The sequence below is a fragment of the Stenotrophomonas sp. RG-453 genome (genome assembly GCF_033843685.1).
Classification (GTDB): domain Bacteria; phylum Pseudomonadota; class Gammaproteobacteria; order Xanthomonadales; family Xanthomonadaceae; genus Stenotrophomonas; species Stenotrophomonas bentonitica_A.
Genome location: NZ_JAMYED010000011.1, coordinates 113,812 through 170,093 on the forward strand (window position 1 = coordinate 113,812; position 56,282 = coordinate 170,093).

The following is a 56,282-nucleotide window of genomic DNA, read 5'->3' on the forward strand; positions in this document are numbered from 1 at the left end:
CACGGCCACGAACGGCAGCGCGAACAGCACGATCAGCAGGGCCTGGAACTGGAAGAAGCCGAAGATCTTTCCCTGGTGGCCGTTCCAGTGCCTGCGCAGGTGCTGGTAGCGTCCATCCTCGGGTTCGCTGCGCACCCGGTGCCACAGGTGCAGCGCCAGGCGTGATCCCCACAGGCCACCCAGTACCGCCAGTGCGATCCGTGGCATCGCCGCACCATCGCCGAGCAGGGCCAGCAACAGGGCCGACGCGCCGACGCCCTTGGCCCAGAGCACATCGACCACGCCGATGTTCTGATGCCGGCGTTGCCACCACCAGCCCCAGGTCATGATCACGGCGGCATATAGCCACACCACCCACAGCATCTTCATCGTGTCTCTCCAGGAGTGAGTGTGTTCAAGGGGGCCGTGCGGCCCTGCCAATGGCGGGCGCAGGCGGCCAGCAGCGGCAGCGCGACCGCCCAGCCGAGGCCGAGCAGCAGCACGCCGTGCCACTGCGGTGTGGCGAACACCACCGAGGACCAACCGCGCGCAGCGGACAGATACGCCAGCGGCGCCAGCAGCAGGCCGACCAGCGCGGCGGCAATGAGATGCCGCTGCAGCACCGCGAACGACACCGTCAGCGTCATCGCGAAGGCGGCCCACAGGGCCAGAATCCAGACCGGTGCGATCCACGCGCGCTCATTGGCAGCCGCGTAGGTCACCCACCCGGACGCACCCGCCAGCCCATCCACGAGCAGGCCGCACCCGATCGCCACCAGCATGAGCCTGAGCTCCACCGACGGCTGCGCCGACAACGCCAGCTGGCTGCCCACGTAGGCAGCAGCCGCCACCAGCGCCGGCCAGCGCAGCCCGTGGCCGGCACCGATCACGGCGCACAGCCACACCAGCTGGTTGCCGATCACGTTGGCCCAGAATCGTGTCACTTCAGCCTTCCCCGGCAATCAGCGCGGGCCGGTAGCCCGGACGCGCCATCAGCAGGTGCGAGACGCCGATGGAGCGCTCCAGGAAGCCCCCCTCGCAGTAGGCCAGATAGAACTCCCACAGGCGGATGAAGGATGCATCGAAGCCCTGTGCGCGTACCGCGGGCAACTGGGCCAGGAAGCGCTGGCGCCAGGCACGCAGGGTCAGCGCATAGGACGGGCCGAAATCATGCTGGCCGATCAACTGCAGGTCGCTGCTGCGGGTCTTGGCGGCGACGATCGCGTTGATCGACGGAATGAAACTGCCGGGAAACACGAAGCGCTTGATGTAGTCGACGCTGCGCCGGGCCTGCTCGTAGCGCTGGTCTTCGATGGTGATGGCCTGCAGCAGCGCCAGGCCATCGTCCTTGAGTAACCGGGTGAGCGTGGCGAAGTAGGTGTCCAGGTACTGCGCGCCGATCGCCTCGATCATCTCGATGGAGACCAGCTTGTCGTACTGGCCCTCCATATCGCGGTAGTCCTTGAGCAGCAGGGTCACCTTGTCCTGTAGCCCGGCCGCCTCCACCCGCTGCCGGGCCAGCGTGTACTGCTCGACCGAGATGGTGGTGGTGGTGACGTGGCAACCGATGTGCCGCGCCGCGTACAGCGCGAAGCCGCCCCAGCCGGTGCCGATCTCGACCACGCGATCGGTGGCGGTGAGCTGCAGCTGCTCGCAGATGCGCGCGAGTTTGCGCTCGGAGGCCGCCTCCAGCGTGTCGTCCGGGCTCGCATACAGCGCCGAGGAGTACATCAGGTCCGGAGACAGGAACAGCGAGAAAAACGGATTGCCCAGATCGTAGTGCGCCGCGATGTTGCGGCGGCTGCCTTCGCGCGTATTGCGGCGCAGCCGGTTCCAGCCCTTCAGCAACCAGCCACCGACACGCGCCGGCCCGCCCTCCATGCCATCGAGCAGATCCCGGTTGCGCACCAGCAGCCGCACCAGCGCGACCAGATCATCGCAGCGCCAGTCGCCACGGATGTACGCCTCGCCTGCGCCCACACTGCCCTGCGCAGCCACTGCGCGATAGAAGGCCGGGTCATCCACCCACACCGTCACCTGTGGCGTGGCCTGTGGATCACCGATCACCACATCACCGAGCGCATCGCGCAGGCGCAGATGGCCGCCACGCAGCGGGGCGAGCTGAGCCAACAGGCGCCCACGCAGGAACCCTTCAAGGGCGGACGGCTGCGGCAGGGCCACCGCACGGGTCATGTCGTTCATGGGGATTTTCCGGCAAGAGAAGGGTGGTCATGGACGGGGTTGCGCTTGAGCCACAGGCGAAGCGCCTGCCAGTGGATCGCGGCCACCACCTTGAGGGTCATCAGCGGGTAGCGCAGCAGCACGCCGGCCAGGCCGCGCCCGGTGAGCGGATGGCGCTGCATCACCAGATCGGCATCGAACTGGCACGTCCCTTCGCGCCAGACCTGCATGTGCACGTGCAGGTCCTCGCCGGGCGCGGTGAAGCGCCAGCGGTACTCGCAGTCCATCTGCATGAAGGGCGACACGTGGAACTGCTTGTCGAACGACCAGCACAGCGCGCGGCCCTGGGCATCGGCCTGCGCCACCGGCAGCACGTAGGCGTGGCGCTCCTTCCAGGGCGTGTTGGTGATCTCCGCCACGATGCTGTCCAGCGTCGTGCCGTCGGCGGCATAGCAGTAATAGAAGCTCACCGGATTGAACACGTGGCCGGCATACCGCGGATGCGTCAGCAGGCGGATCGGCCCGGCGGGCGCGTGGCCCAGTGCCTCGGTGATGCGTGCACGTACGGCATCGACCAGCGGCTGATCGGGCGCACCGAGATAGTCGCTGCGGCGGAACTCGACCACGTTGCGGCGACCCACCGACCACAGCCAGCGCCGCTCGAACAGGCGCGGCAGTTCGTCCAGGTCCAGCAGCAGCTGCGCGATCGGGTAGCCGAACGCGTGCGCGTGCGGCGCGTGCCGCCGATGGCGCATCCAGCCGCGATAGATCGCACTGGCGGTCATGCCGGCAGTGCCTCGGCCAGCGGCCAGTAGGACTCGGCATCCAACGCCTGCAATGCATCGACCACGCGGCGGGCACTGCGGATGCCATCCTCGTGGAAGCCCCAGCCCCAGTACGCACCGGCGAACCAGGTCCGGCGATGGCCCTGGATTTCCGTCCAGCGCTGCTGCGCCCGCACCATCGCGTGGTCGTGCACGGGATGGGCATACTGCAGGCGGCGCAGCACGGTGGCCGGATCGACCGCCTCGCTGCGGTTGAGGGTAACCACCAAGGGCGTGGGGGTATCGATGCCCTGCAGCAGGTTCATGCAGTAGCTGACCGTGCACGGCGCCAGCGGGTCGCGCGGCACATGCGCGTTCCAGGCGGCCCAGGCCTTGCGGTCACGCGGCAGCAGACTTGCATCGGTATGCAGCACCACCTCGTTGGGCTGGTAGCGGATCGCACCCAGTACCGCGCGCTCGGTGAGATCGGCATCGGACAGCAAGGCCAGGGCCTGGTCGCTGTGGCAGGCCAGGACCAGCTGGTCGAAGCCTTCCAGCCCGGCAGCGCTGTGCACGCGCACGCCATGCTCGTGGCGCTCCACCCCGAACACGGGACACTCCAGCCGCTCGCGGACCTGCCAGCGGCTGCGCAGCGCATCGATGTACCGTGCCGAGCCGCCCTGCACTACCCGCCACGGCGCGCGCCCGGTCATCTGCAGCATCTGGTGGTTGGCCATGAACTGCACCAGGTAGCGCGCCGGGAAGGCGGCCAGACTGGCCGTGGGCGAGGACCACAGTGCCGAGGCCATCGGCAGCAGGTGTTCGTCGATGAAGGTGCGGCCGTAGCGGCCCTTGGCCAGGAATTCGCCCAGCGAGGGGCCGTCATCGTCACGCTCGAGCAGCGCCGGTGCTTCGCGGTAGAACCGGCGCAGATCGCGCAGCATCCCCCAGAAGCGCGGCGAAACCAGATTGCGGCGCTGGCAGAACAGCGTATCCAGCGAGGTGGCGTTGTACTCCAGCCCAGTGCGCTCGCTGTGCACCGAGAAGCTCATGGTGGTCGGCTGCGAGGCGACGCCCAGTTCCTCGAAGAGCCCGGTGAGCAGCGGATAGTGCGCGGGATTGAACACGATGAAGCCGGTGTCCACCGCGTGCGTGCGGCCGTCGACCTCCACCTCATGCGTGTGGGTGTGGCCCCCCAGGTAGTCGTTGGCCTCGAACAGCGTCACTTCGTGCTGCTGGCTCAGCCACCACGCACTGGCGAGGCCGGCGATGCCCGATCCGACCACGGCGATACGCATGTCAGTGCTCCGCCTTGGCCAGCACCCAGGCCGGCACGGGTTTGAGATCGCGTACCAGGCCCAGCGCGGCCATCGCCCGCAGGCCATACCAGGTGACATCCACTTCCCACCAGTAGAAGCCCTGGCGCGCGGTACCCGGGAAGAAGTGGTGGTTGTTGTGCCAGCCTTCGCCGAACGTCAGCAGGGCGAGCCACAGGTTGTTGCGGCTGTCATCACCGGTGTTGAAGCGCTGGCGGCCGAAGCGGTGCGCCAGCGAGTTGATCGTCACCGTGGCATGGAACAGCACCACGGTGGAAATGAAGAAGCCCCACACCAGCATCTGCCCGCCGCTGGTGCCCCAGGACGGCGCGATGCGCTCGAGCAGGGCGCCCAGGCCGAACAGGGCAGCGGCCAGTGCGATCGGCACCAGCGTGTCGAAGCGGTCCAGCCAGCGCAGCTCGGGGTACTTGGCCAGGTCCGGAATGCGCGACCAGTCGGTGCGGAAGCCTTCCACGGTGAGGAACCAGCCCATGTGGCTCCACCAGAACCCATGCACCGAGGGCGAGTGCGGATCAGCGGCGGTGTCGGTGTGACGGTGATGGTTGCGATGATGCGCGGCCCACCACAGCGGCCCACGCTGCACGCTGGAGGCGCCGATCAGCGCGAAGATGAACTGCACGGTGCGCGACGTGCGGAACGTGCGGTGCGAGAAGTAGCGATGGTAGAACGCGGTGATCGCGAACATCCGGACCGCGTAGAGGGCCAGCGCCACGCCCACCGCGACCCAGGAGACACCTACCCAGATCACCGCCAGACAGGCCAGGTGCATCGCCGCGAAGGGGATCGCCCGCACCCAGTCCACGCGCTGCGGCTGGTCCACCGCGGCGGCAGCATCGGCGCTGGTATCGAACCAACGCCACAGCGTGGCCCAGCGGCGTCGCTGTGCGGTGCGTCCTGCGTCGGGGGTGGGGCTGACCGACATGAATCGCTTCTCCTGAGGCGTTATCAGGAGATACGGGAGCCGGCGGCGTTTGGATGCACGGATCCGGAAAATAATTCCGGACGTGCCCGGTTACAGGTTCGCGATGTCGCCCTTGGCGATGATCGGGCCGGTCGGAATGCCCTGTGGCGCACCGGTGGCCGGCTCGAGCGTGATCGCCAGCACCGAGCCGTTTACAAGCGCATCACGCAGCGTGTCCGGAACGGCAACCGTGTGCGCGCGATCGATGGAGACCAGACCGAGCGAGCGCGGTGCGCCTCCGGCCGGGATCAGCCACAGCTCCGGCGCGCGTCCGGCGGCATCCGCCGCGGCCGGCACCGGCACCATCAGCACCTTGCCCTGGGTTTTGTCGACCGAGGCCAGCCAGCCCGGGGTGCCATCGTCGTGCAGCAGCGGCGTGACCGGCCTGGTGGCCTGCTCCGGCTCGGCCGGCCTCGGCGGCGTGGTGGGTGTGACCGCGACCGGCGTGGACACCGGTGCGGTCGGCGCCAGGTCACGGCGGCTGAACACTGCCACCAGTGCAAGCGCGGCAGCCAACGCGGTCATGCCCTGCCAGAACCCGGTGCGCTGCCAGAGGCGCGGTGAGCCGGCCGTTGCGGCAGGCCAGCCCAGCGAGGTGCGGATGCGTGGCCACAGATGCGCAGGCACCGGTTCACTGCCGAGCGATGCGAGCAGGGGCGCGAGGCGGTTCTCCCACTGCGTCACCAACCGTGCAAAGCCGGGATCGCTGGCGATGCGCCGTTCGGCGCCGGCGCGCTGGGCGGCATCGAGCACCCCAAGCACGTACTCGCCGGCCAGGATGTCGGCGCTCGGCGGCTCGCCGTCGTCATGCAGATCATGGAGGTCGCGGACGTTCATCGTTCCAGGCACACGCGAAGTTGGCCCAGCCCGCGGCGGATCCAGCTTTTCACCGAGCCCAGCGGCGAGCCGATGCGGCGCGCCAGTTCTTCATAGCTGGCGCCTTCCAGGAAGGCCAGCCGGATCAGCGAGCGACGGCGCGGCTCCAGCGTATCCAGGCAGTCCTGCAGGCGCTCGTGATCCGACGCCTGCTCGGCCACCTGGGCCGGCTGCGGCGCGACATCTGGGAGTTCCTCGGCGACGGACAGATCATCCAGCGCACGCGGCGGCGCCGCGCGGAGACGGTCGATCGCGCGGTTGCGGGCCATCATCGACAGCCAGGTCATGGCCGCCGCCTTGGCGCGGTCGAACTGCGCCGCCTTGTTCCAGACCGCGGTGAAGACCTCCTGCAGGACCTCTTCGGCATCCCCGCGGTCGCGCAGCACATGCAGGCAGATGGCGAACAGGCGGCCGGAGGCCAGCTGATAGACCGATTCGAACGCCTGGCGATCCCCGCCGGCGACCCGGGCAAGCAGTTCATCCAGGCGGTGTGATGCGGCGGCGGCGTCCAGCTCGGGCATTGCAGGCTCAATGTCGATAACGGGCGTATCGGCATCCTCGTTGCTCCCGGCGCCGTCTGCAAGGGGGCGATCAGGCACCGCATGTCTTCACCAGCGGCTGCGTCCGCGCGGCGGACAACTCGGCCGCAGGCGTGGCAACCGGTGCCGCCGGAAACTCGACCCGCACCTGCGGGTACCTGCCCTTCTCGTCACGGACGTTGCCGGTGCCGATGAACTGCAGCAGGCGCTGGTCGGCGGTGGCATAGACCAGCGTGACCGCCGGCACCGCGAAGCCGAACCAGGCGTCGAGCTTCATCTGCAGCTGCTCGGCCGGCTCGCCCTGCCAGCTCACCGCGCCGGTGCGCTGGAGTTTCAACGGCACCAGGCGCTGCCGACTGGGCAGCAGGAACTGGAAGGCCACGCTCTGCCCGGCCTGCAGCGCGGCCCAATGGCTGCGCACCGCCGCATCGAAACCGGCATCCACCACCGCCCCCGAAGGAAGGGTGATGGCGCGGCTGAAGGTGGGTGCCTGGGCGCTGGCGCGGACCGATACCTGGCGGTCGGCGGCACGGCCGCGCACGCCTTCCTGATATCCGTCGCGACCATCGTCCAGGGTGAAATCCGGCGTCTGCGGGCTGCCCTGCGGGGTCATCCACTTGCGCGCGAAGGGCCGGCCGTCACTGCAGCGGTACAGCACCAGGCGCGACTGTGCGTTCGCCGGCCCCTGCAGCCAATGGGTCTCCCGATACAGCAGGCGGCCATCGGCAGTGGCGTACGCGCGGCCTTCCTGGCGCTGCACGGTCTGATCGGCGGCACTTACGGGGGCGGCGCTCACCGACAGCAGCAGGATCAGGCAGGGCAAGGGCTGGCGCATGGGGGTCCAAACGGGCGGGCTTGCAGGGAGATACGCAGGCGGCGGTGGTTTGGATGCAGTGGGCGGATCGCGCAGACGACTTGACCATCGCCCGCCTTCGGCCTACCTTGTGCTCGCCGAAGGTATCCATCGCTTCATGCAGATGAAGGGATGGATTTAAACGGGAATCCGGTGAAGGCGCCTCGCGCGCCCATTCCGGAGCTGCCCCGCAGCGGTGAATGGAAACGACACCTGCCAACAGCACTGGGCCTTGGGGCCTGGGAAGCGGCAGGGAGTAGGTGGGCGCCCGCGCCCGTGTCCATCAGCCCGAATACCGGCCCGGCCGGAGGACATGACCGTCCTCCGATTCGACCTGGAACGTCCGCGGGGAGGTTGCCGGGGCCTGCCGCCCTGCCGCCTGCATGGCGCTGCCCCCGTGCGTCCGCTTCACGGCATCCGGTTCGCCCGCGGGGGCGAAGGTCGCTGGCGGGGCGGAACGGGCTGCAAGGCCCCGGACGGCGCGCGGTTCCTTCGTTCCTCAATGCCCCTACGCAATGAGGACACGTTCCAATGACCACTGTTACCACCCTGGGTTTTCCGCGCATCGGTGCCAAGCGCGAACTCAAGCGCGCGCTCGAAGCCTTCTGGTCCGGCGAGAGCAGCGCCGCGTCGCTGCAGGACACCGCGGCCGAGCTGCGTGAACGCCACTGGCAGCTGCAGCGCGAGGCCGGCGTGGATGTGCCGCCGAGCAATGATTTCAGCCTGTATGACCAGGTGCTGGATGCGGCCTTCCTGTTCGATGCGATCCCGGCCCGCTACCGCGCGCTCGCCGATGCCGAGCCCCTGAGCGGCTACTTCGCGATGGCGCGGGGCCTGCAGCGCGATGGCATCGACCTGTATGCGCTGGAAATGACCAAGTGGTTCGACACCAACTACCACTACCTGGTGCCCGAGCTGCAGGCCGGCCAGACCTTCACGGTGCGCGGCGACAAGCCGCTGGCCGAATACCGCCAGGCCAAGGCGCTGGGGATCGAAACCCGGCCGGTGCTGATCGGGCCGGTCACGTTCCTGCGGTTGTCCAAGACCACCGATGGCAGCAACGCGCTGGACCTGCTCGATGCGCTGCTGCCGGTGTATGTGCAGTTGCTTGGCGAGCTCAAGGCGGCCGGCGCGGCGTGGGTGCAGCTGGATGAGCCACTGCTGGTGCAGGATCTGGATGAAGCCACCCGCGCCGCATTCGAACATGCCTATGCGGTGCTGGCCAAGGCTACGCGCCCCAAGGTGCTGGTGGCGACGTACTTCGGCGCGCTGGAAGACAACCTCACGCTGGCCGCTTCGCTGCCGGTCGATGGCCTGCATGTGGATCTGGTCCGCGCGCCGGAGCAACTCGATGCGGTGATCAAGGCGCTGCCGGCCGGTCGCGTGCTGTCAGCCGGCCTGGTCAACGGCCGCAACATCTGGCGCACCCATCTGGACAACGCGCTGGTGCTGGCGCGCTACGCCCACGGTCACGTGGGCAGCGATGCGCTGTGGCTGGCGCCATCGTGTTCGCTGCTGCATACGCCGGTCGATCTGGACCACGAAAAGAAGCTCGATGACGAACTGCGCAGCTGGCTGGCGTTCTCCAGGCAGAAGCTCGGCGAGCTGCGCGTGCTGGCCGACGCGATCGATGCACCGGCGCGTGCCGAAGCGCCGCTCGCCCATTCACGCGAATGCATCGAATCGCGCCGTCGTTCGCCGCGCGTGCACAACCCGGTCGTCGCCGCGCGCCTGGCCGCGCTGACCCCGGCCGATGCACAGCGCCACAGCCGCTATCCGCAGCGCCACCTGGCCCAGGCCGCTGCGCTGAAGCTGCCGCGCTTCCCGACCACCACGATCGGTTCCTTCCCGCAGACGCTGGAGGTCCGTGAGGCGCGTGCCCGCAACAAATCCGGCAAGCTGTCCGATGCGGATTACGATGCCTTCCTGGCCACCCAGACCGAACACTGTGTGCGCGTGCAGGAGCAGATCGGGCTGGACGTACTGGTGCACGGCGAGTTCGAACGCAACGACATGGTCGAGTACTTCGGCGAGCAGCTCGATGGCTTCGCCTTCACCAAGAATGGTTGGGTGCAGAGCTACGGCTCGCGCTGCGTGAAGCCGCCGGTGATCTTCGGCGATGTGACGCGCCCGCAGCCGATGACCGTGCGCTGGTCGCAGTACGCGCAGTCGCTCACCCAGCGGCCGATGAAGGGCATGCTGACCGGACCGGTGACGGTGCTGCAGTGGTCGTTCGTGCGCGACGACCAGTCCCGTGCGGACACCTGCCGGCAGATCGCGCTGGCCCTGCGCGATGAAGTAACCGACCTGGAGGCCGCCGGCATCGGCGTGATCCAGATCGACGAGCCGGCGATCCGCGAAGGCCTGCCGCTGCGCCGTGCGCAGTGGCGCGACTACCTGGACTGGGCGGTGGAAGCGTTCCGGATCAGTGCCAGCGGCGTGCGCGATGCGACCCAGATCCACACCCACATGTGCTACTCCGAGTTCAACGACATCATCCACTCGGTGGCCGCCATGGATGCGGACGTGATCTCGATCGAGACCTCGCGCTCGCGCATGGAACTGCTCGATGCCTTCGTGCGCTTCCAGTATCCCAACGAGATCGGCCCGGGCGTGTATGACATCCATTCCCCGCGCGTGCCGGACAAGGCCGAGATGCTGGCCCTGCTGCGCAAGGCCGCCGAAGTGCTGCGCCCGGAGCAGATCTGGGTCAACCCGGACTGCGGCCTGAAGACCCGTGGCTGGCCGGAAACCCGCGCGGCGCTGGAAGCGCTGGTGGCCGCCGCGCGTGAACTGCGCGAGGAAACGGCAGACGCCAACGCCGCCTGATCCGACCCTTGTAGACAGCCCCAAGGACCCCATCGCCGCCGTTGCCGGCGGTGGGGTCGACGAGAAACGCATGAACCTGCATGACCTGACACCGATCGACCGACCCACCCTGTCCCTGCCCGACGGGCACACCAGACTGCTGCTGCATTCGTGCTGCGCACCGTGCTCGGGCGAGGTGATGGAAGCGATCACCGCTTCCGGCATCGATTACACGATCTTCTTCTACAACCCCAACATCCACCCGGTAAAGGAATACGAACTGCGCAAGCAGGAGAACATCCGCTTCGCCGAGAAACATGGCGTGCCGTTCGTCGACGCCGACTACGACACCGACAGCTGGTTCTCGCGCGCCCGCGGCATGGAGAACGAACCCGAGCGCGGCATCCGCTGCACGATGTGCTTCGACATGCGCTTCGTGCGCACCGCGCTTTACGCGCATGAGAACGGCTTTGCGGTGATCAGCAGCTCGCTGGGCATCTCGCGCTGGAAGGACATGAACCAGATCAACGACTGCGGCCACCGCGCCGCCGCGCACTATCCGGGCATCCAGTACTGGGATTACAACTGGCGCAAGGGCGGCGGTGCCGCGCGGATGGTGGAGATCAGCAAGCGCGAGCAGTTCTACCAGCAGGAGTACTGCGGCTGCGTGTACTCGCTGCGCGACGCCAACCGCCACCGCCGCGAGACCGGGCGCGAGCGGATCAAGCTGGGCGTGCTGTATTACGGCGATGGCACCTCGAAGCAGGGCGACGCCGACTGACCGCTGCAGGGGCGTCGGCTAGACTGGGCGCCCCTACAGCCGTGAAGCCGCCATGAGCCGTTACCCCGCCGATGTCGCCCTGGTCGTGATCGACCTGCAGCCGGACTTCATGCCCGGTGGCGCACTGGCCTGCGTGGACGGCGATGCGATCGTGCCGGACATTGCCGCCCTGCTGGCCGAACGCCGGTACGCCACCGTGGTGGCGACCCAGGACTGGCACCCGGCCGACCACGCCTCCTTCGCCAGCCAGCACCCGGGGCATCTGCCGTTCGAAGCGATCCTGCTGCACGCCCAGCCGCAGACCCTGTGGCCGGACCACTGCGTGCAGGGCAGCGATGGCGCCGTGCTGCATCCGGGCGTGGACTGGACGGTGGCTGACCTGATCCTGCGCAAGGGCACCCGGCGCGAGGTGGACTCATACAGTGCTTTCCGTGAAAACCATGGTCCCGACGGCACCCGCCCCGCCACCGGCCTGGCCGGCTGGCTGCATGAGCGCGGCATCCGCGAGGTACATGTGTGCGGCCTGGCGCGCGATTACTGCGTGCTGTGGAGCGCGCAGGACGCGATGAAATCCGGGTTCCGGGTGAAGTTCCTGTGGGACCTGACCCGGCCGGTGACCGACGCCAACGATGGGATGGTGCGCGAGGCGTTGGCGAAGGCAAAGATCGCGGTGATCTGACGGGCGAACCCGGGCGCCGGCCGGAACGGCGTACCGACCAACGGTCGGTACCTGCCGGATCAAAGAACGATCGGCGGGTGCTGGCCGTGCGCTGGTAGTGCCGGCCGCTGGCCGGCTCCCGATACCGTTTGGGGCGTGCGATGAGCCGGCCAGCGGCCGGCACTACCGGAGCGTCGTACCCACCAACGGTGGGTACCTACAGGTCAGTCGTACCGACCAACGGTGGGTACCTACCGGTCAGCGGAAGACGACGGTGCGATGCCCGTTGCGCAGGATCCGATGCTCCACATGCCGGCGTACCGCGCGGGCCAGCACCTGCGACTCGGTATCGCTGCCCAGCCGCACCAGATCGCGCGGCGTCATCGCGTGATCCACGCGCGCCACGTCCTGTTCGATGATCGGGCCTTCGTCCAGATCCGGGGTCACATAGTGCGCGGTCGCGCCGATGATCTTGACCCCGCGCGCGTGCGCCTGGTGATACGGCTGGGCGCCCTTGAAGCTGGGCAGGAAGCTGTGGTGGATGTTGATCGCCCGCCCGGCCAGCGCCTCGCACAGGCGCGGCGACAGAATCTGCATGTAGCGCGCCAGCACCACCAGGTCGATCTGCTCGCGTTCGACCAGGTCGATGATCTGCTGCTCCTGCACGGCGCGGTTGTCCGCGTTGACGGGCAGATGATGGAACGGCACGCCGTACGAGCCGGCCAGCGCGGCGAAGTCCTCGTGATTGGAGGCCACAGCCGCGATGTCCACCTGCAGCTGCCGGCTGTGCGCACGGAACAGCAGGTCGTTAAGGCAATGCCCCTGCCTGCTCACCAGCACCAGCAGCCGTGCCCGGCGGCGGGCATCATGCAGCTGCCAGTCCATGCCGAACTCGGTGGCCAGTGTGGCCATGCGGGCTTCCACGTCGCCCAGTGACTGCTCGGCGGCCCGATCGAAGTGCACGCGCAGGAAGAACCGGCCGCTCTCGTCGTCGCCGAACTGCTGGGCATCGAGGATGTTGCAGCCCAGCTCGAACAGCAGGCCGGACACACGGTAGACGATCCCGGTACGGTCCGGGCATGACAGGGTGAGGATGGAATCGGGGCGCATCCGGCCAGTGTAAGCGAGCACCGCCGGGCTGCGGTCGATGCTCTCAGATGCAACCAAGGGTGCCCGTGCCAGCAGTTACACCGCCGTCGGGTCCACCTTTTCCACATCGATCCCGTACCGGTCGATCGCCACCTGCAACTGGGCACGTTCGATCCGACCCTCATCGGCCAGCGACTTGAGCGCGGCAAGCACGATGAAGTGGCGGTCGACTTCAAAGAACGTACGCAGTGACTCGCGCGTGTCCGAGCGGCCGAAGCCATCAGTGCCCAGGGCGGTGAAGCGGCGGCCGTCGATGAAGGGACGGATCTGGTCGCCGACGATCTTCATGTAGTCGGTGGCCACGATCACCGGGCCGGGGTGCGCGGCCAGGCACTGTTGCACGTACGGCACCCGCGGTTCCTGCACCGGATGCAGCAGGTTCCAGCGCTCGACCGCCAGGCCATCGCGGCGCAGCTCGGTGAGGCTGGTGGCGCTCCACACGTCGCTGGCGATGCCGAAGTCCTGCTGCAGCAGCGACGCCGCGGCTTCCACTTCGCGCAGGATCGCGCCGCTGCCCATCAGCTGCACGCGCAGCGCGGGGTCGCTGTCGGCGGCGGCGGGGTGCAGCAGGTACAGGCCCTTGAGGATGCCCGCTTCACTGCCTTCGGGCAGTGCCGGGTGCGGATAGGCCTCGTTGAGCACGGTGATGTAGTAGTAGATGTCTTCCTGGTCCACGTACATCCGGCGCAGGCCGTCCTGGATGATCACCGCCAGTTCGAAGTTGTAGGTGGGATCGAAGGAGACGCAGCTGGGGATCACCGAGGACAGCACATGGCTGTGGCCGTCGTCGTGCTGCAGCCCCTCGCCCATCAGCGTGGTACGCCCGGAGGTGGCACCGAGCAGGAAGCCGCGGGTGCGCGCATCGGCAGCCGCCCAGGCCAGGTCGCCCACGCGCTGCAGGCCGAACATCGAATAGAAGATGTAGAACGGAATCGTGGCCAGGCCGTGGTTGCTGTAGGCCGTGCCGGCGGCGATCCATGAGCAGATCGCACCGGATTCGTTGATGCCTTCCTGCAGGATCTGGCCGTCCTTGGCTTCCTTGTAATAGCTCAGCTGACCGGCGTCCTGCGGGGTGTACAACTGCCCGAGGTAGGAGTGGATGCCGATCTGGCGGAACAGGCCTTCCATGCCGAACGTGCGTGATTCATCGGGCACGATGGGAATGATCAGCTTGCCCAGTTCGGGGTCCTTGAGCAGCGTGGTGAGGATGCGCACGAAGCCCATCGTGGTGGACTGCCCGCGCTCGCCACTGCCCTGCAGCTGGGTGGCGAAGGCCGACAGCGCCGGCACCGGCAACGGATCGACGTGGGTCAGGCGCGCCGGCAGCTGGCCGCCCTGGGCCTGGCGGCGCTGCGCGAAATAACGCGCTTCGGCGCTGCCCGGCGCCGGGCGCAGGTAGGGCATCTCCTCCAGCTGGTCGTCACTGACCGGCAGATCAAACCGATCACGGAACGCACGCACCGCATCGGCGCTCATCTTCTTGAGCTGGTGGTTGATGTTCTGGCCTTCACCGGCCTCGCCCATGCCGAAGCCCTTGACCGTCTTGGCCAGGATCACGCTTGGCCGTCCGTTGCCGGCGACCGCCTGCGCGTAGGCGGCGTAGACCTTCTGCGGATCGTGACCGCCGCGCGCGAGCGCCCAGATCTCGTCATCGCTCAGGTCCGCGACCAGCGCCAGCAACTCGGGATACTTGCCGAAGAAATGCTCGCGCACATAGGCACCGTTCTGCGACTTGAAGGTCTGGTAGTCGCCATCCACGCATTCCATCATGCGCTGGCGCAGCAGGCCGGTGCTGTCCTTGGCCAGCAGCGCGTCCCAGCCACCGCCCCAGATCACCTTGATGACGTTCCAGCCGGCGGCACGGAAGGTGCCTTCCAGTTCCTGGATGACCTTGGCATTGCCGCGCACCGGACCGTCCAGGCGCTGCAGGTTGCAGTTCACCACGAACACCAGGTTGTCCAGGCGCTCGCGGCCGGCCACCGAGATCGCCGCCAGCGATTCGGGCTGGTCCATTTCGCCATCACCCAGGAAGGCCCAGACCTTGCGGCCCTGATGTTCCTTCAGGCCGCGGTATTCCAGGTAGCGCATGTAGCGCGCCTGGTAGGCGGCGGTGAGCGGCCCCAGCCCCATCGAGACCGTGGGGAACTGCCAGAAGTCCGGCATCAGGCGCGGGTGCGGATACGAGGACAGGCCATCGCGGTCGGATTCGCGGCGGAAGTTGTCCATCCGTTCCGGTGCGATGCGGCCTTCGACGAACGCACGGCCGTAGATGCCCGGCGCCGAGTGGCCCTGGATGTAGATCATGTCGCCGTCGAAGGTGTCGGTGCGGCCGCGGAAGAAGTGATCGAAGCCGACGTCGTACAGCACCGCTGCGGACTGATACGTGGCGATGTGGCCGCCCACGTTGGAGTGCTTGCCGGCGCGCAGCACCATCACCATCGCGTTCCAGCGGATCATCGCGTTGAGCCGGCGCTCGATGCCGAGGTCGCCCGGGTAGGCCGGCTGGCGTTCCACGGGAATGGTGTTGGTGTACGCCGTCCACACACGGCCATGCAGGTCGCCATGGCGGGCCGTGTCCAGCTCGGTCAGCTGGTCCATCAGGTAATGCGCGCGCGGGCGGCCGGCGGCGTGGATGACCGCCTCCAGCGACTCACGCCATTCCTGGGTTTCCTGCGGGTCGGTATCGAGGGGGGCGAGCGCTGGGTTCATGTCCATCTCCGGGGAAGGCTGCCAGGCCGTGCGCAGGACGCGACGGCAGCGGGGGCGGCACAACGCGGAAGCGGCGTCGCCCAGGCTGCGGAGCCGGGCGAGCAGGCAACCTGGCGGTTGCGGGACAGGCACGATAAGCAGGGCCCAGCGGGGCGGGTAGACCGGATGGGCTTGGCGCTTTATAAAGAAATTCTTTCCAATGGAGCGCGAGAATGGCGGCCAGCATGAACATTCTCCAGTCAATCCGCAGTTTCATCCGGACCGCCGATGCCGGCAGCCTGGCCGCGGCCGCGCGGACGCTGGGGGTCAGTCCGGCCGCGGTCGGGCAGAACATCGCCCGGCTGGAGGCGCATCTGGGCGTGCGCCTGCTCAACCGCACCACCCGCACCCTGGCCCTGACCGAGCGCGGCGCGCTGTACCTGGCCCAGGTGCGCCATATCGAACGCGACCTGCAGCGCGCCCAGGCTGCCGTGACCGATCTGGACGCCACGCCCGAAGGGCGCCTGCGGATCGCCAGCAGCACCGCCTTCGGCCGGCACACGCTGGCGCCGCTGCTGCCCTCGCTTCAGGCGCGTTTCCGGCGCCTGGCGATCGAACTGCTGCTCACCGACCGCAGTGTGGACCACGCCCACGAAGACGTGGACGTCAGCATCCGGATCGAGCCGCAGTTGGAGGAAGGCCTGGTGGCGCGGCCGATCGCGCAGGTGCCGTTCGTGTTCTGCGCGGCACCGTCGTATCTCGCGCGGGCTGGCATTCCCCTGACGCCGGAGGCATTGCGCGAGCACCGCTGTCTGCTGCTGCGCTACCCGCTGGACGGGCGCTACCTGCCGTGGGGCTTCGTGCGCGACGGCATGCGTTTCGATGCCGAGGTCGCCCCGGCGCTGGTCAGCGACGACATCGATGCGCTGGCCGCGATGGCAGTGGCCGGCGGCGGCATCACCCGGCTGGCCGCGTTCGTCGCCGCGCCCTATCTCGCGCGCGGTGAGCTGCAGGCGCTGTTCGAGCCGGGCGATGCGGAGAGCACGCAGGCCTCACCGGAGCCGATGCGGTTGTTCCTGTGCGTCAGCGATCGCCGCGATCTGACGCCGAAGGTGCGGGCGCTGATGCAGCACATCATCGAGGGGCTGCCGCCCGCATGGCGGGTGGACGCCGGCTGAGCGCAGGGCCACCCGGGATGCCGGCCAGCGGCCGGCACGACCTTTCGCGGGTCAGCGTTCCGGGGCGATGAACACACCGCGGGCTTCGCGCGGTTCGCAGCGCAGGTACTGCGGTGCCGGTGCCACCGAATCGCCGAGTGCGGCGGCGGCATGCCACGGCCAGCGCGGGTCGTAGAGGATGCCGCGGGCCAGCGCGATCGCATCGGCGTGGCCATGGCGCAGGATCGATTCGGCCTGCGAGGGCTCGGTGATCAGGCCCACCGCGATGACCGGCATGCGCAGCTTGTGCGCCTTGATCGCCTGCGCGAACGGTACCTGGTAGCCCGGCGACAGCGGAATCTGCTGGCGCGGGTCATTGCCGCCACTGGAGACGTGCAGGAACTGGCACCCGCGCGCGTCCAGCACGTGCGCCAGGGTCGTGCTCTGCTCGATGTCCCAGCCGCCGGCCACCCAGTCGCTGGCGGAGATGCGCACACCGACGGCAATGCGATCGGACACCGCTTCGCGCATCGCATCGAACACACGCACCAGCAGGCGCATGCGGTTCTCCAGCGAGCCGCCGTATTCGTCCTCGCGGCGATTGCTCAGCGGCGACAGGAACTGGTGCAGCAGGTAACCGTGCGCGGCATGCAGTTCGATCAGGTCCATGCCCACCCGTTCGGCGCGACGTGCCGCCGCCGCGAAGGCGTCCACGATGGCATCGATGCCGGCCAGATCCAGTTCGGTCGGGGTCGGATCGGTCTTGGCGAACGGCAGCGCGGACGGCGCGACCGTGGGCCACGCGCGCGGATCGGACGGGTCCATCGCGCCGCCGCCTTCCCACGGCTTGTTGACCGAGGCCTTGCGGCCGGCATGGCCCAACTGCACGCCCAGCGGCATCGGCGACCACTGCCTGACCGAGGCCACGACCGAGGCCAGCGCGGCTTCGGTAGCGTCATCCCACAGGCCCAGATCGGCCCAGCTGATGCGGCCTTCCGGCAGCACGGCGGTGGCTTCCAGGATCAGCAGGCCGGCGCCCGACTGCGACAGCTGCCCGAGGTGGATGCGGTGCCAGTCATTGGCGAGGCCGTCGGTGCAGGAGTACTGGCACATCGGCGCGATCACGATGCGGTTGGGCAGGGACAGCGGGCCGAAGGAAATGGAGGAAAAGAGCTGGCTCAAGGGGGGAACTCGGGAAGAGGAAATGGAACCGGGCGCCATTGCACTCCTGTGCGGCGGCGGAGGCAACCGTGCCAGTGGATCAGTGTTTCGCAGCGGCTCAGGCGGTGGCGGTCCCCGGCAGCAGGAAGGCCAGCGCGTCGGCGCAGGACTGGTCGACCTTCAGGCTCAGCAGCGCATCGGCGCGGGTAAGCCCGCGGTTGAGCGCGGCGATCGGCAACCCGGCCTGGGCCGCGGCCTGCACGAAGCGGAAGCCGGAATAGACCATCAGCGAGGAGCCGACCACCAGCACCGCATCGGCGCGCTGCAGATGGTCGTGAACGGTGGCCACGCGCTCACGCGGCACGCTTTCACCAAAGAACACGACATCCGGCTTGAGCACGCCGCCGCAGGCCGGGCAGGCCGGCACCTGGAAGGACGAGAAATCGATGTTCAGATCAGCATCGCCGTCTGGCGCCTGTGCGGCCTCCAGGTGCTCCCAGCCCGGGTTGAGCGCCAACAGCCGCTGCTGGAACGCCTCGCGCGGCGTACGCGCTTCACAGCCCATGCAGCGCACCTGGTCCAGCCGACCATGCAGATCGATCACCGCTTCGCTACCGGCCCGCTGATGCAGCCGGTCGACGTTCTGGGTGAGCAGCAGCTCGACCTGGCCACGCGCTTCCAGCGCGGCGAGCGCGGCGTGCGTGCGGTTCGGCTGGGCCCAACCGAACCGTGGCCAGCCCAGCAGGCTGCGCGCCCAATAGCGCTGGCGCGTGGCCAGCTCACCCATGAATGCCTGATAGGTGACCGGCGGCGTCCGCTTCCACTGGCCATCGGCATCGCGGTAATCCGGGATGCCCGAATCGGTGCTGCAGCCCGCGCCGGTCAGCACGAACAGGCGCTGGGCGCGGTCGATGAACTCGGCGAGAGGTGTGCTCATGGACAGCAGATGGGGGCGCAGGGGGGGTGAGGCAATCCGGAGATCGGGAGCCGCTTACGGGCCCGGGATGTCACCCGGCAGCGACGGGACACTGGTCGGGTGGCCGTCGGCATCCAGCGCGATCATCACGAAGTGCCCGCGCGTGCACAGCTTGCGCTCGCCGGTGTGGAGATCTTCGGCGATCAGTTCCACTTCCACCTTCATCGAGCTGCGCCCGACTTCGACGATGCGGCCGACGGTTTCCACCATCTGGCCGATGCGGATCGGCAGCTTGAAATCGACCTGGTCCGAGCGCGCGGTGACCACGGTGCGGCGTGAGTAGCGGGCCGCGGCCAGGAACGCCGCCTTGTCCATCCAGGCCAGTGCCTGGCCACCGAACAGAGTGCCCAGGTGGTTGGTGTGGTTGGGGAACACGATCTCGGCCATGCGGACTTCGATGGGCGGGATGGTTTCGGGGATCGGGGTCATGGCGGGGGCCGGGAATGGTGGGGTGGCGCGGATGATACGACAGGGGGGTGGATGGGTCGCGTAGAGCGCAGACGAAAAAGCCCCGGAACAGGTCCGGGGCTCTTCGGAATCACGACGCGAGCGTCAGATCAGAACGACATGTCGAACGACACTTCGCCCTTCACGCCCACCTGGTAGGCCGACGAACGGCGCTCGAAGAAGTTGGTCAACTCCTGCACGTCCTGCAGCTCCATGAAGCTCAGCGGATTGCGCACGTTGTACTTCTTCTCCATGCCCAGGCGATGGAAATGATTGTCCGCGCAATGCTGCAGATACTGGCGCATGTCACGCGTCGAAATGCCTGCCACGCCGCCCGACAGCACGTCCTCGGCGAACTGCACTTCGCACTCGATCGCCTCGGCCAGCATGTCATACACCTGCTGCTTCATCGCATCGTCGAACAGGTCCGGCTCTTCCTCGCGGATCACGTCCACGCACTCGAACGCGAACTCCATGTGCGCGCTCTCGTCGCGGAACACCCAGTTGGTGCCCGAGGCCAGACCGTTGAGCAGGCCACGCGAACGGAAGTAGTACACGTAGGCGAAAGCTGCGAAGAAGAACAGGCCCTCGATGCACGCCGCAAAGCAGATCTGGTTGAGCAGGAACTGGCGACGCTCGTCACGGGTCTCGATGCGCTTCAGGTTCTGGATCGAGTCGATCCACTTGAAGCAGAAGTCCGCCTTCTTCTTGATCGAGTCGATGTTCTCCACCGCGTCGAACGCCTTGGCGCGCTCGTCCGGATCCGGCAGGTAGTTGTCGAGCAGAGTCAGGTAGAACTGCACGTGCAGCGCTTCTTCGTACAGCTGGCGCGACAGGTACATGCGCGCTTCCGGCGCATTCAGGTGCTGATACAGGTTCAGCACCAGGTTGTTGGACACGATCGAATCGCCGGTGGCGAAGAACGCGACCAGGCGGTGGATCAGGTGGCGCTCGCCCGGCGACATCTTGCCGTGCAGGTCGCTGATGTCGATCTGGAAATTGATTTCCTCGACCGTCCAGGTGTTCTTGATGGCGTTGCGATACATGTCATAGAACTGCGGGTAGCGCATCGGGCGCAACGTCAGTTCGAAACCTGGATCGAGCAGCATTTGACGAGGCTTGTCGGCCATGGTGTTTCGTCCTTCTTGGCAACGACCGACCAACGGTCGGTCACTACCGGATGTGTGATTTTTCCGGCGGAACCGGTGTTCCCGGATAGACGCCGACGTTGGTCGGCGTACCCGGCGGTGCCGGCCCGGTGGGCCGGCACGCCTTGGTTACTGGCACGCCTCGCAGCTTTCCGGGTTTTCCAGCGAGCAGGCGACGGCTTCGACCGGGGTGTAGCTGCTGACGGTCGTCTTGGCGATCTTGGTCGCCGGGCGCGAACGCAGGTAGTACGTGGTCTTGATGCCCTGCTTCCAGGCGTACATGTACATGGAGGACATCGCGCCGATGTTCGGGCTTTCCATGAACAGGTTGAGCGAGGCGGACTGGTCGATGAACGCGCCGCGGTCGGCGGCCATGTCGATCAGCGAACGCATCGGCAGTTCCCAGGCGGTGCGGTACACGTGGCGCAGCGTTTCCGGGATCTGGGTGATGCCCTGGATCGAGCCTTCGGCCAGCTTGATCGCGTCGCGCATTTCCGGGGTCCAGTGGCCGAGCTTCTTCAGCTCGTTCACCAGGTAACGGTTGACCTGCAGGAAGTCGCCGGACAGCGTTTCGCGCTTGAACAGGTTGGACACCTGCGGCTCGACGCACTCGTAGCAACCGGCAATCGAGGCGATGGTCGCGGTCGGGGCGATCGCGATCAGCAGCGAGTTGCGCAGGCCGTGTTCCTTGATGCGCTCACGCAGGGCATCCCAACGCGCGGTGTCTTCGGGCACCACGTTCCAGGCATCGAACTGCAGCTCGCCGCTGGCCGCACGGGTGTCGGCGAAGGACGGGTGCTTGCCGCGTTCCTGGGCCAGCTCGCACGAGGTTTCCAGCGCGTGGAAGTAGATCGTCTCGGCGATTTTCTTCGACAGCGTACGGGCTTCGGCACTGTCGAAGGCCAGGCGCTTGCGGAAGAACACGTCCTGCAGGCCCATGCAGCCCAGGCCGACCGGACGCCAGCGCAGGTTGCCGCGGCGGGCGGTTTCGATCGGGTAGAAGTTCAGGTCGATCACGCGGTCGAGCTGACGCACGGCCAGGCGCACGGTGTCGGCCAGCTTGTCGAAATCGAACTCGCCGTGGCCGTCGAAATGATTGCCCAGGTTGATCGAGCCCAGGTTGCACACCGCGGTCTCTTCGGCCGAGGTGATTTCCAGGATTTCGGTGCACAGGTTGGACAGGTGGATGACGTTGCCCGGGCGCAGCGTCTGGTTGCTGGCGCGGTTGCACTTGTCCTTGAACGTCATCCAGCCGTTGCCGGTCTCGGCCAGGGTACGCATCATCCGCGAGTACAGCTTGCGGGCGGAGATCGTGCGCTGGGCCTTGCCCTGGGCTTCGGCCTGCAGGTAGGCCTGCTCGAAGGCCTCGCCGAACAGATCGGTGAACTCGGGCACCACGCTCGGATCGAACAGCGACCATTCCTGGTCGGCCTCCACGCGCTGCATGAACAGGTCCGGCACCCAGTTGGCCAGGTTCAGGTTGTGCGCACGGCGTGATTCGTCACCGGTGTTGTCACGCAGTTCGAGGAAGTCCTCGACGTCGGCGTGCCAGGTTTCCAGGTACACGCAGGCCGCGCCCTTGCGCTTGCCGCCCTGGTTCACCGCGGCGACCGAGGAATCCATGGTCTTCAGCCACGGCACGATGCCGTTGGAATGGCCGTTGGTGGACTTGATCAGCGAACCGCGCGAACGCACGCGACTGTAGCTGACGCCGATGCCGCCGCTGAACTTGGAGAGCTGGGCGATGTCGCCGTACTTGGCGTAGATCGACTCCAGCGAATCCTGCGGCGAATCCAGCAGGAAGCACGAGGACAGCTGCTCATGCGTGGTGCCGGAGTTGAACAGCGTCGGGCTGGACGGCAGGTAATCCAGGTTGCCCATGCGCTTGTACAGCGCCAGGGTTTCCGGCACGTCTTCGCTCAGCGCGCTGGCGATGCGCAGGAAGAACTGCTGCGGAGTCTCGATCACTTTGCGGGTGTGCGGATGGCGCAGCAGGTAACGGTCGTACAGGGTACGCAGGCCGAAGTAATCGAAATGCAGGTCCAGCGACGGATCGATCGCGTCGTTGAGCTTGCGGGCGTTGACCTGCACGAACTCCAGCAGGCGGGCGTTGATCAGGCCCACTTCGTGGCCGCGGCCAACCGACTGCGAGAACGCATGGATTTCCTGGCCGGACACTTCCTTGGCGATGAAGTTGGCCAGCAGGCGCGCGGCGAGGCGGCCGTATTCGGGTTCTTCACCGATCAGCAGCGCCGAGGTGCGGATGGACAGCTCGTCCAGCTCCTGGGTGGTCGCGCCGTTGTACAGGCCGGAGATGGTGCGGGTCGCAACGCGCATCGGATCCACCGCATGCAGACCTTCGCAGCAGCGCTGTACGGCGCGCACGATCTTGTTCAGGTCCACCAGTTCGGTCGTGCCATTGCGCTTGGTCACGCTCATGGCGGTCGCCGTGGGCGGCGAGGTCAGCAGGAATTCGCTTTCCTTATCGATAGCTGCGCTGGTTTCGGTGCTCACGGCGTTTTCCTCTTGGCGTGATTTGGGGTGGTACAGCGTGGGTCTGCCTGGCAGGCGCCGGAACCGATGCAGAGATGCTCAGGGTGGACTATCGGCGTCGCAGGAGCCGCGACCCGGGCAGGCAAGCCTGCGGGCGGTTCCCCTGCGTCACCGGTCCTCTCCCCCCGGAGAATCCTGCGACCGGCACCACACGCTGTACTTCGTGCGGTTGTCAGTAGGTCTTCAGGCCATCGGCGTGAAGGCGATACGCCCGTCGACTTGTGGTCGGCGGTACCGACGGCCACAAGATAGTGGGGGTACCAGGTGTCGTCAACGCCAAATGTAGTGAATTTCCCTAATCCCTTGCGGCGCAAGGACCGGGCCGGGAAGGCGTCCGACGAACGGTCTGGACCTGTCGAAAGCGAGTGCGCAGTCAAGGCCGAAACGCCGATCGGGGATGCGACGCAGGGGCGCGAAAAACGGAACAGCGGGCCTCACGCGACCCTAACGAATGGCCGCCGGTCAGGGTGACTTCCGACCCGCGCCGGGGTCGCCCCGGGGTGCCACGCTCCGGTTGTCTCCTTTATATGAACGCGACCATGCGCCTGCCCCTGACCGGCTGTCTGATGTTGGGCCTGACCTTGGCTGGCACCACCGCTGCCGGCGAGAGCAAGGGGCCGGAGCTGTCCTCGCGCCAGTGCGGGGTAAGCACGCCCTACAACGTGCTGGTGGACAGCGGCGGGATCTGGCTGCGCAACCGCGACCAGGTGCCGGCGGAGATCTTCTTCCACGATGGCGAACTGAACATCGACCGCCAGCCGATTCCGGTCAGCGACGCCGACGCCCAGCGCCTGCGCCAGCTCGAATGGGGCACCCGCCAGCTGGTGCCTGCCGTGGCCGGGGTGGCCGGGGAGGTCACGGACATCGCCTTCGATGCGCTGGGGGCCACGGTGGAGATCATGACCGGCAGCCGCCGGAAGGCGCGCGAGGTGGAGGGGCTGCGCAGGGATGCCCACGATTACGTTGGCCGTACGCTGGGCCGCGGGATCTGGGAGCAGGATCTGTTCGGCGAGCAGTTCGAGGCGCGCATCGAGCAGGCGGCCGAGTCGATGTCTGCCTCGCTTGCCCGCGGGGTGATGTGGACGATGCTGACCGGCGGCTCGGATCGGATCGAGGCGCGCGCCGAGAAGATGGAGGCCGACCTGGAGCGTCGCATGGACGTCCGAGGGCAGGCGCTGGAGGTACAGGCCCGGTCGTTGTGCACCCAGGTGCTGGCGCTGGATGCGATCCAGCAGTCGCTGGAGGTGCGCTACCAGGGCAAGCCGCTGGCGATGATGGTGATGGACCGCGAGAAGGACGCGACCGCGCCGATCGCGCACGAACAGCCGCGCGGGGACGCGCTGGTGCTGCCCCCGTTGTAGAAAGCATCCACGCAGGGCGTGGATCTACATCACGGCCTATCCAGGCCCGGCGTGGAGCTACGCGCGGTGCGGGGTGCCCAGGTACTCGGCGCTCTGCATTTCAATCAGGCGCGAGGCGGTACGTTCGAACGCGCCCTGCAACCGGACGCCCGAATACAGCCCGACCGGTGAATCGGTGGCGGTGCAGACCAGGTTGACGTGGCGGTCGTAGAGCTCGTCGATCAGGTTGACGAAGCGGCGCGCAGCATCTTCATTCAGCTTGTCGAAATGCGGGATGTCGCCCAGCAGCACGGTGTTGAACTCGTGCGCGATCTCGATGTAGTCCGACGGGCCGCGCGGGCCTTCGCACAGCGCCTTGAAATCGAACCAGACGATGCTCTTGCCGCGGCCGCGCACCGGAATCTTGCGCGCTTCGATCTCGATGTTGCCCGCCTTGGCCGGTTGCCCACCGCTGAGCTCGGCCCAGCGGCCGGCCAGCCAGGCATCGCTGCCGGCATCGATCGGGGACTGGTACACCGGCGAGCGGGTCAGCGCGCGCATGCGGTAGTCCTCGGTGCCTTCGGCGTACAGTTCCACGCAGTAGGTCTGCAGCAGCCCGATCGCGGGCAGGAAGCTGTCGCGCTGCAGGCCGTTGAGGTACAGGTTCTCCACTGCGGTGTTGGAGGTGGTCACCAGGGTCACGCCCTCGGCGAACATGCGCTCGAGCAGGCGCGCCAGCAGCATCGCATCGCCGATATCGGTGACGAAGAACTCGTCCAGCACCAGCACGCGCAGTTTGCTGCGCCATTCCTGGGCGATCTTCGCCAGCGGATCGCTTTGCCCCTGGTGCTCGCGCAGGCGCTCGTGGATGCCGCGCATGAAGCGATGGAAGTGGGTGCGGTACTTCTGCTCGATCGGCAGGCCGTCATAGAACAGGTCGACCAGGAAGGTCTTGCCGCGCCCCACCCCGCCCCAGAAGTACAGGCCCTTGACCGGCTCGGGCTTCTTCCAGAATGCGGAGAGGCGGTCCAGCCAGCCGTCCTGGGCGCTGTCGACCAGCGCCAGATGGATGCGATCCAGCTCGGCCAGGGCGGCGTGCTGGGCCGGGTCGTTCTGCCATTCGCCCCGGGCCACGCCATCGGCGTAGCGCTGCGACGGGGTCATCACGGTGTCGCTCATGCCGCGTCGGGGGCCGCGTCGGGCGCGGGAACCGGCAGCCACTGCTTGACGCCATGGATGAGCGCGCCGCGCAGGTCGACGATCTTGCGGTGGAAGAAGTGGCTGGTATCGGGCATGCGCACCAGTTCATGCGGTGCGTCCAGGCCGTCCAGCCAGTCATAGACCGCCTGCGGATCGACGATCTCGTCTTCCTCACCCTGGATCACCAGCCACTGGGCCGGCGGCTGCATGCCCTCGAAATCCCAGCGCCCGGCGGGCGGCGCGATCGAGATCAGGGTGGTCGGCTGCAGGTCGCCCGCCGCGCGCAGCGAGACGTAGGCGCCGAAGCTGAAACCGGCCAGCCACAGGTCCTGGCCCGGCCGCTGCGCACGCACCCAGGCGGCGACGGCCTTGAGGTCGTCCTGCTCGCCCACGCCATTGTCGAACGTGCCGGCCGAGTCGCCGACGCTGCGGAAGTTGAAGCGCACGGTGGCGATGCCCAGGTCGCGCAGCGAGCGCGCGGCCATGGTCACCACCTTGTTGTGCATGCTGCCGCCCTCGGTGGACAGCGGATGGCAGACGATCGCCACCACCGGCTGCACCGCGACACCGGCCTCGGGCAGATCAACCACGACATCCAGCGGACCGACCGGTCCGTCCAGCGTCAGCGCACCGCTTTCTTGGGGAAATGGGGGATTGTGCATGGCGTCATAATACCGTCCCTCCGCGTGCTTCACCGCCGCCCCCGCCGGGTTCGTACATGCACTATCTGGTTTTCAGTGTTTTCTGCAGCGTGCTGGTCTCGGTCCTGCTGAAGCTGGCGCCGCGTCAGCGCTTGGACATGCCGCAGGTGGTGACCTGGAATTACCTGGTCGCCAGCGTGCTCAGCGCGGTGCTGCTTCAGCCCTCGCTGGCCTCGCTGCAGGCCCCGCATGCACCGTGGGCGGCCCTGCTCTGCCTGGCCGTGGTGCTGCCGGCGATCTTCCTGATGATGGCCCGCGCGGTGACCCGCGCCGGGATCGTGCGCAGCGACGTGGCCCAGCGGTTGTCGCTGCTGCTTTCGCTGCTGGCCGCGTTCCTGGTGTTCGGGGAGACCGCCAACGGCTGGAAGCTGGCCGGCCTGGGGTTGGGGCTGCTGGCGATCCTGGGGATCAGCGTGCGCCCGCGCGCCGGTGCGGCCGAGCCCACTGGCGGGCGGGCCTGGCCGTGGCTGCTGGCGGTGTGGGTGGGCTATGCCCTGGTCGACATCCTGCTCAAGAAGGTGGCGTTGTCGGGCACGCCCTCGATGGCCGCGCTGCTGGCCAGTTTCAGCCTGGCCTTCGTGCTGATGCTGGCGTTGCAGCTATGGCGTCACCTGCGCGGCATCGCCCGCCTGCAGTGGCGCAACGGGGTCGGCGGGGCCCTGCTCGGGCTGCTCAACTTCGGCAACATCCTGTTCTACGTGCGCGCCCACCAGCACCTGCCGGACAGCCCGGCGGTGGTGTTTGCCGGCATGAACATCGGCGTGGTGGTGCTGGGTGCGCTGGTGGGCATGCTCGGCTTCGGCGAGCGCACCAGCGTGTGGAACCGGGTCGGGCTGGCGCTGGCCGTGGTGGCGATCGGGTTGATCGCGTGGGGCACGTGGTAGGCAGCGACCAGCCTCATTGACGCAACAAACCGCGCAGTCGCGACGCGATGTTTCGATTGATACGCCGACGGAGATCACATTCGCACCTGCCAGATCGTGGACCCCACTACATAGACTCGCGGGTCTCCACTGGCCAGGAAGCCTCCTGTGACACGACCATCCTCTGCGCGACTCCTGACATCACTGGCATGCCTGGCCTTGGGCGGCTGTGCGAGCCTGGGGGGATTCCCTGATTTCACCGCACCGGCCTACCCGCCACCATCCAATTACCCGACCTATCCCCCCGCGTATCCCGTTGGGGGCGACCGACCGGATTCAGAGGTGGTGAGCTGCCACAGTAGTGACCACCGTTTCCAACGCTGCAACGTACAGATTTCGGCAAAAGACACGGTGCACCTGATCAGTCGGGATTCGCGCTCGCCGTGCGAGTTCGGCCGCGACTGGGGCCAGGACCACAGCGACCTTTGGGTCGACAACGGGTGCCGCGCCACCTTCCGGATCGAACGCTACTACTGGCGATGAAGTGACGATGCAGGATCAGCGATCAAACCCCAGCAGCAGCGGATCATGGTCCGAGCTGCGCCACGGGCCCGCTTCGTTGCGGTCGCGGTAGCCGACATCGTCGGCTTCATCGGCATTGATGTGCCACTCGGCCGCCGCGCGCAGGCGCTTGGCCATGCCCGGGCTCAACAGCGCATGGTCCAACCGGCCGGTCATCCCGTTGTAGACGTAGCTGTAAGGCCGTTCGACCTTCGCCACGGCGAACGCATCGCGCCAGCCGGCGGCGTGCAGGGTGCGGATCGGATCTTCCATGGCGTAGGCGTTGAAGTCGCCCAGCAGCACCGCATCGCGGGTGCCGGCACCGGTCGGGTCGGTCGCCAGCCACTGGTCCAGCAGCGTGGCCGAGGCGATCCGGGTGGCATTCCAGCAGGCCTGGCCGTCCTTCTGATCGGCATCGGCGCCGGTCGCTTCCGAGCAACCCTTGGATTTGAAATGATTGGCCACGACCACGAACGGTGCGCCCTTGCCCGCACGGAAGGCCTGCGCCAGCGGCACGCGGCTGCGTTCGCCGAAGGGCTCCTTCTCCAGCACGGCGGGGGCGCCGACCGGGGTCACGCGCGTGGCGCGGTAGATGATGCCGACCCGGATCGGGTTGTCACCGGGGCCCTGCTTCGCGTTGATGAAACGCCAGTCGGCACCCTGGCCCCGGTCCGCATTGAGCGCATCGACGAGCTGGGCAATCGCCGACTGCGGGCCGTAGCCATCGTTCTCCAGTTCCATCAGCGCGGCGACATCGGCACCCAGGGCGTTGATGGTGGCGACCAGCTTGGCTTTCTGCGCCTGGTGTTCGGCCAGGGTGCGCGCACCACGCAGGGTCGGGTAACCACCGCCCTGGCCGTCGCCATTGAAGAAGTTCTCCAGATTGAACGCGGCCACGTGCAGGGCGCCAGCCACCACCGGGACTGCCGGGCGCTCGAGCGCCGGCAGGCTCAGCGGGCGGGTCACCTGCAGACGCGTGTTGCCCTTGGGATCGATACGGACGACGCCTTCCACATTGCGCAGGACCATGCCGGTGCGCAGGTTCGCCGCCGCCGGCAGGTAGGCCACCAGGCCGGGGTCGCGGGCGTCGCTGCCATCGTCGAGCACCAGCCGGCGATGCAGGTTGTCGGCCACCACCTGCGCGTGCCCCGCGGTGCCGGGCGCGGCCACTTCGCTCGGCTGCCACAGGCGACCACCGAAGGCCACGGTCAACTCACCAAAGCGCGACAGGCCATCGGTGCCGGCCAGGGTCAGCGGCGCGGCGATGCGGACCTGCTGGCCATCCAGCGTGCGCCAGTCGGTGGGCGGCGCGGTCAGGGTGACCGTGGCCGACGTGGTCGGCGCCGGGCGCACCTGCGGCGAGGTAGCGGGCTGCGGCTGGGCGGCATGGACCGCGCCGGACAACGCCAGCGCGAGAGCGAACACGAGGGGGGTACGGCGCATCGGAAGCAGGACTCCAGGGAAGTGCGACAAGGCTAACCATATAAAGTGAAACGCCGCCCTTCGGCGGCGTCGGTGGCCTGATCCGGCAAAGCCGTTATTTCAGGTTGGCCAGCATCCAATCGACCGTGGCATGGATCTGCTCTTCGGTCAGCGCCGGATTACCGCCCTTGGGCGGCATGATGCCACCGTCCGGGCCGGTGTAGCCCTCCACCGCGTGCTTGTAGAGCGTGTCCTTGCCCTGGGCGATGCGCGCATCCCAATGGCTGTGGTCCAGGGTCGGCGCATTGCCGACGCCATTGGTATGGCAGGCGGTGCAGAGGTTGTCGAAGATCACCTTGCCGTCGGTGGTGCCACCGTAGGCGACCTGCGAGGCGGCTTTGACCAGCGCGGCGGCATGGGCGGCAGCCTGCGCGGCGGCACCGGTGCTGCCGGCGTAGACCGCACCGGCCGGCGCGATGCGCTGCTCGGTGCGCTTGGCCGCCATCGGCGAGACTTCAGGGGGAATGCTGGTGTGCAGGTAGGCCGCGAAGATGATCAGGCCAAGTGTGATGGCCATCAGCAGCGCGATGACCATGGAGAAGCGTTTCAGGAACTCGAGGTCGTAATTCCGCACTCTCTATACCCCTGGCTGGTAGTCGTTGGACCACGGCTTGTCGGCCGAGTATGACCAGCGTCGGCGGCGCTGCGCAAGCGACCCGCCGGTGTCGCAATGCAGCATCGGCGCGACTCAGGCGCCGGCAGCACGCAGGCAGAAAATGCAGATCGACTCGACCAGCGCATCTTCATCGCCGTGCGCGTCGCGGCTGAGTGCGGTCGGGCCGACCAGCGCCTCGGTGAACGCGCCCACGATGCAGGCTGCGGCCACATGGGTGTCCTGCGGCGGGAAGGTGCCTGCTTCCACGCCATCGGCCACGATGCGCCGGAACACGTCGCCGAACAGACGGCGGCAGCGGATGCGCTCGGCTTCCACTTCCGGATCGACCGGCTCGGCGATGAAGGCATAGGCCAGCCCGGGCCCGGCCAGCGCGCGGCGCACGAAGGCGGTGATCGCCCGGCGCAGGCGCTCCGGCGCGGGCAGCGGCTCGGCCGCGATCGCCTCGAAGATGCGCAGCTCGTGCTCGACGGCGGCGGTGAGCACCTCCACGAACAGTTCGGCCTTGGAGGGGAAGTGCCGGTAGATCAGGCCGGTGGAGACCCCGGCTTCGGCCGCCACCGCGGTCACCGGGGCGTTGCGGTAGCCGCCGGCCGCCACCAGCACACGGGTCGCCAGCAGGATGCGTTCACGGGCGCCGGCAAGGCGTTCTTCCATCAGGGCGGAGCGTTTATAGGCCATTTGTTGATTCTATGTTCAATTTTTGAATTTGTGTTCACTTCTTTGTCGAACCCGGCTACGCTGGGGGTACATCGCCCGCGGGACGGCCCCGTCAGCCCGTCCATCCCTCCCGGCGCGTCCCATCCCTTGTTGTTGCGGAGTCGCCCATGCACGTCCCGACCATGAACTTCGATCTCGGCGAAGAGATCGACCTGCTGCGCCAGAGCGTGGCCCATTTTGCCTCCGCTGAAATCGCCCCGCTGGCGGCCAAGGCCGACGAAGAGAATCTGTTCCCCAATGCGCTGTGGCGCAAGCTCGGCGAGCAGGGCCTGCTCGGCCTGACCGTGGAAGAGGAATACGGCGGCAGCGGCATGGGCTACCTCGCGCACGTGGTGGCGATGGAAGAGATCTCGCGTGCCTCCGGTGGCATCGCGCTGTCCTACGGGGCGCACTCCAACCTGTGCGTGAACCAGCTGCGCAAGAACGGCAACGAAGACCAGAAGCAGCGCTACCTGCCCGGCCTGTGCAGCGGCGAGCTGGTCGGCGCGCTGGCGATGAGCGAGCCGGGCGCCGGCTCGGACGTGGTCTCGATGAAGCTGCGCGCGGACAAGCGTGGCGATCACTACGTGCTCAACGGCAACAAGATGTGGATCACCAACGGCCCGGATGCCGATGTGCTGGTGGTCTACGCCAAGACCGATCCGGATGCGGGTGCCAAGGGCATCACCGCGTTCCTGATCGAGAAGGGCATGAAGGGCTTCTCCACCGCACAGAAGCTGGACAAGCTGGGCATGCGCGGCTCCAACACCTGCGAGCTGGTGTTCGAGGATTGCGAAGTGCCCGAAGCCAACGTGCTTGGCGTGGTCGGCGGTGGCGTCAAGGTGCTGATGTCCGGCCTGGACTATGAGCGCGTGGTGCTGTCCGGTGGCCCGCTCGGACTGATGGCTGCGGCCATGGACGTGGTGATGCCGTACGTGCACGAGCGCAAGCAGTTCGGCGAGGCGATCGGCACCTTCCAGCTGATCCAGGCCAAGCTGGCAGACATGTACGTGGGCCTCAACGCCTGCCGCGCCTATGTCTACGCGGTGGCCCGCGCCTGCGACCAGGGCCGCACCACGCGCCAGGACGCGGCCGGCGCCATCCTGTATTCGGCCGAGAAGGCCACCTGGCTGACCGGCCAGGCGATCCAGATCCTGGGCGGCAACGGCTACATCAACGAGTACCCGACCGGACGGCTGTGGCGCGATGCCAAGCTGTATGAAATCGGCGCCGGCACCTCGGAGATCCGCCGCATGCTGATCGGCCGCGAATTGTTCCAGCGCACCAAGTAAGGGCCCTGCCATGACCGTATTGAGCACCCAGCTGCAACCGGGCAGCGACACCTTCGAGGCCAACCGCGCCGCGTTGCAGGCGGTGGTCGACGACCTGCGCGCCACCCTGGCGCAGACCGCGCTGGGCGGCAGCGAAGCGGCACGCGCCAAGCACACCGCACGCGGCAAGCTGCTGGTGCGTGACCGCATCGATGCCCTGCTCGACCCGGGCAGCGCCTTCCTGGAAATCGCCCCGCTGGCCGCGCACGGCATGTATGGCGATCCGATCCCCAGTGCCGGCGTGGTTGCCGGTATCGGCCGGGTCTCGGGCGTGGAGTGCGTGATCGTGGCCAACGATGCCACCGTCAAAGGTGGCACCTACTACCCGATGACGGTCAAGAAGCACCTTCGCGCGCAGGAGGTGGCCGAGCAGAACCGCCTGCCCTGCATCTACCTGGTGGATTCGGGTGGCGCATTCCTGCCGCTGCAGGACGAGGTGTTCCCGGACCGCGACCATTTCGGCCGGATCTTCTACAACCAGGCCAACCTGTCCGCGCAGGGCATTCCGCAGATCGCCTGCGTGATGGGCAGCTGCACCGCCGGTGGCGCCTACGTGCCGGCGATGAGCGATGAAACGGTGATCGTGCGCGAGCAGGGCACCATCTTCCTCGGCGGCCCGCCGCTGGTGAAAGCGGCTACCGGTGAAGTGGTCACCGCCGAAGAACTGGGCGGTGCCGATGTGCACACACGCATTTCCGGCGTGGCCGACCACATGGCCGACAACGACCTGCAGGCATTGGCCCGGGTCCGCGCGATCATCGCCCAGCTCAACTGGCGCAAGCCCGAGCCGGCGCTGGCGGTGCAGGCTCCGGTTGAACCGCGGCATCCGGCCCACGAGCTGTACGGCGTGATTCCGGCCGATACGCGCAAGCCGTACGACGTGCGCGAAGTGATCCTGCGCCTGGTCGACGATTCGCGCTTCGATGAGTTCAAGCCGCGCTACGGCAACACTCTGGTCACCGGCTTTGCGCATCTGCACGGCTACCCGGTGGGCATCATCGCCAACAACGGCATCCTGTTCTCCGAGTCCGCGCTGAAGGGCGCGCACTTCATCGAACTGTGCACGCAGCGCGGCATTCCGCTGGTGTTCCTGCAGAACATCACCGGCTTCATGGTCGGCCGCAAGTACGAGCACGGCGGCATCGCCAAGGACGGGGCCAAGCTGGTGATGGCCGTGGCCTGCGCCAAGGTGCCCAAGTTCACCGTGGTGATCGGCGGCTCGTTCGGCGCCGGCAACTACGGCATGTGCGGCCGCGCCTACTCGCCCAACTTCCTGTGGATGTGGCCGAACGCACGCATCGGCGTGATGGGCGGCGAGCAGGCCGCCAGCGTGCTGGCCACGGTCAAGCGCGATGGCATCGAAGCCAAGGGCGGGCAGTGGTCGGCCGAGGAAGAGGACGGCTTCAAGTCGCCGATCCGCGAGCAGTTCGAATCGCAGGGCCACCCCTACTACGCCAGCGCCCGGCTCTGGGATGACGGCGTGATCGATCCGGCCGACACCCGTCGTGTGCTGGGCCTGGCGCTGTCGGCCAGCCTCAACGCCCCGGCGAAGAAGACCGACTTCGGCGTGTTCCGCATGTAATGCACGGGCGGTGCCGCCTGGCACCGCCGCCCCTGGCCCGCGCAACGAGACCACCATGTTCACCAAGATCCTGATCGCCAACCGTGGCGAAATCGCCTGCCGCGTCATCGCTACCTGCCAGCGCCTGGGCATCGCCACCGTGGCGGTGTATTCCGACGCCGACCGCAACGCGCGCCACGTGCGCCTGGCCGACGAGGCCATTGCGATCGGCCCGGCACCGGCGCGCGAGAGCTACCTGCGCGGCGACGCCATCCTGGCCGCCGCCCGCCGCACCGGCGCGCAGGCGATCCATCCCGGCTACGGCTTCCTCTCGGAGAACGCCGGCTTCGCGCAGGCCTGCGCCGAGGCGGGCATCGTCTTCATCGGCCCTTCCGCCGCGGCGATCCGCGCGATGGGCGACAAGAGCGCGGCCAAGGCGCTGATGCAGCAGGCCGGCGTGCCGCTGACCCCGGGCTACCACGGCGACGAGCAGATCCCCGAGTTCCTGCGCAAGCAGGCCGACAGCATCGGCTACCCGGTGTTGATCAAGGCCAGCGCCGGCGGCGGTGGCAAGGGCATGCGCCGCGTGGACGACAGCGCGACCTTCACCGAGGCGCTGGCCAGCTGCCAGCGTGAGGCGCAGTCGGCGTTCGGCAACGCACACGTGCTGGTGGAGAAGTATGTCGAGCGCCCGCGCCACATCGAGATCCAGGTGTTCGGCGACAGCCACGGCAACGTGGTGTACCTGTTCGAGCGCGACTGCTCGGTGCAGCGCCGCCATCAGAAGGTGCTCGAAGAAGCGCCTGCCCCCGGCATGACGCCCGAGCGCCGCGCCGCGATGGGCAAGGCCGCCGTCGATGCCGCGCGCGCGGTCAACTACGTCGGCGCGGGCACGGTGGAGTTCATCGCCGGCCCCGATGGCGATTTCTACTTCATGGAAATGAACACCCGCCTGCAGGTGGAGCACCCGGTCACCGAGTGCATCACCGGCACCGACCTGGTCGAGTGGCAGCTGCGCGTGGCCAGCGGTGAGCCGCTGCCGCTGCAGCAGGATCAGCTGCAGATCCGCGGGCACGCACTGGAAGCCCGCCTGTACGCCGAAGACGCCGACCGCGGTTTCCTGCCGTCCACCGGCACCCTGCGCCACCTGCGCCTGCCGGCCCACACCGCACACGTGCGCGTGGACGCCGGTGTCGAACAGGGCGATGCGATCACCCCGTTCTACGACCCGATGATCGCCAAGCTGATCGTCTGGGATGTCGACCGCGATGCCGCGCTGCGCCGCATGCAGCAGGCGCTGGCCGAGTGCGAAGTGGTTGGCGTGACCACCAATGCCGCCTTCCTGCGCCGGCTGGTGATGACCGATTCGTTTACCCAAGCCAAGCTGGACACCGCGCTGATCGAGCGCGAGCAGGCCGCCCTCACCCCCAACGACAACGACAGCGGTCCGGCACTCTGGGCGCTCGCCGCGATCGCCGGCGTGGCCACCAGCGAGGCTGCCAGCCGTGATGCGCGTGACCCGCACTCGCCGTGGCAGGCCCAGGATGGCTGGCGCCTCGGCGCCCCCGCCGCACGCGCGCTGACGCTGGAGCACCGGGGCGCGCAGCGCAGCGTCACCGTGCAGGGCGCGGGAGCGGGCGAACAGTGGACCGTCCACATGGACGGCAACGCGCTGCAGGGCAGCGGCCGCCTGGCCGGTGATGCACTGCGCGTACAGATCGGCGAGCAGCTGCACCGCGCCACCGTTATCCGCGACGGCAACGAGCTGTACCTGTTCGGCAGCGAAGGCGTGCAGCGCTTCACCCTGCATGATCCGGTCAGCGAAGCGGACCAGTCCGTTGCCGATGCCGGCAGCCTGGTCGCGCCGATGCCGGGTCGTATCGTGGCCACGCTGGTGGCACCGGGCACGGCGGTCAAACGCGGCGCGCCGCTGCTGGTGCTGGAAGCGATGAAGATGGAGCACACGCTGCAGGCGCCGGCCGATGGCACCGTGCAGGGCTACCGGGTGAAAGCCGGAGACCAGGTGGGCGATGGGGCGGTGCTGGTGGATTTCGAGGCGGGGTGAGTCACCCGGTTGGCGGCTCGGCAGTGAGTACCGGCGTCCACACCTGGCCGCCGGGGTCGAACTCAGAGGTCGACATCTGCTGTGCGCGCCAGCCTACGCCACACACGGCGAGCGGGCTGAGCTGCATGGGATCCATGCCGAGCACCTGCTCGATATCCTGTTCGTTGATCGCGGCCGTAACAAAGGCCCCCAGGCCCTGTTCGGTCGCGCAGGTCAGCAGCAGCTGCGAGATGTGGCCAACATCCAGGATCACCGCGCGGTAGGCCTTGGGATGGTGGCGGTACTTCCAGTAGGTGCGCGCGAACCGGGGGGCCAGCACGATCAGCACCGGCGCATCGGCAAACCAGTGCTGGCCTGCGGTGAACAACGCCGCCAGCTCTGCCATGGACCGCGCATCGGAAGGCAGGGCGGACACGCCGTGCGAGGCAGGATCGTAGTGATACAGACCCGCCTGGAGACCCTCGACATGCTGCACCAGCAGATACGCTTCGGTGGGATGCAGGCCCCCGGCGGACGGTACGTTCTTTTTGAGAAACACCGCGTCTTCTTCGACCACCTGCCGTCCAGTTTCAGCCAGGGTGCGCTGCAGCAGTCGTGACAGCTCGGCCAGCGGCAGTGGCTGCGCCGTATCGAAGTTGCGGCAGGTGCTGCGCTCGCGCAGGCTGCGGTCGAACGCCTCCTCGGGCTGGCGTGGCAGGTGGCGAGGTTCTCCTGCGTGGGGAGCCAACGCGGGCGGTGGCGGCCCAAGGTGTGCACGCAGCCCCGCCGCGGTGTGCAGTCCCGCCGATTCCAGGGCTTTCACGCTGTCCTGGCCCTGCCAGCGGCCCTGCCAATGGAGCATCGCGGCAGGTCCCCACCACGGCACCTGCCGCAGCTGCGCTTCACGTTCAGCCAACGCGTCGCGATCTGCGCCCTGTGCCTGGACCAGCCCATGCGCCAGCAGGTAGCGCAGATCGCTGTCATCTTCCCCGGCGGGCCGTGGCTCCCATCGCTCCGGGTCGAGACGTCCCAGCAGCAGCACCTGTGACTCAGTGAGCTCGACCGGCGCCGGCAGGTGCGGTGCCAGCGCCGTCCAGACACTGCGCAGGGTCATGCCCGTACCACCGGATACCAGCGCGCGCAGATCGAAGGAGGTCTGCTGTCGGGGCTCGAGGTAGAGGGTGCGGCATCGGCGCAGGTGGAGGGTATCGTGCATGGGCAGCCAGAAAGGGAAGCATCGCGTGTTCCAGTGTGTCGGCCGGGATCGCCAAAGATGAAGGCCGATGATCATCGGGCGACTCAAGCGCTTCACGCGCCGGCCGCTATCGATCGCGGCTGTAACGTCACACCCCGGCCTGCGCGTACGCCCCCTCCTTCCCTCCGCTATCTCCGAGACATCCCACATGACCAGCACTTCTCCGCCGCTTTCCTCCAACGATGCCGTACAGCTGCTGGATCTGCTCAGCAGCGACGATACGTTCCGTACCCTGTTCCAGGCCGATCCCGCCGCCGCGCTGGCGACCATCAGCGCCGAGGCGGGCGCGGCATCGTGCGACTGCGAATCAGGCGGTCCGCTGGCCAGCAAGGAAGAATTCCTGGCCGCTCGTACGCGCCTGCTCGCCCACCTGACCGCCACCAGCTCGTTCAGCTTTCCGCACTGTTTCGTCAGCGGTGACATCGACTCACAACTGCAGCGCAAGCCGCAGCCCTGAGGTCTGGCGGTTACTGCAGCGACGTCGCGTCCAGGCGTCGTTGTGCGGCCCGGCTGTCATGGACATTCAGCGCCTGCAGGAGATAGGAACCGGCGTTCTCCGCGTAGGCCCTGCCGCGTTGTGTCGCCAGCCAGCGTTGCTCGGCGGCGGCAGCCACCTGGTCCCCGGCGGCCACCAGGCTGTCCTGCAGGGCGACGTGGACCTGGAACAACTCGCTGCCGTCGATGAGCGCGCGCAAGCGCTGCACCGATTGCGCAGCCCGGCCATCCACGCGATCCTGGTTGGCCACCAGCACCGCCACCATCTGCGTTCCACGCGGGTCATCCAGTGCCTTGGCAAGTCGCTGCAGATGCGGCAACTGGCGACGTGCCACGTCATAGAGCTCGGCGCGTTGCGCGAGATAGGCCGAGGCAGCGGCCATGTACAGCCACTCTCCCCGCTCGCCTGCCGCAGGATCGGCCGCCTGCGCGATCATGGTGGCGATAAGCTGCTCATATTCGTGTGCGCCGGCCTTTCGCACGGCAATGCTGGCCAGCGAAAGCGACTGCGCCTGGAACATTCCGCAGATCCGCGCATTGTCACCACAGTGGCGCAGCGCACCTGCATTGGCCCGCAGTGCCGCCGCCGGCTCGCCTGCGTCCAGCGCGACGGCGGTGCCCTCCAGGTGCATGGCAAGATCATCCTTCCGAGCGGCGGCAAGCATGCGCTGGGCGCCCACCAGGTCGCCATGAGCGGCGAGCGCGGCGACCATGTGGCGGTTCACTGACCATTGACCGATCCGTGCGGATTGACGATAGCTGCGCAGTGCCGCATCGGCGTGATTCTGCGCCAGCTCGGCGCGACCGAGCGCCTGCAACGCCATGGCCTGCAACGGGTTCTGTGCGACAGCGGCCTTGCGTGCAGCCTGCTCGGACTCGCTATATCGCCCCACGCTCAGCATGGACCAGGCGTAGTTGGCATGGGCGCCGTGGTAATCGGGATAGAGATCGCCCAAGAGCTTCCACTTTTCGGCCGTGGCGAGTGTTCCGGCGCCGTTGAGATCGGCATCCCAGGCGTCCATGTACAGCCGATCCCGGCCTGACAAGCGACCGGCGGCGCGTTTTGCCGCGGCCAGCGATTGTCGGGCCCCTTCGGGATTGCCCCGGCCCCACTGGATGCGCAGCTGTGCCAGGTAGGCGAACGCGAAGTCCGGATCGAAACGCACCGCCTGCCCGAAAAACCGCTGCGCGTCGTCATAGCGTCCATCGCCGTATGCTTTGACGCCCATCGCGTAGGCATGCAGCGCATCCAGGCTGGCCGTCGCCACCTTGGGCAGCGGCATCGAGTCCCGCGAGATGTCATGCATGGCCTCGCCGAGCTCCACGCGCATCTGAGCCACGACGTCATCGGTGGATCCCAGCAGGGATTCCATGCCGCGGCCATCGGCATGGTCGGACCACGCCGTATTGCCGGTGTTGGGATCGATCAGTTCCAGTGAAACACGCAGCCGCCCATGCACTTCGGCCACGGTGGGTACGATCACGGCTCTGGCACCCTCACGCAGCGCGACCTCGATCGCCGCGTCGCGGTCCAGCGCTCCACCTTCGCGACGCATCCGCTCCAGCGTTTCCTGCACCTTCATGTCGCTGAGCACATTGACGTAACGCGACTGCTCCAGAGAAATGCGGAACGCCTGTTGAAGACTGTCGTCCAGCAGTGCATTGCCGGTCAGGTTATGGAGGTTGCCCAGTACCACCCAATCCCGTTCGCCGAAGGCAATGGCCGGCGTCGGGCGTAGAAAGGCCCAGGTGCCGAAGACCATGCCTGCCACCAGCGCCACCTCGGCCAGCAGTGTCATCGGCCGGCGCCACAGCGGCACGGCACGGCGGGCCTTGGGGCTGCCGCGTGGGGCACGCAGCGGCGCAAACTCCGGTTCGCCCACTTCATGGATGTCCTGGCGACCGGGCATGCCCTTGAACCGCCAGCCGCCGTGCGATTTCCACACCAGTCGCTCGCCACGCTCCCCCAGCTCGCCCACCGCGCGATGGGTCAGCGATTCGGCCACGGCCGAGAGCAGGATCTGCCCGGGCCGGGCAAGGGCCATCAGGCGCGCGGCCATCGGCTTGGCCAGGCCCTCGACCTCCAGCGATTTGGCCCCAACCTTGATCGCCTCGGGGCTGTTTTCCCAGGTCAGCACTTCGCCGACGTGCAGGCCCGCGCGTGCGCGCAGCACGATGTTGCGTTGCTTGCCGATCTCCTGCAGGCCGCGCTGGTAATCCAGCGCAAAGCCGAGACCATCGATGGCGCGCTCGAACAACAGCAGCAGGCCATCGGAACGATCGATCAGGCGACCATTCCACTGTTGCTGCAACACCAGCACCAGCCGGTCATGCGCCTGGAACAGCTCGGCCGCGGCCGCATCGCCAATCCGCTCCACCAGGATCAGCGAGTCGCACAGATCGGTGAACAGCAGCGCCCGCATCTGCGGGGCCTGGGTCGACGTTCCGTTGTCGCCGTTCATGCCGATCTCCCGATCAGGGTGTGGCGGTCGCTGATCGCGACCAGTGCAATCGGTTGCCGCCCAGCCGTTTGGCCTGGTACAGCGCATTGTCGGCGCGGGCGTACCACTCGCTCCAGTCGGTCTGCGGGTCGATCAGACAGACCCCGATGCTGACCGGGCACACATGCGGCACGCCATGCGCACGGTCGATCAGGCCATGCACCGCGCTGAGAATGAACTCGGCGGCGTGCTGCAGGCTGTCCTGGTCGGCGCTGCGCAGCAGCAGGCAGAATTCGTCGCCGCCCAGCCGGCAGGCCACGTCCGGCTCGGTGGCCACCGAGCGCAGGATGTTGGCCACGCTCTGCAGCACGCGGTCGCCGGCCTGGTGGCCGTGCACATCGTTGACCTGCTTGAACTGGTCGCAGTCGATCAGCAGCAGGCCCTGCGGCGCGCTGTTTTCCTGCGCACGGCAGTCCTGCAGGTAGAGCGCGAGGCCACGCCGGTTGTGCAGGCCGGTCAGCTCGTCGGTGCGCACCAGCTCGCGGGTGTGGGTGAGCTGGTGGGTGGTGACGTAGAGGTTGTCCAGCGCGGTTTCGAGATCGTGGTTGCGGCGGCGCAGCTGGCGGATCAGCACCTGCTCGTTGCTCACCACCCGCATGATCGTGCGGCGCAGGAAGTAGGCCAGCAGGCCAGGGTCGCGGTCGACCAGACGCTGGAAATCGTCGTGGTCCAGTTCCAGCACGATGCTGTCCTGGACCGCACGCGCGCCGGCCGTGCGCTGGTGGTCGCCGATCAGCAGGCCCAGCTCGCCGAAGAATTCATTGGGACCGAGTGACTTCACGACGAGGTCTTCGCCGAAGTCCAGTTCGATGCAGCCGCTGACGATCACATACATCGTGTTGCCGGCGTGGCCGCGATGGAACAGATGGGTGCCTGAGGGCAGCTTGCGTTGCCGGCCGAATTCGGAGAACAATGCGGACTCGCCGTTGCTCAGGATGGCGTGCACGATCTCAGCCATCGCCTTGCGGTCGATGTCTGGTTCCTGTTCGCACATGATCGCCGCCGCACCCTTGCCGGTCATTTCCGAACACCCGCTTTTCAGCGTCCCCCTGGTGAGCGATGGAGGATAGCACTCCTCAAAACTGTGCGCCCTATCCCATTTCCGACTTTTACCCCCCAAGATCTTGAAAACACGCGTGTTCTACCGCGTGTGACGATGTGAAGAGGCGGGTCCCGAGACGACGCAGGGCGGCCGATCCCCGACCGGCCGCCCTGTGGGCCTACCCTGGCCGCCCTTGCCGGGTCAGGCCGCGCGTTCGGCGTTGAACTGCTCCTCCTCGGTGGACCCGCTCAGGGCGGTGGTCGAGGACTGGCCCTGCTGGATCGCCTGGGTCACCGCGTCGAAGTAGCCGGTGCCGACCTCGCGCTGGTGCTTGACCGCCGTGAAGCCGCGGTCGGCGGCGGTGAACTCGGCTTCCTGCAGCTCCACGAAGGCGCTCATCTGGCGGCGGGCGTAGCCGTGGGCCAGGTTGAACATCGAGTAGTTCAGGGCGTGGAAGCCGGCCAGGGTGATGAACTGGAACTTGTAGCCATATTTGGCGATCTCCTTCTGGAAGGTCGCGATGGTGGCGTCGTCCAGGTTCTTCTTCCAGTTGAAGCTGGGCGAGCAGTTGTAGGCCAGCAGCTTGCCCGGGAATTTCGCGTGGATGGCCTCGGCGAACTTGCGGGCGAACTCCAGGTCCGGCTTGCCGGTCTCGCACCAGATCAGGTCGGCGTAGGGGGCGTACGCCAGGCCGCGGCTGATGGCCTGGTCCAGGCCGTTGCGGGTCTTGTAGAAGCCTTCCACGGTCCGCTCGCCGGTGGTGAACGGCTGGTCGTTGCCATCCACGTCGCTGGTCAGCAGGTCGGCGGCTTCGGCATCGGTACGCGCGACCAGCAGGGTGGGCACGCCCATCACGTCGGCGGCCAGGCGCGCGGCGTTGAGCTTCTCGATGGCCTCGCGGGTGGGCACCAGCACCTTGCCGCCCATGTGCCCGCACTTCTTCACCGAGGCCAGCTGGTCCTCGAAGTGCACGCCGGCCGCGCCGGCTTCGATCATCGCCTTCATCAGCTCGAAGGCGTTGAGCACGCCGCCGAAACCGGCTTCGGCATCGGCCACGATCGGCTGCAGGAAGTCGATGTCATCCTTGCCTTCGGCATGGTGCAGCTGATCGGCGCGCAGCAGGGTGTTGTTGATGCGTTTGACCACCGCCGGCACCGAATCGGCCGGGTACAGCGACTGGTCCGGGTACATCTGGCCGGCCAGGTTGGCATCGGCGGCGACCTGCCAGCCGGACAGGTAGATCGCATTCAGGCCGGCCTTGACCTGCTGCATGGCCTGGTTGCCGGTCAGCGCGCCCAGCGCGTTGACGAAGTCCTTTTCCTGCAGGTACGTCCACAGCTTCTCCGCGCCCAGCCGCGCCAGCGAGTGCTCCACGTGCACGGTGCCACGCAGACGCACCACGTCGGCGGCGGTGTAGTTGCGGGTGATCCCGGCCCAGCGCGGGTCGGTGTTCCAAGCGTGCTGGATCTGTTCGGCGGTCTGCAGGGTGCTCATGTCGAATCTCCAAAGGGAACGAATGCGGTTACGGCAGGTGGATGGATGGATGGCGCTCAGTCGAGACGGTCGTAGGCGGGCAGGGTCAGGAAGTCGGTGAGCTCATCGCGGCGGCTGAGCGCGGCCAGCAGCGCGATGGACTCGGGGATGCGGGCGCTGCCGGGCAGCGCGGCGGTATCGCCCAGCCGCGCCGGCAGCTGGGCCAAGGTGGCGTCGAGCAGGGCCAGGTCGATGGCGGTGCCGTCGTCCAGGTGCTGGCCGGCGGTATGCAGCCACTGCCACAGCTGGCTGCGGCTGATCTCGGCGGTGGCCGCGTCTTCCATCAGGTGGTGGATCGGCACGCAGCCGTTGCCGTCCAGCCAGGCGGCCAGGTAGCGCACACAGACCTCGACGTTGCCCTCGAAACCGGCGCGGGTGATGGTGCCGGTGGGCGCGGCGATCAGGTCATCGCGGCCCACCTGCACATCGTTGCGCAGCACGCGGTGCTGGTTCGGTCCGGGCATGTGTTCGTCGAAGATCGCCTGCGCGACCGGGATCAGCGCGGGGTGCGCGACCCAGGTGCCGTCATGGCCGGCGGTGACTTCGCGCAGCTTGTCCGCCCGCACCCGCGCCATCGCCTGCTCGTTGGCGGCCGCGTCATGGTTGATCGGAATCTGCGCGGCCATGCCACCCATCGCATGCGCGCCACGGCGATGGCAGGTGCGGATCAGCAGCTCGGAGTACGCCTTCAGGAACGGCTGGGTCATCGTCACCTGGCCGCGCTCGGGCAGCACTTTGTCGGCGTGGCGGCGGAAGGTCTTGATGTAGGAAAAAATGTAATCCCAGCGGCCACAGTTCAGGCCGACGATGCGGTCGCGCAGCGCATGCAGGATCTCGTCCATCTCGAACACCGCCGGCAGCGTTTCGATCAGCACCGTGACCTTGATCTGGCCGTGCGGCAGGCCGAGCATGCCCTCGATGTGCGACAGGGCGGTCTCCCACAGCGCCGCCTCTTCCATGCTCTGCAGCTTGGGCAGGTAGAAGTACGGCCCACGCTGCTTGCACATCAGGGTGCGGGCATTGTGGAAGGCGAACACCGCCGCATCGAACAGGCCACCGGCGATCGGCTGGCCATCGATGCGCACGTGCTTCTCATCCAGGTGCCAGCCACGCGGACGCACGATCAGCACGGCCTGCTCGTTGAACGGACGCAGCGTGTACTGCTTGCCCGGCTTCCCATCGACGGACGGGCCGGTGTGGGTCAGATCGCCACGCACCGCACCGATCAGCGCCTGCTGGCCGGCCAGCAGGTTGCGCCAGGCCGGGGCGGTGGAATCCTCGAAGTCGGCCATGAACACCTTGGCGCCGGAGTTCAGCGCGTTGATGACCATCTTCGGGTCGGTCGGGCCGGTGATCTCCACCCGGCGGTCCTGCAGCGCCTCCGGCAGCGGGGCGACGTGCCAGTCGCTGGCGCGGATCTCGGCGGTATCGGCTCGGAAGTCCGGCAGGCCGCCGCCATCGAAGAAGGCCTGGCGGGCCACGCGTGCCTGCAGCCGGCGCTGACGCTCCGGCTCCACCGCCCGGTGCAGCGACACCAGCAGCGCCAGTACCCCCGCTGGCAGCAGCGCGGACTGGCCGGCCAGCTGGGTGGTCAGGGCAATGCCGGGGGTGGCCGGTGCATCGGCGGGGGTGGGCTGGGCGGTGGCGTAAGCGACGGCGGACATGGCGGGCTCCTGCGGTGCGGTTGAGCTCCACCGTGCGCCGCCGCGCCGATATTTGACAAAGCAGTTATTGCAATGGCTTACATAAGGTGTGCTTATACTCATGACGCCATGACCACGCCGCGCACGCCAAGCCCCCGGTTTTCCTATAAATCCGACCGGCTCAAGCCGCTGCGGGCGTTCTGCCAGACGGTCCGCCTGGGCTCAGTCTCACGGGCAGCTGAGGCTTTGTTCGTCAGCCAGCCGGCCATCAGCCAGCAGTTGCAGGCCCTGGAGCGCGAACTCGGGGTCAATCTGTTCGAGCGCAGCGGCCGCCGCCTGGTGCCCAGCCGTGAAGGCCAGCTGCTGTATGAGATGGCGCTGCCGCTGGTGGAGAACCTGGACGGGCTGGAGGCCAGCTTCCGTGACAAGGTCAAAGGGCTGGACGCCGGAGAACTCAACATCGCGGCCAACAGCTCGACCATCCTGTACCTGCTGCCGCGCATCGTGGAGCGCTTCCGCCAGCGCCACCCGGATGTCCGCCTGACCCTGCACAACGCGATCAGCGCCGACGGCACCGATCTGCTGCGCAGCGATGCGGCGGACCTGGCGGTGGGCTCGATGACCGACGTGCCGGCCGACCTCAGCTACGCCCCGGCCTACCGCTTCGAGCAGGTGCTGATCGCCCCGCCCGAGCACCCGCTGGCGCACGGCGAACTGAGCCTGGAGGCGATCTCGCAGTACCCGCTGGTGCTGCCGCCCAAGCGCCAGATCACCTACCGGCTGGTGGACCAGGTGTTCCAGCGGCATCGGCTGCCCTACACCGTGGCGCTGGAGGTGGGCGGCTGGGAAGTGATCAAGCAGTACGTGGCGATGGGCATGGGCATCTCGATCGTGCCGGCGCTCTGCCTCCACGATGCTGATCGCGAGAAGCTGGTGACGCGCTCGATGAGTGCGTGGTTCCCGGAGCGGAGTTATGGCGTGATCGTGCGCCGCGGGCGGTTTCTGTCACCGCAGGCGCGGGCGTTCATCGAGCTGATCCAGCCGGACCTGTTCAGTCCGCGCAGCTATGACGAGAGTGGGCATTCGGAGCGCTGAGGCGATTGTGGATGTCCCAAGCAGAGTGCAAAGGCCCCTAATTCCTGAACCAGTGCCATAACTCGCTCATTGAGCGCTCAATGGCTATCACGTGCATTTCGCTCACGCCTCAGCACGGCAATCCCATGACTTCTTAGCGCCTTGGACCTCTGGGACAGGGCACACCTAACATTTCGATGCCAGTGCGCAATTTTTATTCCTTTAAGACGACAAGCGTCATCCCAGGAATCAGGCATGCCATCCACGCCTACAGGACGATGGCATGTGCATTGGGACAAAGTGGATTCCCCAGGCGGCGTGGACCCTCTAAGGCGAGGCCGAGCGCTCTACCGGGACCGGCCTCCAAATATCACGTTCTGAATTACCCAGCGAACACATTGATCAGCCTATTTCCGCGACAGCCCGATGACTGCCGCAGCCGGATGACCCGACGATTTGGGACGTCCTGAGCAGACGCATTCGCCATCTCTATTCCAACGTGTGGACCCCGCCCCAGCCAAAGACGGCAGAACCCATTCCATCTAGATCAAATCACTCCTTCATCGCTTGTGAAATCATTTACGGAGAACATATTTCGCTTCAACCCTGTCAATCAAGTAATAAAAAAGCAGGGTTGCAATAAATGAACCAAGCATCATATTCAAGTAGAAATCAATTGACTCTGGATAGTTCTGACACATTTCAGCCATCTTCAAATCAGCCGACTCCGAAACGCACTGTCTGAGCTGCTTGTAAATACTTGAAGCCTTGCTCTGGAAGTGAACCACCAAGACTACAGACAGCACTTTGGCGAGCATCGTAACCCGCCCCAAGGTTTTTGGCGTCATATCACTCACACTTCTCGACTGAATTTTCCATGACAACGTTTCCATCCCTGTCTTTCATCTGGTAGTCGACTGCGAATCCACCTCGACTTCCATGACTGACTGTCGTTGTTTCAACATAACCGCCATAAATTGTTGGTATGTTTGAACTATTAACTGCGCCTGAAACCGCCCAGCCCGCAGTTGTACTAACCACTTTATTCTTAGGCCCCCATATCGCTATCGCACTACCAATTACGTTGGAAACAAAACCAAGTCCGTCAGTATTGCTCTTATTTCTGTCAACTGCCTCGTCAGCACTTATCTTTTTTGAACTAACTTCCTTGTTAGCCGTAGAAGCTCCGCACACGCAATCACGCAGCCCAAATGGGTCAATTCGACTTATCGGATTTCCAAGTGCATAGCTATAGGTATTCAATCCACCCTGAAGGCCAATTGGATCACTCTGCACATACCGCGCGATGCTTGCATCGTAATCCCGGAATCCGTTGTACCAGAGCCCTGTCTCGGCGTCGTAGTACTGCCCTGGGAAACCGATATTCAGCCCACCAATGCTGTCCTGCTGAACACTTCGGCCATAGGCGTAGTTGTAAGCCTTCCACACTGTCTGCTGCCTGGCGTTCGTAGCGAATTCAGGCCGCCCCAGATGATCGGTGTGTACAAAGTTAACTTGCCCACCACGGTCCAAGCCTACCAGCTCGCCGCCGAACCAAAGGTAGTTCGTCCAAGTACCGTCCGTCAGCTCAGAGGTGAGCTGATTCTGCCCCGCGTAGTAGTAGCGGCTCGTGCTTGCGTTGAGCTTCGCTACACGCTGGCCTTGCGCATTGAGCATGTAGTTTGTAACAGCCCCATTGACGTTAGCCTGACTCATCCGATTGAAGGGGCTATAGGTGTAGGTCTGCACACGCGAACCGCTCTTCTCGCTGATCCTGTTACCTACAGCATCGTACTGGTAATGGCGGCTCACACCATCACTCGTGTAGTTCAGGACGCGATTGCTCTGAGGATCGATGCTGTACTGGGTCAGCGAGGTTCCAGCTTGGTAGCGATCGTGATTGCCGCCCGCATCGTACGAAAGCTGGTTGATCACGCCGAATCGCGTCAGGGTGGTCAGGCGGCTCAGCGCGTCGTAGCCAATGACCTGCGTCATGTCCGGGGAGACCCCGTCACCTATCCGGGTGATCTCATTGTCCGCGCTGTGCTGGTAGTCCCAGGCGCTCAGTGCGGTGTTGTCCCCTCGCCGTACGGACATGGAGGTGAGGCGGCCGTCCAGATCGTGGCCATATCCACGCACAAGACCATTGCCGTAAGAGAGGTTGTTTCGAGCACCCGTTGCTTTGTAACTCGCGGCTGTGATCACCGGCTTGGTCACACCGTTGATGGTCACGGACATTGAACCAAGTTGACCGCCGGCCCCGTACCCGTATTCAACAGCGTTTCCATTGGGATAGGTGATCTTGTTAGGCCTGCCAATCCCGTCGAAGCCGTAGGTGGTGCTGTGGTCCGTCGTCGCTCCACCGGCAATGATGAAGTCCCGCCTGATCAAAACTTCACCAGCAGGGCTGTAGGCGAAATGTGTGGATGTGGTTGGAGCGGCCAATCCACATAGCCGGCCCAGCCCCCTACTGCACCAATCATAGCTGTAACTGTGTTGTTGACCGTCGGAATTGACCTCAGTAAGTCGTCCCAAATCGTCATGAGTAAAGGACACCGTACTGCCATCGTTACGCACGGTACCCGTTCGCAGGCCGCCTGCGTTGTATTGGTGGCTCGTGACCCCAGTATCCGGACTGCTCTGCTTCCACAGTTGTCCAAATCCATCGTATTCGAATCTCGTTACCAATCCACGGGGGTCGATCACCTTGGTAACACGATCACCCACGTCGTGGGCCAGCAGTGTCGCGCCACCCGCTGGATCTATCTTCTTCAACAATCGTCCTCGCGCGTCATACTCGAATTTCGTCGTGCGATTCTGCGAATCCGTGATTTGGATCAGACGGTCCTCAGCGTCATAGGCGTAGCGGACGTTCTGACCACTGTTACCGTTCTCCGCCACCAGTCTTCCCAGCTCGTCATACTGATAGTCAACGCTGTAGGAAACTGTGCTCAACGCGATCAGTGTTGCCGTTGCGATGGACATCAGCGCTCTCCTTCCGTGGACTTCAGCATCTGGCCGCCTGGCTCGACTGACATTGGCGCCTGACACTCTCCGTTCGGCTTACAGACCCAGCCAACATTGGACACGGTCACTCCCGTGGTGGCTCGCGGGCCCCACGCTGTACCACTGCTCGCCATCTGCGCAGAATATTCGAAGTACATGTTTCCCGTCCCAGGATTTTCTGGCGCGATGGTTTGACTGAAGACCACCTCTCCGCCAGGAGGAACTGGTGCTGACAGGAGCATGCTGTTGTTTAGGTGGATGAATCCCCAAGCAAGATAGGTATTGCTATGCCAGACGATATTTCCTGTGTTGCGCACCCGAGCAGTCAGCTCGGTGGTTTCTCCATTTACGATATTAGTCGGAGAAGTGTTAAAGCTGATGATCTGCGCGCTAAGTGTGGCCGGTGGAACGGTATGGCTGCCGGATCCGGTAACGACCAGGTTGGATTGTCCAACAGGCGAGATGCCGTGAACGTGCAGCGTTTTGTTGGCGTGGGCCTGGCGGGTGCCAAAGTCTAAGAGCACCCTGAACCGATGCGCAGTTGTCGCCACCTGACAGCTATGTGCGACGGTGGCGTCACCTGGCAGGTTGGCGGTCCCGCTTGCAACGTGCGTGCCCGAACCCGCAGCGCCGCCAGCATAGACGTGGACAGCGATAGGTGCAGCAACACCAACGGAGCACGCCCACCCTTCGATGTATGAGTTCCATGTTTCGTCTTGGACCACCCCACTGACGCCGCCAATGATCGTCGCTGTCGGGATCAGATGATCTGCCGCGCTCGGCAAAGCCCGATTGTAAGTGGCTCCTTGAGGCGATACGCCTTGGACCGAAACAGTTCGGCCACCCAACTGTTGGCGCTGAGCCAAGGTGATTGGCACGCGAAATCCGTACGCTGCTCCACTCGCCTGGCAAACGTTCGCAACCTCAGTACCGGTAGCCCTATTCGCCTTGGTGCTTCCGATGTGCACACCCCCGCTGGCATAGGCGTCGACCTGGATGGATGCGGCGGATCCAGTAGTGCAGGCCCAACCGTGTACGAACCAGTTCCACTGGCCGTCGTGTGCGACACCATCGATGTATCCAACTACTTGGCTATCGGCTGGATAGTCGCTTTGCGATATTTCGGTTCGAGTACGGTTAGAGGCGTTGTCGTAACTATGCTTCACCCTTGCAAACTGCCCGTCTCCGAGGGGCCTAGACTCCAGCACCAGTCTCCGTGCAGCGTCGTAGCTGTAGCTTACTTTGATGCCATCGGGGCGGAGGATGCTCGCCAGATTGCCAGTTGGATCGTAGCTGATAGTCGTCGTGGCCCAGTCATTCCCAATGCTTCTACGAGACGAGGCAACTCTTCCCCGCGCATCGTAAGAGATTTCGGTTACATCGCCATTGACGCCAACGATTCGGCCAGGCTGTCCAAGACCGTTGTAGTTGCTGTAGCTCACGGTGTGACCGAGTGCGTTTTTGACCGCGAGAAGGTCGCCTGACCCACTATATGTTTCGATGACGTCATCTTGCGCGAGAGGTCCGTCGGACTTTATTGATGCCTTTAGCCCATTGGAGTGGTAAGTGTAGGTGTATGTCGTGACGCTGGACTGGCCCACCGCACCAATTGCACTGGCGTTCCGCGCAGTGGATGAGGCTAGGTTTCCCTTGGCGTCATAAGTGAAACTGTTCTCGACGTCGCCCACTATTCTCTGCTTCAGCAAGCGGTTCTTCCCAGTGTCCCACTCCCACGTTGTTGTCCGTTCGGCACTGGTTCCGACCGCCTCAACCTGTTTGAGCAGGAAGCCTTGGGGACTGTAATCAAAGTTGGTCAAATTGTCCGCGAAGTCGTGGACCAGGTCGGGGTAGCCATTGGCGTCATAACTACGCTCCTTATAGCTGGCTGCACATTTCGGTGACGCATCTCCTTTTACCGATACTTGCCTACCATCCTCGTACTTGTAGATAGTCTTACGGCCGAGCGGGTTGGTCTCAGTGACACTGATCTTTACTGCACGGTCCCTGGTGGTCGGAAGTTGGGAAAGCGGGTCTGTAGGCAGGCCAGGTGACCCAGGTACGCCGGGAAGGTTGATAGTTGGGCCGCCGGACGTCGGCAGAGATGGCTGGGAAGGGAAGGACGGCAGGGACTGTGGGGCATAGCAGATTTCTCCTCCTACGCGCGGTTCGCACCATGGTGAGCCCGGCGTACTCCCCGTCCCTCCGGCAGACCGTCCTGGCTGAGCAGGTGCGGGGGGAGGGGCGACGGCTTCCGTCTGAAGTACAGCGTAACTGTAAGTAAAGCGTTCGACTCCACCCGCATGCTCGGAAAGAACCGCGCGCCTGCTCGCATCGTAGGCAAAGGTTGAGTATCGATTGCCATTGAACGATTTGCCTGTAAGGGCGCCGGGGAATCTTGCATCTTCATAGTGGTAGCTGATGGTTGTAGCGGGCGCGCCAGGCATTACAGCAGAGGCGAGTCGGGGGCGGTTACTACCGAAGGCATTGGCGGTATACGTGTATTGGTAAGCGTTCCCGGCTGGGTCCGTTACCCTCACGAGCTGGCCATTACTCCAGGAAAAGTTGATTTGTCGACCCGAAGAATGAGTCACCCGCTGAAGATAACGATTATTGTAAGAGTACGTCCATGCCACGCCTTGTTCATCGCGCTGCTGCGTAATGAATCCTTCGGCGTTATAGCTCTCTGTCCCGCGCTGTTCGTTGTGCAGCGTGAATGAGCCATCGCCGTTTTGCTTGATGTACGCCACCGGTTGCGCTTTGTCCTCGAACCAGTAACCACTGCTCAGGTCACGGAGGAACTTGATTCGCCGACCATCTGGCCGTTGCGACCAAGCCAGATTCCTTTCATCAGAGAATGCCAGTGAGTAGTCGAAGTTGCTCAGCCAGTGTTGGCCAAAGATGCCAACCGCACTCCAATGGTGGTTGTAGGTGCGCTGCAGATACAGGCCCATTTCTCCCTGGCTCGCAAAATCCAGCTCAGGCTCCACCTTGTTCCCAGTGTAAAGAACCACGGGATTCCCACTAACTTCTGGACAGTCGTCCTGCCTATCGTCGGTTTCCTGCTCTTTCGATGTTTGGGCAGGGGCTGCAGTTCCTCCTCCGCCCCCCCCTATTGGCAGCTGGATGTAAGGAGCGGAGATCCCGCTATAGGACTTAAATAGGGGAGGCTGATTGGGTCTAGTCCCACGGACGGTCATCCTTGCCATATCTGTTGTGGCTACCCCACCCCCGCCGTCGGCTTGGCTGATTATTCGCACCTTTTCTTTCGCGGGCGCTGCAAAAGCACTCGTTGATATGACGCCCAAAGAAACGATAGGCAATAGCGTCATCACATAGGAGAAGCGCCTCTTACCCGGGCTATTGGGCGTGCTTTTTCCATCCATGGATACTGACTCATTCACTTAGAATTAAGCTTAAGCTACATCGTTCACGGTTCAGCAAGCAAGCCTGGGGTTGTTTAATAGACTGCCGTGGCGGACGCATGCTCGGCAGTAACGGGCCGATTACATTGATGTACGGCGACTAGGTACGGACTAAGACGTTTGTTGACGACCGTCCCTTCAAGGCTCGTTAGAACAACGAACCCTGCGGCGAGTCCACCCGCGGCGGCAGCGGCCGCAGGAAGCGGGTGCAGTCCAGTTTCGGCCAGTGGCTGTGCTGCGCATCGAAGCCCAGGCGCTTGCCGGCCAGCTTGAAGCGGTTGGACAGCAGATCCGCGTGCACGCCCTCGCCGCGCATGCGCGGGACGAACTGGCTTATGTAGTTCTTGTCTTCGCGCAGGTGGTTGATCGAGCGTGGCGCGGCCCAGATAGCGGGTGTGAGACTAGCTACTCCGCTGTGCAGGTATATTCCACGCGCCATCTTCGGCTGCTGCCACCAGTTTTCGCAGGTGCAGTTGACGCTACGCGAGATGAACGCCATGCAGCGGATCGGTGCACTGATCGCCGGAGAATTGTATGTGGGGTTGGTCCGCGGCCGTGCCCTACCCGCCGCTAACGTCACGCAAACTGCTCAGTGATCCGCTTGCGCTGGTGGGGTTGGAGGTGGCGGTGTTGTCCGCCTCCTGCTGCCATATCCAGTTGGATGAAACGTTACACGACGAGACCGACATCCATCGTCGGCCAGGCAATCAGACAATTGGCAAACCGAACGCCATAATCCACCCATGTCCATCGAACTGCGCCACCTACGCTACTTCCTGGCCGTCGCAGAGACGCTGCACTTCGGCCGCGCGGCCGAGCGGCTGGGGATGTCGCAGCCGCCGCTCAGCCAGCAGATCCGCCAGCTGGAAACACTGCTCGGCGCGCGGTTGTTCCTGCGCGCGAACCGCCGGGTGGAACTGACCGACGCCGGTCGCGTGCTGCAGGAGCAGGCGCGTGAGGTGCTGGCGCGGGTGGAGACCGCGATCGATCTGACCCAGCGCGCGCAGCGCGGGGAAACCGGTGAGCTGCGCATCGGGCTGACCCGGGCCACGCCGCTGTCCACGCAGATTCCGCGCGCGATCTTCGCCTACCGCCAGCAGTTTCCGCAGGTGCAGTTGAAGCTGCGCGAGATGAACACCCTGCAGCAGATCGATGCGCTGATGGCCGGCGAACTGGATGTCGGGTTGATCCGCAAACGTGCCCTGCCCGCGCCGCTGATGTCACGCAAACTGTTCAGTGATCCGCTCGCGCTGGTGGTGCACGACCAGCATCCGCTGGTACGTGAGTTGCCGGCCGATGCGGCGGTGGCGCTGCGGCTTTTCGCGCATGAGCCGTTCGTCGGGTTCCTGCGCGAGGTCGGCGCGGGCATCCACGATCACTTCATCGCGTTGTGCCGGGGCGCCGGCTTCACGCCGCGCATCGTGCAGGAAGCCGGGGAAGCCTCGACACTGATCAGCCTCGCGGCCTCAGGGTTGGGGGTAACGGTGCTACCCGCCTCGTGCAGCCATATCCAGGTGGACGGCGCGCGCTTCGTCGCACTCAGTGATCGAGCGGCCAGTTCGGAAGTGCACGTGGCTTGCCGCCGCGGCACAGCTTCGCCGTTGATCGGTCACTTCACCCGGCTCCTGCAGGGCGTCAGCGGCTGAGCGCAAGCGCGGCGGCGGCCGGTTGCACGCGCTGGCCGAGACGCCACGCGATCACGCCACCGGCCACGGTCAGTACCCCCACGAAACCACATACGCCCAGCCAGTCCCAGTGGGTGTAGAACACGCCGCCAAGCACCCCGGCCACGCTGGAGCCCAGGTAGTAGGCGAACAAATACAGGGCGGACGCTTCGGCGCGCATCGCACCGGCGCGGCTGCCAACCCAGCTGCTGGCCACCGAGTGGCCGCCGAAGAAGCCGAACGTCACCAGCGCGATGCCGGCCGCCATGCAGCCCAGCCACGGCATCGCCAGCAGCACGATGCCCAGCGCGATCAATCCGTAGCAGATTGCCAGCACGCGGCTGCGGCCATGGCGGTTGGCCTGCTGCCCCATCCACGCCGAGCTGAAGGTGCCGACCAGATACACGCTGAAGATCAAACCGACCACGGTCTGGCTGAGGCCATACGGCGGCGCCAGCAGGTGGAAGCCGAGGTAGTTGTAGAGGGTGACGAACACGCCCATCAGCACGAAGGCGGTCGCGAACAGCCACGGCAGACCGGGATCGCCGAACAGGCTGCGCCAGCGCGCCGGCAGTTCGCGCAGGCCGCCACGGCGGCTCTGGAAGTGGCGCGAGGGCGGCAGCTGGATCCACAGCAGCACGGTACTGAGCAGCGCGATCAGCGAGACCACGCCAATGCCCCAGCGCCAGCCCCAATGGTCGGCGACGATGCCCGCGATGAGACGACCACTCATGCCGCCGATCGCATTGCCGCCGATGTACAGGCCCATCGCCAGGCCCAGCGCGCGGCTGTCCATTTCCTCGGCGAGGTAAGTCATGCCCACCGCCGGTACGCCACTGAGCGCGATGCCGAGCAGCGTGCGCAGCACCAGCAGCGTAGTCCAGTCATCCACCATCGCGGTGGCGACAGACAATACGCTCGACGCCAGCAACGCCGCGACCATCACGCTGCGGCGGCCGATGCGGTCGGAGATCAATCCCGCGATCAGCATCGAGACCGCCAGCAGACCGGTGCTCAGCGACAGGGTCAGCGCGCTGTTGGCTGCGGAGACGCCGAAGTGGCGACTGAATTCGGGCAGCAGCGGCTGCACTGTGTAGAGCAGCCCGAAGGTGGAGAAGCCGGCCAGGAACAGCGCGGCCGCCGTGCGCCGGAAGGCCGGGGTGCCCTGCTGGATCTGATCGCCGGCCGCCGCTGCGCTGGTGGTGGCCGGGGGGCTGCGGTCGGGGACCGCTGCGGTGTCGCCATTCATGCCGGTAAGGCCCGCGTGCGTGGGCCGGAGCGAGGAGTCAGCGCTCAGGATAGGCAGCGCGGACAGGTCGATCCATAACCTGATAGGTCTGAATCGAGACGTTGCAGATATCGATTCAGTTCGCGGCCCGGATTACAGCGTCTGCCAGGTCAGGCCTTCGCCGCGCCGGTAGTAAACATGCGAGGCCTTGCCGTACAGCGCGCTGGCCTGGACCAGGCCGAAGAAGCGGCCGTCGGCACTGTTGCCGCGGTGGTCGCCGAGCATCAGCACCTGCCCGGCGGGTACGGTCAGGCCGGTGATGTCCGGCCACCGCCCTGGCCCAGATCCAGCTGCGCCAGATGCTGGCCGAAGTCCTCGATCTCACCCACCCCGGCCTGGGCCAGCGGACGGCCGTTGATGCTCAGGTGACCGTCGTGCAGCTCGACCCGATCCCCGCCGACCGCCGCAATGCGCTTGATCAGCCGGGTGCCGTCCTGCGGGGAATTAAACACCGCCACGTCACCGCGCTGCGGCTGGCCGGTGTGCAGCAGCTCCACCGAGGTGAACGGCAGGCGCACGCCGTAGGCGCGCATGTCCACCACCACCCGGTCGCCCGGCATCAGCGTGTGCTGCATCGAGCCGCTGGGCACTTGGTAGTGGTTGGCCAAGGTGTCGCGCGCCGCGGCGAGCAGGCCGAGCATGACCAGCAGCGGCAGCGCTTCTTTCTTGAGCCAGCGCAGCAGGCGGTGGTCGTTGGGGGCAGCGGCGGCGGGGGTGTCCATACGGGCGCTCCAGGAAGTGTGTGGCTGTGACCGAATGGACGGCGGGCAAGTTCCCTGCCCCGCGCTGAAAAAGCTACGCACTGTTTACGCAGGGGCCGCCCGGTCGGCATCGCGGTTTTACGGGGCGCGGCCGCATCGTGGCGACACCGCGCCGAAGGGCGCTTCGAAGAGACGCTCCATGACCATCCTGCTGATCCGGCACACACCGTCAAACGCCGTGCCGGACGCGTCGCCGCTGCCTGCGCGGGTCGCCGGGCACCGCCTGGCCTGCCGCGACTGCGACTCCCTGCCGGCCCTGGTGCGCTGCCTGCAGCGTGCCCAGCGCAGCCGCCCGGCGCTGGTCCTGATCGCCACCGCGGCGGTCGATGCGCCGCAGTGGGCCCGTTATGGCCAGGCGCTGCGCACCGCGCTGGAGGACCTGCCGGTGCCGTACATCGAGATGGCCAGCAACGACGACGACGCGCTGGACGAGCACCTGCATCCGCAGCACGCCCCGGCCGCGCGGGTCGTCTGCAGCAGCGGCCGCCAGGATGCGTGTCGCCTGTCGCTGGCGATCGCCGCCCATCGCCTGCACGCCGTGGAGGGCTGAGCCATGTCGATCTTCATCATCCGCGGGCCGGAAGCGGCCGGGCAGCTGATCCGTACCGCGCAGCCGCTGCCGCCGCTCGTTCTCAAATCCCTGGTGCACCGTGCGATCGATGCGGGCACCTCGGTGGCGATCCGCGCGTGCGGCTCGGAGCAGGAGTTGCTGGACGCCCTGCGCGTGGCCGATCACAGCCGTGGCGAAGTCACCCTGCTCGATCCGGGTGCGTGCGTGGACAGCGCGCGCCTGCAGCGCCTGCTGCCGCATCTGCACAACGCCTACGTGGAAGTGCACGACGACGATGCGCGCGCACCGGAAGCGTGCTTGCCAGCGGATGTGGGCCAGCGCATCGGCGTGGCGCGCGGCTACTGCGCGCAGAGTTACATGCACGCGCTGGAGATCGCGCTCGATCACCTGGGGTGCAGTGAGATCGCCGAAGGCGTGCACGTGGGGACGTGAGGCGCGGGGTCGGTGGGGCGGGCGCTGGGCCCCTATGCCCTTGGAGGCGAAATAAAGGGTTCTTCACCCAACTCCGGGGAAGGCCGCCCGGATCTTCAGGAAGAAATACGCGTCATCTCGGTATCCGTAGGCAACGCGCTTGATGACCTTGATCTTGTTGTTGATGCCTTCCACCAGGTTCGTC

General features: G+C 66.2%; 46 protein-coding genes, 1 pseudogene and 1 riboswitch (1 of these 48 running past the window's edge). Of the genes and pseudogenes, 14 read left to right on the forward strand and 33 right to left on the reverse strand.

The genetic code is table 11. The features are described 5' to 3' along the window. From NJD74_RS18890 to NJD74_RS18930, 9 genes are all read right to left on the reverse strand, one after another. Positions 1–369, reverse strand: the beginning of a protein-coding gene (locus NJD74_RS18890) for a DUF1295 domain-containing protein (RefSeq protein WP_102788845.1). Its footprint begins 429 nt before the window's first position; the window shows 369 of its 798 coding nt (coding positions 1–369); it begins with the start codon at positions 367–369; its stop codon lies off the left edge, out of view. Next, complete coding sequence (locus NJD74_RS18895) at positions 366–923, reverse strand: DUF2878 domain-containing protein (RefSeq protein ID WP_070474363.1); 558 nt, start codon at positions 921–923, stop codon at positions 366–368. The genes NJD74_RS18890 and NJD74_RS18895 overlap by 4 nt, the downstream gene beginning before the upstream one ends. 1 nt (position 924) lies before the next feature. Beyond that, positions 925–2,181 (reverse strand): cyclopropane-fatty-acyl-phospholipid synthase family protein, encoded by a 1,257-nt coding sequence (locus NJD74_RS18900; protein ID WP_070474357.1) that lies wholly within the window; start codon positions 2,179–2,181, stop codon positions 925–927. Further along, positions 2,178–2,945, reverse strand: a complete 768-nt coding sequence (locus NJD74_RS18905) for a DUF1365 domain-containing protein (RefSeq protein ID WP_070474354.1) — start codon at positions 2,943–2,945, stop codon at positions 2,178–2,180. The genes NJD74_RS18900 and NJD74_RS18905 overlap by 4 nt, the downstream gene beginning before the upstream one ends. Then, the gene (locus tag NJD74_RS18910) at positions 2,942–4,222 is read right to left on the reverse strand and encodes an FAD-dependent oxidoreductase (RefSeq protein WP_319624772.1); all 1,281 of its coding nucleotides are present in this window, start codon (positions 4,220–4,222) and stop codon (positions 2,942–2,944) included. Before NJD74_RS18910 ends, NJD74_RS18905 begins: the two co-directional genes overlap by 4 nt. 1 nt (position 4,223) lies before the next feature. Beyond that, entirely contained in the window at positions 4,224–5,183 is a 960-nt protein-coding gene (locus tag NJD74_RS18915; protein ID WP_046272303.1) for an acyl-CoA desaturase, read from the reverse strand. Positions 5,184–5,273: 90 nt separating this feature from the next. Further along, positions 5,274–6,059 carry an anti-sigma factor gene (locus tag NJD74_RS18920; RefSeq protein WP_319624773.1) on the reverse strand — a complete coding sequence of 262 codons (786 nt, stop codon included), beginning with the start codon at positions 6,057–6,059 and terminating at the stop codon, positions 5,274–5,276. Next, entirely contained in the window at positions 6,056–6,619 is a 564-nt protein-coding gene (locus NJD74_RS18925) for a sigma-70 family RNA polymerase sigma factor (protein WP_319624774.1), read from the reverse strand. The genes NJD74_RS18920 and NJD74_RS18925 overlap by 4 nt, the downstream gene beginning before the upstream one ends. Before the next feature lie 70 nt (positions 6,620–6,689). After that, positions 6,690–7,472: a hypothetical protein gene (locus NJD74_RS18930; protein ID WP_083298849.1), complete on the reverse strand. Its 783-nt coding sequence runs from the start codon at positions 7,470–7,472 to the stop codon at positions 6,690–6,692. A gap of 103 nt (positions 7,473–7,575) precedes the next feature. Continuing rightward, positions 7,576–7,809, forward strand: a riboswitch (cobalamin riboswitch). Positions 7,810–8,021: 212 nt separating this feature from the next. On the opposite strand from NJD74_RS18930, the gene metE reads away from it, so the two are divergent. From metE to pncA, 3 genes are all read left to right on the forward strand, one after another. Next, on the forward strand, positions 8,022–10,319 hold the full coding sequence (gene metE / locus NJD74_RS18935; protein ID WP_319624775.1) for a 5-methyltetrahydropteroyltriglutamate--homocysteine S-methyltransferase: 2,298 nt from the start codon (positions 8,022–8,024) through the stop codon (positions 10,317–10,319). 70 nt (positions 10,320–10,389) lie between these two features. Next, the gene (locus tag NJD74_RS18940; protein ID WP_319624776.1) at positions 10,390–11,079 is read left to right on the forward strand and encodes an epoxyqueuosine reductase QueH; all 690 of its coding nucleotides are present in this window, start codon (positions 10,390–10,392) and stop codon (positions 11,077–11,079) included. Between the two features lie 52 nt (positions 11,080–11,131). Then, positions 11,132–11,758: a bifunctional nicotinamidase/pyrazinamidase gene (pncA, locus tag NJD74_RS18945; protein ID WP_319624777.1), complete on the forward strand. Its 627-nt coding sequence runs from the start codon at positions 11,132–11,134 to the stop codon at positions 11,756–11,758. A 237-nt stretch (positions 11,759–11,995) separates the two neighbouring features. On the opposite strand, the gene purU is transcribed toward pncA, so the two are convergent. Together purU and aceE are read right to left on the reverse strand one after the other, a co-directional pair. Beyond that, positions 11,996–12,847: a formyltetrahydrofolate deformylase gene (gene purU, locus NJD74_RS18950; protein WP_070474335.1), complete on the reverse strand. Its 852-nt coding sequence runs from the start codon at positions 12,845–12,847 to the stop codon at positions 11,996–11,998. A 75-nt stretch (positions 12,848–12,922) separates the two neighbouring features. Then, positions 12,923–15,595, reverse strand: a complete 2,673-nt coding sequence (gene aceE, locus NJD74_RS18955; RefSeq protein ID WP_019184835.1) for a pyruvate dehydrogenase (acetyl-transferring), homodimeric type — start codon at positions 15,593–15,595, stop codon at positions 12,923–12,925. A gap of 224 nt (positions 15,596–15,819) precedes the next feature. Here aceE and NJD74_RS18960 point away from each other — a divergent pair, with 224 nt between their 5' ends. Continuing rightward, positions 15,820–16,752 carry a LysR substrate-binding domain-containing protein gene (locus NJD74_RS18960; RefSeq protein WP_070474502.1) on the forward strand — a complete coding sequence of 311 codons (933 nt, stop codon included), beginning with the start codon at positions 15,820–15,822 and terminating at the stop codon, positions 16,750–16,752. Positions 16,753–16,803: 51 nt separating this feature from the next. On the opposite strand, the gene NJD74_RS18965 is transcribed toward NJD74_RS18960, so the two are convergent. The 5 genes from NJD74_RS18965 to NJD74_RS18985 all read right to left on the reverse strand — a co-directional run bounded on the left by NJD74_RS18965 (position 16,804) and on the right by NJD74_RS18985 (position 22,977). After that, positions 16,804–17,952, reverse strand: a complete 1,149-nt coding sequence (locus NJD74_RS18965) for an NADH:flavin oxidoreductase/NADH oxidase (protein ID WP_319624778.1) — start codon at positions 17,950–17,952, stop codon at positions 16,804–16,806. A 58-nt stretch (positions 17,953–18,010) separates the two neighbouring features. Then, complete coding sequence (locus NJD74_RS18970) at positions 18,011–18,829, reverse strand: NAD-dependent protein deacetylase (protein WP_102788836.1); 819 nt, start codon at positions 18,827–18,829, stop codon at positions 18,011–18,013. 54 nt (positions 18,830–18,883) lie between these two features. Further along, a complete protein-coding gene (locus tag NJD74_RS18975; protein WP_019184839.1) occupies positions 18,884–19,297 on the reverse strand; it encodes an acyl-CoA thioesterase in 414 nt (137 codons plus the stop codon). A 128-nt stretch (positions 19,298–19,425) separates the two neighbouring features. After that, entirely contained in the window at positions 19,426–20,445 is a 1,020-nt protein-coding gene (locus tag NJD74_RS18980) for a ribonucleotide-diphosphate reductase subunit beta (protein WP_019184840.1), read from the reverse strand. Positions 20,446–20,592: 147 nt separating this feature from the next. Then, entirely contained in the window at positions 20,593–22,977 is a 2,385-nt protein-coding gene (locus tag NJD74_RS18985; RefSeq protein WP_019184841.1) for a ribonucleoside-diphosphate reductase subunit alpha, read from the reverse strand. A gap of 578 nt (positions 22,978–23,555) precedes the next feature. On the opposite strand from NJD74_RS18985, the gene NJD74_RS18990 reads away from it, so the two are divergent. Continuing rightward, on the forward strand, positions 23,556–24,377 hold the full coding sequence (locus NJD74_RS18990) for a DUF2884 family protein (protein ID WP_254427814.1): 822 nt from the start codon (positions 23,556–23,558) through the stop codon (positions 24,375–24,377). 57 nt (positions 24,378–24,434) lie between these two features. Here the strand turns inward: NJD74_RS18990 and zapE are convergent, their stop codons facing one another. Beyond that, positions 24,435–25,535, reverse strand: coding sequence for a cell division protein ZapE (zapE, locus tag NJD74_RS18995; RefSeq protein ID WP_102788834.1), 1,101 nt, complete (start codon positions 25,533–25,535; stop codon positions 24,435–24,437). After that, positions 25,532–26,218: a CocE/NonD family hydrolase gene (locus NJD74_RS19000; protein WP_070474322.1), complete on the reverse strand. Its 687-nt coding sequence runs from the start codon at positions 26,216–26,218 to the stop codon at positions 25,532–25,534. The genes zapE and NJD74_RS19000 overlap by 4 nt, the downstream gene beginning before the upstream one ends. Before the next feature lie 56 nt (positions 26,219–26,274). Between NJD74_RS19000 and NJD74_RS19005 the strand changes: the two genes are divergently transcribed. Next, positions 26,275–27,141, forward strand: coding sequence for an EamA family transporter (locus NJD74_RS19005; protein ID WP_102788833.1), 867 nt, complete (start codon positions 26,275–26,277; stop codon positions 27,139–27,141). A gap of 537 nt (positions 27,142–27,678) precedes the next feature. Here the strand turns inward: NJD74_RS19005 and NJD74_RS19010 are convergent. The 3 genes from NJD74_RS19010 to NJD74_RS19020 all read right to left on the reverse strand — a co-directional run bounded on the left by NJD74_RS19010 (position 27,679) and on the right by NJD74_RS19020 (position 30,457). Further along, a complete protein-coding gene (locus tag NJD74_RS19010; protein WP_319624779.1) occupies positions 27,679–29,124 on the reverse strand; it encodes an ExeM/NucH family extracellular endonuclease in 1,446 nt (481 codons plus the stop codon). 94 nt (positions 29,125–29,218) lie between these two features. After that, positions 29,219–29,737, reverse strand: a complete 519-nt coding sequence (locus tag NJD74_RS19015) for a c-type cytochrome (RefSeq protein ID WP_019184848.1) — start codon at positions 29,735–29,737, stop codon at positions 29,219–29,221. A gap of 114 nt (positions 29,738–29,851) precedes the next feature. Beyond that, positions 29,852–30,457 carry a TetR/AcrR family transcriptional regulator gene (locus NJD74_RS19020; RefSeq protein ID WP_319624780.1) on the reverse strand — a complete coding sequence of 202 codons (606 nt, stop codon included), beginning with the start codon at positions 30,455–30,457 and terminating at the stop codon, positions 29,852–29,854. Positions 30,458–30,603: 146 nt separating this feature from the next. Here NJD74_RS19020 and NJD74_RS19025 point away from each other — a divergent pair, with 146 nt between their 5' ends. The 3 genes from NJD74_RS19025 to NJD74_RS19035 are packed head-to-tail and all read left to right on the forward strand — an operon-like array spanning position 30,604 to position 35,432. Then, the gene (locus NJD74_RS19025) at positions 30,604–31,767 is read left to right on the forward strand and encodes an isovaleryl-CoA dehydrogenase (RefSeq protein WP_019184850.1); all 1,164 of its coding nucleotides are present in this window, start codon (positions 30,604–30,606) and stop codon (positions 31,765–31,767) included. A 10-nt stretch (positions 31,768–31,777) separates the two neighbouring features. After that, positions 31,778–33,388 carry a carboxyl transferase domain-containing protein gene (locus NJD74_RS19030; protein WP_070474306.1) on the forward strand — a complete coding sequence of 537 codons (1,611 nt, stop codon included), beginning with the start codon at positions 31,778–31,780 and terminating at the stop codon, positions 33,386–33,388. 55 nt (positions 33,389–33,443) lie between these two features. Then, positions 33,444–35,432, forward strand: coding sequence for an acetyl/propionyl/methylcrotonyl-CoA carboxylase subunit alpha (locus NJD74_RS19035; RefSeq protein WP_319624781.1), 1,989 nt, complete (start codon positions 33,444–33,446; stop codon positions 35,430–35,432). A gap of 1 nt (position 35,433) precedes the next feature. Here the strand turns inward: NJD74_RS19035 and NJD74_RS19040 are convergent, their stop codons facing one another. After that, positions 35,434–36,702: a putative peptide maturation dehydrogenase gene (locus tag NJD74_RS19040; RefSeq protein WP_319624782.1), complete on the reverse strand. Its 1,269-nt coding sequence runs from the start codon at positions 36,700–36,702 to the stop codon at positions 35,434–35,436. A 112-nt stretch (positions 36,703–36,814) separates the two neighbouring features. Between NJD74_RS19040 and NJD74_RS19045 the strand changes: the two genes are divergently transcribed. Further along, positions 36,815–37,123 carry an NHLP-related RiPP peptide gene (locus tag NJD74_RS19045; RefSeq protein WP_167390353.1) on the forward strand — a complete coding sequence of 103 codons (309 nt, stop codon included), beginning with the start codon at positions 36,815–36,817 and terminating at the stop codon, positions 37,121–37,123. 10 nt (positions 37,124–37,133) lie between these two features. Here the strand turns inward: NJD74_RS19045 and NJD74_RS19050 are convergent, their stop codons facing one another. The 4 genes from NJD74_RS19050 to aceB form a co-directional block, all read right to left on the reverse strand. Next, positions 37,134–39,623 carry a putative peptide modification system cyclase gene (locus NJD74_RS19050; RefSeq protein ID WP_319624783.1) on the reverse strand — a complete coding sequence of 830 codons (2,490 nt, stop codon included), beginning with the start codon at positions 39,621–39,623 and terminating at the stop codon, positions 37,134–37,136. A gap of 13 nt (positions 39,624–39,636) precedes the next feature. Then, positions 39,637–40,683: a GGDEF domain-containing protein gene (locus NJD74_RS19055; protein ID WP_102788826.1), complete on the reverse strand. Its 1,047-nt coding sequence runs from the start codon at positions 40,681–40,683 to the stop codon at positions 39,637–39,639. Between the two features lie 222 nt (positions 40,684–40,905). Next, on the reverse strand, positions 40,906–42,198 hold the full coding sequence (aceA, locus tag NJD74_RS19060; RefSeq protein WP_319624784.1) for an isocitrate lyase: 1,293 nt from the start codon (positions 42,196–42,198) through the stop codon (positions 40,906–40,908). A gap of 56 nt (positions 42,199–42,254) precedes the next feature. Next, positions 42,255–43,901 carry a malate synthase A gene (gene aceB / locus NJD74_RS19065; RefSeq protein ID WP_319624785.1) on the reverse strand — a complete coding sequence of 549 codons (1,647 nt, stop codon included), beginning with the start codon at positions 43,899–43,901 and terminating at the stop codon, positions 42,255–42,257. Positions 43,902–44,009: 108 nt separating this feature from the next. On the opposite strand from aceB, the gene NJD74_RS19070 reads away from it, so the two are divergent. Continuing rightward, positions 44,010–44,975: a LysR substrate-binding domain-containing protein gene (locus NJD74_RS19070; RefSeq protein WP_070474283.1), complete on the forward strand. Its 966-nt coding sequence runs from the start codon at positions 44,010–44,012 to the stop codon at positions 44,973–44,975. Between the two features lie 554 nt (positions 44,976–45,529). On the opposite strand, the gene NJD74_RS19075 is transcribed toward NJD74_RS19070, so the two are convergent. From NJD74_RS19075 to NJD74_RS19090, 4 genes are all read right to left on the reverse strand, one after another. Beyond that, positions 45,530–45,811 carry a hypothetical protein gene (locus NJD74_RS19075; RefSeq protein ID WP_319624786.1) on the reverse strand — a complete coding sequence of 94 codons (282 nt, stop codon included), beginning with the start codon at positions 45,809–45,811 and terminating at the stop codon, positions 45,530–45,532. After that, positions 45,804–47,939: an RHS repeat-associated core domain-containing protein gene (locus NJD74_RS19080; RefSeq protein ID WP_319624787.1), complete on the reverse strand. Its 2,136-nt coding sequence runs from the start codon at positions 47,937–47,939 to the stop codon at positions 45,804–45,806. Before NJD74_RS19080 ends, NJD74_RS19075 begins: the two co-directional genes overlap by 8 nt. Continuing rightward, on the reverse strand, positions 47,939–50,971 hold the full coding sequence (locus NJD74_RS19085; protein WP_296338396.1) for a DUF6531 domain-containing protein: 3,033 nt from the start codon (positions 50,969–50,971) through the stop codon (positions 47,939–47,941). The genes NJD74_RS19080 and NJD74_RS19085 overlap by 1 nt, the downstream gene beginning before the upstream one ends. Positions 50,972–51,530: 559 nt before the next feature. Beyond that, a complete protein-coding gene (locus NJD74_RS19090; protein WP_296338397.1) occupies positions 51,531–51,881 on the reverse strand; it encodes a hypothetical protein in 351 nt (116 codons plus the stop codon). Between the two features lie 244 nt (positions 51,882–52,125). On the opposite strand from NJD74_RS19090, the gene NJD74_RS19095 reads away from it, so the two are divergent. Continuing rightward, on the forward strand, positions 52,126–53,028 hold the full coding sequence (locus NJD74_RS19095) for a LysR substrate-binding domain-containing protein (protein WP_296338399.1): 903 nt from the start codon (positions 52,126–52,128) through the stop codon (positions 53,026–53,028). On the opposite strand, the gene NJD74_RS19100 is transcribed toward NJD74_RS19095, so the two are convergent. Continuing rightward, positions 53,018–54,295 (reverse strand): MFS transporter, encoded by a 1,278-nt coding sequence (locus NJD74_RS19100; protein ID WP_319624788.1) that lies wholly within the window; start codon positions 54,293–54,295, stop codon positions 53,018–53,020. The genes NJD74_RS19095 and NJD74_RS19100 overlap by 11 nt on opposite strands. 132 nt (positions 54,296–54,427) lie before the next feature. Beyond that, a pseudogene (gene lepB / locus NJD74_RS19105) lies at positions 54,428–55,056 on the reverse strand (signal peptidase I). 178 nt (positions 55,057–55,234) lie between these two features. Between lepB and NJD74_RS19110 the strand changes: the two are divergent. Together NJD74_RS19110 and NJD74_RS19115 are read left to right on the forward strand one after the other, a co-directional pair. Next, positions 55,235–55,645 (forward strand): hypothetical protein, encoded by a 411-nt coding sequence (locus tag NJD74_RS19110; RefSeq protein WP_319624789.1) that lies wholly within the window; start codon positions 55,235–55,237, stop codon positions 55,643–55,645. 3 nt (positions 55,646–55,648) lie between these two features. Continuing rightward, positions 55,649–56,098, forward strand: a complete 450-nt coding sequence (locus NJD74_RS19115; protein WP_313208911.1) for a 3-dehydroquinate dehydratase — start codon at positions 55,649–55,651, stop codon at positions 56,096–56,098. A 63-nt stretch (positions 56,099–56,161) separates the two neighbouring features. Here NJD74_RS19115 and NJD74_RS19120 read toward each other — a convergent pair. Beyond that, positions 56,162–56,282: transposase (locus tag NJD74_RS19120; protein ID WP_148105806.1), on the reverse strand; the 121-nt coding region annotated here is incomplete at its 5' end.

What these genes read in the sequence shown, in the direction of transcription:
- NJD74_RS18900 (WP_070474357.1), bottom strand. Translation starts at nt 2,181, where the DNA reads ATGAACGACATGACCCGTGCGGTGGCCCTGCCGCAGCCGTCCGCCCTT.
- NJD74_RS18905 (WP_070474354.1), bottom strand. Translation starts at nt 2,945, where the DNA reads ATGACCGCCAGTGCGATCTATCGCGGCTGGATGCGCCATCGGCGGCAC.
- NJD74_RS18910 (WP_319624772.1), bottom strand. Translation starts at nt 4,222, where the DNA reads ATGCGTATCGCCGTGGTCGGATCGGGCATCGCCGGCCTCGCCAGTGCG.
- NJD74_RS18915 (WP_046272303.1), bottom strand. Translation starts at nt 5,183, where the DNA reads ATGTCGGTCAGCCCCACCCCCGACGCAGGACGCACCGCACAGCGACGC.
- NJD74_RS18920 (WP_319624773.1), bottom strand. Translation starts at nt 6,059, where the DNA reads ATGAACGTCCGCGACCTCCATGATCTGCATGACGACGGCGAGCCGCCG.
- NJD74_RS18925 (WP_319624774.1), bottom strand. Translation starts at nt 6,619, where the DNA reads ATGCCCGAGCTGGACGCCGCCGCCGCATCACACCGCCTGGATGAACTG.
- NJD74_RS18930 (WP_083298849.1), bottom strand. Translation starts at nt 7,472, where the DNA reads ATGCGCCAGCCCTTGCCCTGCCTGATCCTGCTGCTGTCGGTGAGCGCC.
- metE (WP_319624775.1), top strand. Translation starts at nt 8,022, where the DNA reads ATGACCACTGTTACCACCCTGGGTTTTCCGCGCATCGGTGCCAAGCGC.
- NJD74_RS18940 (WP_319624776.1), top strand. Translation starts at nt 10,390, where the DNA reads ATGAACCTGCATGACCTGACACCGATCGACCGACCCACCCTGTCCCTG.
- pncA (WP_319624777.1), top strand. Translation starts at nt 11,132, where the DNA reads ATGAGCCGTTACCCCGCCGATGTCGCCCTGGTCGTGATCGACCTGCAG.
- purU (WP_070474335.1), bottom strand. Translation starts at nt 12,847, where the DNA reads ATGCGCCCCGATTCCATCCTCACCCTGTCATGCCCGGACCGTACCGGG.
- aceE (WP_019184835.1), bottom strand. Translation starts at nt 15,595, where the DNA reads ATGAACCCAGCGCTCGCCCCCCTCGATACCGACCCGCAGGAAACCCAG.
- NJD74_RS18960 (WP_070474502.1), top strand. Translation starts at nt 15,820, where the DNA reads ATGAACATTCTCCAGTCAATCCGCAGTTTCATCCGGACCGCCGATGCC.
- NJD74_RS18965 (WP_319624778.1), bottom strand. Translation starts at nt 17,952, where the DNA reads ATGGCGCCCGGTTCCATTTCCTCTTCCCGAGTTCCCCCCTTGAGCCAG.
- NJD74_RS18970 (WP_102788836.1), bottom strand. Translation starts at nt 18,829, where the DNA reads ATGAGCACACCTCTCGCCGAGTTCATCGACCGCGCCCAGCGCCTGTTC.
- NJD74_RS18975 (WP_019184839.1), bottom strand. Translation starts at nt 19,297, where the DNA reads ATGACCCCGATCCCCGAAACCATCCCGCCCATCGAAGTCCGCATGGCC.
- NJD74_RS18980 (WP_019184840.1), bottom strand. Translation starts at nt 20,445, where the DNA reads ATGGCCGACAAGCCTCGTCAAATGCTGCTCGATCCAGGTTTCGAACTG.
- NJD74_RS18990 (WP_254427814.1), top strand. Translation starts at nt 23,556, where the DNA reads ATGCGCCTGCCCCTGACCGGCTGTCTGATGTTGGGCCTGACCTTGGCT.
- zapE (WP_102788834.1), bottom strand. Translation starts at nt 25,535, where the DNA reads ATGAGCGACACCGTGATGACCCCGTCGCAGCGCTACGCCGATGGCGTG.
- NJD74_RS19000 (WP_070474322.1), bottom strand. Translation starts at nt 26,218, where the DNA reads ATGCACAATCCCCCATTTCCCCAAGAAAGCGGTGCGCTGACGCTGGAC.
- NJD74_RS19005 (WP_102788833.1), top strand. Translation starts at nt 26,275, where the DNA reads ATGCACTATCTGGTTTTCAGTGTTTTCTGCAGCGTGCTGGTCTCGGTC.
- NJD74_RS19010 (WP_319624779.1), bottom strand. Translation starts at nt 29,124, where the DNA reads ATGCGCCGTACCCCCCTCGTGTTCGCTCTCGCGCTGGCGTTGTCCGGC.
- NJD74_RS19020 (WP_319624780.1), bottom strand. Translation starts at nt 30,457, where the DNA reads ATGGCCTATAAACGCTCCGCCCTGATGGAAGAACGCCTTGCCGGCGCC.
- NJD74_RS19025 (WP_019184850.1), top strand. Translation starts at nt 30,604, where the DNA reads ATGCACGTCCCGACCATGAACTTCGATCTCGGCGAAGAGATCGACCTG.
- NJD74_RS19030 (WP_070474306.1), top strand. Translation starts at nt 31,778, where the DNA reads ATGACCGTATTGAGCACCCAGCTGCAACCGGGCAGCGACACCTTCGAG.
- NJD74_RS19035 (WP_319624781.1), top strand. Translation starts at nt 33,444, where the DNA reads ATGTTCACCAAGATCCTGATCGCCAACCGTGGCGAAATCGCCTGCCGC.
- NJD74_RS19040 (WP_319624782.1), bottom strand. Translation starts at nt 36,702, where the DNA reads ATGATCATCGGCCTTCATCTTTGGCGATCCCGGCCGACACACTGGAAC.
- NJD74_RS19045 (WP_167390353.1), top strand. Translation starts at nt 36,815, where the DNA reads ATGACCAGCACTTCTCCGCCGCTTTCCTCCAACGATGCCGTACAGCTG.
- NJD74_RS19050 (WP_319624783.1), bottom strand. Translation starts at nt 39,623, where the DNA reads ATGAACGGCGACAACGGAACGTCGACCCAGGCCCCGCAGATGCGGGCG.
- NJD74_RS19055 (WP_102788826.1), bottom strand. Translation starts at nt 40,683, where the DNA reads ATGACCGGCAAGGGTGCGGCGGCGATCATGTGCGAACAGGAACCAGAC.
- aceA (WP_319624784.1), bottom strand. Translation starts at nt 42,198, where the DNA reads ATGAGCACCCTGCAGACCGCCGAACAGATCCAGCACGCTTGGAACACC.
- aceB (WP_319624785.1), bottom strand. Translation starts at nt 43,901, where the DNA reads ATGTCCGCCGTCGCTTACGCCACCGCCCAGCCCACCCCCGCCGATGCA.
- NJD74_RS19070 (WP_070474283.1), top strand. Translation starts at nt 44,010, where the DNA reads ATGACCACGCCGCGCACGCCAAGCCCCCGGTTTTCCTATAAATCCGAC.
- NJD74_RS19080 (WP_319624787.1), bottom strand. Translation starts at nt 47,939, where the DNA reads ATGTCCATCGCAACGGCAACACTGATCGCGTTGAGCACAGTTTCCTAC.
- NJD74_RS19090 (WP_296338397.1), bottom strand. Translation starts at nt 51,881, where the DNA reads ATGGCGTTCATCTCGCGTAGCGTCAACTGCACCTGCGAAAACTGGTGG.
- NJD74_RS19095 (WP_296338399.1), top strand. Translation starts at nt 52,126, where the DNA reads ATGTCCATCGAACTGCGCCACCTACGCTACTTCCTGGCCGTCGCAGAG.
- NJD74_RS19100 (WP_319624788.1), bottom strand. Translation starts at nt 54,295, where the DNA reads ATGAATGGCGACACCGCAGCGGTCCCCGACCGCAGCCCCCCGGCCACC.
- NJD74_RS19110 (WP_319624789.1), top strand. Translation starts at nt 55,235, where the DNA reads ATGACCATCCTGCTGATCCGGCACACACCGTCAAACGCCGTGCCGGAC.
- NJD74_RS19115 (WP_313208911.1), top strand. Translation starts at nt 55,649, where the DNA reads ATGTCGATCTTCATCATCCGCGGGCCGGAAGCGGCCGGGCAGCTGATC.